The 57,671-nt window shown below is 47.5% G+C and carries 50 protein-coding genes, 1 tRNA gene and 1 riboswitch; of the genes, 33 read left to right on the forward strand and 18 right to left on the reverse strand.

Features of this window, described 5'->3' with window-relative positions; all coding sequences use genetic code 11:
• The first annotated feature begins 303 nt into the window (after positions 1 to 303).
• The 8 genes from bioF (at position 304) to PMG25_RS02470 (ending at position 10,647) form a co-directional block, all read left to right on the forward strand.
• Positions 304 to 1,491 carry an 8-amino-7-oxononanoate synthase gene (bioF, locus tag PMG25_RS02435; protein ID WP_283765321.1) on the forward strand — a complete coding sequence of 396 codons (1,188 nt, stop codon included), beginning with the start codon at positions 304 to 306 and terminating at the stop codon, positions 1,489 to 1,491.
• 66 nt (positions 1,492 to 1,557) lie between these two features.
• Positions 1,558 to 2,418, forward strand: a complete 861-nt coding sequence (locus PMG25_RS02440) for a class I SAM-dependent methyltransferase (RefSeq protein WP_347178727.1) — start codon at positions 1,558 to 1,560, stop codon at positions 2,416 to 2,418.
• A gap of 6 nt (positions 2,419 to 2,424) precedes the next feature.
• Complete coding sequence (locus PMG25_RS02445) at positions 2,425 to 3,150, forward strand: HAD family hydrolase (protein WP_283765323.1); 726 nt, start codon at positions 2,425 to 2,427, stop codon at positions 3,148 to 3,150.
• 18 nt (positions 3,151 to 3,168) lie between these two features.
• Positions 3,169 to 3,241 (forward strand) — tRNA-Ala (locus tag PMG25_RS02450).
• Between the two features lie 102 nt (positions 3,242 to 3,343).
• Complete coding sequence (locus PMG25_RS02455; RefSeq protein WP_283765324.1) at positions 3,344 to 7,093, forward strand: hydantoinase B/oxoprolinase family protein; 3,750 nt, start codon at positions 3,344 to 3,346, stop codon at positions 7,091 to 7,093.
• Positions 7,094 to 7,368: 275 nt separating this feature from the next.
• Positions 7,369 to 8,946 (forward strand): DUF1565 domain-containing protein, encoded by a 1,578-nt coding sequence (locus PMG25_RS02460; protein ID WP_283765325.1) that lies wholly within the window; start codon positions 7,369 to 7,371, stop codon positions 8,944 to 8,946.
• A gap of 305 nt (positions 8,947 to 9,251) precedes the next feature.
• On the forward strand, positions 9,252 to 10,196 hold the full coding sequence (gene dmeF, locus PMG25_RS02465) for a CDF family Co(II)/Ni(II) efflux transporter DmeF (protein WP_347178728.1): 945 nt from the start codon (positions 9,252 to 9,254) through the stop codon (positions 10,194 to 10,196).
• A gap of 112 nt (positions 10,197 to 10,308) precedes the next feature.
• Positions 10,309 to 10,647, forward strand: a complete 339-nt coding sequence (locus tag PMG25_RS02470; RefSeq protein WP_283765327.1) for a hypothetical protein — start codon at positions 10,309 to 10,311, stop codon at positions 10,645 to 10,647.
• Between the two features lie 394 nt (positions 10,648 to 11,041).
• Here PMG25_RS02470 and PMG25_RS02475 read toward each other — a convergent pair whose 3' ends face one another.
• From PMG25_RS02475 to PMG25_RS02490, 4 genes are read right to left on the reverse strand one after another with little or no spacing between them, the layout of a single operon-like run.
• The gene (locus PMG25_RS02475) at positions 11,042 to 11,881 is read right to left on the reverse strand and encodes an energy-coupling factor ABC transporter ATP-binding protein (protein ID WP_283765328.1); all 840 of its coding nucleotides are present in this window, start codon (positions 11,879 to 11,881) and stop codon (positions 11,042 to 11,044) included.
• Positions 11,874 to 12,674: a cobalt ECF transporter T component CbiQ gene (gene cbiQ / locus PMG25_RS02480; RefSeq protein WP_283765329.1), complete on the reverse strand. Its 801-nt coding sequence runs from the start codon at positions 12,672 to 12,674 to the stop codon at positions 11,874 to 11,876. Before cbiQ ends, PMG25_RS02475 begins: the two co-directional genes overlap by 8 nt.
• Positions 12,658 to 12,975: an energy-coupling factor ABC transporter substrate-binding protein gene (locus PMG25_RS02485; protein ID WP_283765330.1), complete on the reverse strand. Its 318-nt coding sequence runs from the start codon at positions 12,973 to 12,975 to the stop codon at positions 12,658 to 12,660. The genes cbiQ and PMG25_RS02485 overlap by 17 nt, the downstream gene beginning before the upstream one ends.
• A complete protein-coding gene (locus PMG25_RS02490) occupies positions 12,972 to 13,709 on the reverse strand; it encodes an energy-coupling factor ABC transporter permease (protein ID WP_430540946.1) in 738 nt (245 codons plus the stop codon). Before PMG25_RS02490 ends, PMG25_RS02485 begins: the two co-directional genes overlap by 4 nt.
• A 273-nt stretch (positions 13,710 to 13,982) precedes the next feature.
• Positions 13,983 to 14,133, reverse strand: a riboswitch (cobalamin riboswitch).
• A 705-nt stretch (positions 14,134 to 14,838) separates the two neighbouring features.
• Here PMG25_RS02490 and ribBA point away from each other — a divergent pair.
• Positions 14,839 to 16,512 carry a bifunctional 3,4-dihydroxy-2-butanone-4-phosphate synthase/GTP cyclohydrolase II gene (ribBA, locus tag PMG25_RS02495; RefSeq protein ID WP_283765332.1) on the forward strand — a complete coding sequence of 558 codons (1,674 nt, stop codon included), beginning with the start codon at positions 14,839 to 14,841 and terminating at the stop codon, positions 16,510 to 16,512.
• Between the two features lie 32 nt (positions 16,513 to 16,544).
• Here ribBA and PMG25_RS02500 read toward each other — a convergent pair whose 3' ends face one another.
• Together PMG25_RS02500 and dtd are read right to left on the reverse strand one after the other, a co-directional pair.
• Positions 16,545 to 16,784: a hypothetical protein gene (locus PMG25_RS02500; RefSeq protein WP_283765333.1), complete on the reverse strand. Its 240-nt coding sequence runs from the start codon at positions 16,782 to 16,784 to the stop codon at positions 16,545 to 16,547.
• An 89-nt stretch (positions 16,785 to 16,873) separates the two neighbouring features.
• Positions 16,874 to 17,317, reverse strand: a complete 444-nt coding sequence (gene dtd / locus PMG25_RS02505) for a D-aminoacyl-tRNA deacylase (protein WP_283765334.1) — start codon at positions 17,315 to 17,317, stop codon at positions 16,874 to 16,876.
• Between the two features lie 316 nt (positions 17,318 to 17,633).
• Between dtd and PMG25_RS02510 the strand changes: the two genes are divergently transcribed.
• The 3 genes from PMG25_RS02510 to PMG25_RS02520 all read left to right on the forward strand — a co-directional run bounded on the left by PMG25_RS02510 (position 17,634) and on the right by PMG25_RS02520 (position 20,139).
• Positions 17,634 to 18,662, forward strand: a complete 1,029-nt coding sequence (locus tag PMG25_RS02510) for a chlorophyll a/b binding light-harvesting protein (protein WP_283765335.1) — start codon at positions 17,634 to 17,636, stop codon at positions 18,660 to 18,662.
• Between the two features lie 123 nt (positions 18,663 to 18,785).
• Entirely contained in the window at positions 18,786 to 19,298 is a 513-nt protein-coding gene (fldA, locus tag PMG25_RS02515) for a flavodoxin FldA (RefSeq protein ID WP_283765336.1), read from the forward strand.
• Positions 19,299 to 19,407: 109 nt separating this feature from the next.
• Positions 19,408 to 20,139, forward strand: a complete 732-nt coding sequence (locus PMG25_RS02520) for an alpha/beta fold hydrolase (protein WP_283765337.1) — start codon at positions 19,408 to 19,410, stop codon at positions 20,137 to 20,139.
• Between the two features lie 200 nt (positions 20,140 to 20,339).
• Here the strand turns inward: PMG25_RS02520 and PMG25_RS02525 are convergent, their stop codons facing one another.
• The gene (locus PMG25_RS02525) at positions 20,340 to 21,479 is read right to left on the reverse strand and encodes a CobW family GTP-binding protein (protein WP_283765338.1); all 1,140 of its coding nucleotides are present in this window, start codon (positions 21,477 to 21,479) and stop codon (positions 20,340 to 20,342) included.
• Between the two features lie 194 nt (positions 21,480 to 21,673).
• On the opposite strand from PMG25_RS02525, the gene PMG25_RS02530 reads away from it, so the two are divergent.
• From PMG25_RS02530 to PMG25_RS02555, 6 genes are all read left to right on the forward strand, one after another.
• Positions 21,674 to 21,949, forward strand: a complete 276-nt coding sequence (locus PMG25_RS02530) for a hypothetical protein (RefSeq protein WP_283753483.1) — start codon at positions 21,674 to 21,676, stop codon at positions 21,947 to 21,949.
• A complete protein-coding gene (locus PMG25_RS02535; RefSeq protein WP_283765339.1) occupies positions 21,946 to 22,350 on the forward strand; it encodes a type II toxin-antitoxin system VapC family toxin in 405 nt (134 codons plus the stop codon). Before PMG25_RS02530 ends, PMG25_RS02535 begins: the two co-directional genes overlap by 4 nt.
• Positions 22,347 to 22,751, forward strand: a complete 405-nt coding sequence (locus PMG25_RS02540; RefSeq protein ID WP_283765340.1) for a hypothetical protein — start codon at positions 22,347 to 22,349, stop codon at positions 22,749 to 22,751. The genes PMG25_RS02535 and PMG25_RS02540 overlap by 4 nt, the downstream gene beginning before the upstream one ends.
• Positions 22,748 to 23,182, forward strand: coding sequence for a putative toxin-antitoxin system toxin component, PIN family (locus PMG25_RS02545; RefSeq protein WP_283765341.1), 435 nt, complete (start codon positions 22,748 to 22,750; stop codon positions 23,180 to 23,182). The genes PMG25_RS02540 and PMG25_RS02545 overlap by 4 nt, the downstream gene beginning before the upstream one ends.
• A 74-nt stretch (positions 23,183 to 23,256) precedes the next feature.
• Positions 23,257 to 24,717, forward strand: coding sequence for a cysteine--tRNA ligase (gene cysS / locus PMG25_RS02550; RefSeq protein WP_283765342.1), 1,461 nt, complete (start codon positions 23,257 to 23,259; stop codon positions 24,715 to 24,717).
• 69 nt (positions 24,718 to 24,786) lie between these two features.
• The gene (locus PMG25_RS02555; RefSeq protein WP_283765343.1) at positions 24,787 to 25,881 is read left to right on the forward strand and encodes an AI-2E family transporter; all 1,095 of its coding nucleotides are present in this window, start codon (positions 24,787 to 24,789) and stop codon (positions 25,879 to 25,881) included.
• Here the strand turns inward: PMG25_RS02555 and PMG25_RS02560 are convergent.
• Complete coding sequence (locus PMG25_RS02560) at positions 25,851 to 26,138, reverse strand: hypothetical protein (protein ID WP_283765344.1); 288 nt, start codon at positions 26,136 to 26,138, stop codon at positions 25,851 to 25,853. The genes PMG25_RS02555 and PMG25_RS02560 overlap by 31 nt on opposite strands.
• Before the next feature lie 247 nt (positions 26,139 to 26,385).
• On the opposite strand from PMG25_RS02560, the gene PMG25_RS02565 reads away from it, so the two are divergent.
• Positions 26,386 to 27,243, forward strand: coding sequence for a M15 family metallopeptidase (locus PMG25_RS02565; RefSeq protein WP_283765345.1), 858 nt, complete (start codon positions 26,386 to 26,388; stop codon positions 27,241 to 27,243).
• Entirely contained in the window at positions 27,240 to 27,917 is a 678-nt protein-coding gene (locus PMG25_RS02570) for a M41 family metallopeptidase (RefSeq protein ID WP_283765346.1), read from the forward strand. The genes PMG25_RS02565 and PMG25_RS02570 overlap by 4 nt, the downstream gene beginning before the upstream one ends.
• A 291-nt stretch (positions 27,918 to 28,208) precedes the next feature.
• Here PMG25_RS02570 and cysE read toward each other — a convergent pair whose 3' ends face one another.
• Entirely contained in the window at positions 28,209 to 29,012 is an 804-nt protein-coding gene (cysE, locus tag PMG25_RS02575) for a serine O-acetyltransferase (protein WP_283765347.1), read from the reverse strand.
• A gap of 131 nt (positions 29,013 to 29,143) precedes the next feature.
• Here cysE and PMG25_RS02580 point away from each other — a divergent pair, with 131 nt between their 5' ends.
• A complete protein-coding gene (locus tag PMG25_RS02580; RefSeq protein ID WP_283765348.1) occupies positions 29,144 to 29,302 on the forward strand; it encodes a hypothetical protein in 159 nt (52 codons plus the stop codon).
• Positions 29,303 to 29,327: 25 nt separating this feature from the next.
• On the opposite strand, the gene PMG25_RS02585 is transcribed toward PMG25_RS02580, so the two are convergent.
• A complete protein-coding gene (locus PMG25_RS02585; protein WP_283765349.1) occupies positions 29,328 to 29,750 on the reverse strand; it encodes an ATP-binding protein in 423 nt (140 codons plus the stop codon).
• A gap of 247 nt (positions 29,751 to 29,997) precedes the next feature.
• On the opposite strand from PMG25_RS02585, the gene PMG25_RS02590 reads away from it, so the two are divergent.
• Entirely contained in the window at positions 29,998 to 31,134 is a 1,137-nt protein-coding gene (locus tag PMG25_RS02590) for a PP2C family protein-serine/threonine phosphatase (RefSeq protein ID WP_283765350.1), read from the forward strand.
• A gap of 14 nt (positions 31,135 to 31,148) precedes the next feature.
• On the opposite strand, the gene PMG25_RS02595 is transcribed toward PMG25_RS02590, so the two are convergent.
• Positions 31,149 to 31,478 (reverse strand): STAS domain-containing protein, encoded by a 330-nt coding sequence (locus PMG25_RS02595; protein WP_283765351.1) that lies wholly within the window; start codon positions 31,476 to 31,478, stop codon positions 31,149 to 31,151.
• Positions 31,479 to 31,737: 259 nt separating this feature from the next.
• Here PMG25_RS02595 and PMG25_RS02600 point away from each other — a divergent pair, with 259 nt between their 5' ends.
• From PMG25_RS02600 to recR, 3 genes are all read left to right on the forward strand, one after another.
• Positions 31,738 to 32,208 carry a hypothetical protein gene (locus PMG25_RS02600; RefSeq protein ID WP_283765352.1) on the forward strand — a complete coding sequence of 157 codons (471 nt, stop codon included), beginning with the start codon at positions 31,738 to 31,740 and terminating at the stop codon, positions 32,206 to 32,208.
• Positions 32,209 to 32,289: 81 nt separating this feature from the next.
• A complete protein-coding gene (locus PMG25_RS02605) occupies positions 32,290 to 33,285 on the forward strand; it encodes an anti-sigma factor antagonist (RefSeq protein ID WP_283765353.1) in 996 nt (331 codons plus the stop codon).
• 263 nt (positions 33,286 to 33,548) lie between these two features.
• Complete coding sequence (gene recR / locus PMG25_RS02610; RefSeq protein ID WP_283765385.1) at positions 33,549 to 34,160, forward strand: recombination mediator RecR; 612 nt, start codon at positions 33,549 to 33,551, stop codon at positions 34,158 to 34,160.
• 43 nt (positions 34,161 to 34,203) lie between these two features.
• On the opposite strand, the gene PMG25_RS02615 is transcribed toward recR, so the two are convergent.
• On the reverse strand, positions 34,204 to 34,809 hold the full coding sequence (locus PMG25_RS02615) for a response regulator (RefSeq protein ID WP_347178729.1): 606 nt from the start codon (positions 34,807 to 34,809) through the stop codon (positions 34,204 to 34,206).
• Positions 34,810 to 35,038: 229 nt separating this feature from the next.
• Between PMG25_RS02615 and lipA the strand changes: the two genes are divergently transcribed.
• Positions 35,039 to 35,959, forward strand: a complete 921-nt coding sequence (gene lipA / locus PMG25_RS02620; protein ID WP_283765355.1) for a lipoyl synthase — start codon at positions 35,039 to 35,041, stop codon at positions 35,957 to 35,959.
• A gap of 53 nt (positions 35,960 to 36,012) precedes the next feature.
• Here lipA and proX read toward each other — a convergent pair whose 3' ends face one another.
• Both proX and PMG25_RS02630 read right to left on the reverse strand, forming a co-directional pair.
• The gene (gene proX / locus PMG25_RS02625; protein WP_283765356.1) at positions 36,013 to 37,074 is read right to left on the reverse strand and encodes a glycine betaine/L-proline ABC transporter substrate-binding protein ProX; all 1,062 of its coding nucleotides are present in this window, start codon (positions 37,072 to 37,074) and stop codon (positions 36,013 to 36,015) included.
• Positions 37,075 to 37,186: 112 nt separating this feature from the next.
• A complete protein-coding gene (locus PMG25_RS02630) occupies positions 37,187 to 38,863 on the reverse strand; it encodes a M14 family metallopeptidase (RefSeq protein WP_283765357.1) in 1,677 nt (558 codons plus the stop codon).
• Positions 38,864 to 38,985: 122 nt separating this feature from the next.
• Here PMG25_RS02630 and PMG25_RS02635 point away from each other — a divergent pair, with 122 nt between their 5' ends.
• The gene (locus PMG25_RS02635) at positions 38,986 to 39,945 is read left to right on the forward strand and encodes a M28 family peptidase (RefSeq protein ID WP_283765358.1); all 960 of its coding nucleotides are present in this window, start codon (positions 38,986 to 38,988) and stop codon (positions 39,943 to 39,945) included.
• A 22-nt stretch (positions 39,946 to 39,967) separates the two neighbouring features.
• On the opposite strand, the gene PMG25_RS02640 is transcribed toward PMG25_RS02635, so the two are convergent.
• Positions 39,968 to 40,969: a tetratricopeptide repeat protein gene (locus tag PMG25_RS02640; protein ID WP_283765359.1), complete on the reverse strand. Its 1,002-nt coding sequence runs from the start codon at positions 40,967 to 40,969 to the stop codon at positions 39,968 to 39,970.
• A 187-nt stretch (positions 40,970 to 41,156) separates the two neighbouring features.
• Positions 41,157 to 41,771, reverse strand: a complete 615-nt coding sequence (locus PMG25_RS02645; RefSeq protein ID WP_283765360.1) for a hypothetical protein — start codon at positions 41,769 to 41,771, stop codon at positions 41,157 to 41,159.
• 234 nt (positions 41,772 to 42,005) lie between these two features.
• Here PMG25_RS02645 and PMG25_RS02650 point away from each other — a divergent pair, with 234 nt between their 5' ends.
• Positions 42,006 to 43,274 (forward strand): efflux RND transporter periplasmic adaptor subunit, encoded by a 1,269-nt coding sequence (locus tag PMG25_RS02650; protein ID WP_283765361.1) that lies wholly within the window; start codon positions 42,006 to 42,008, stop codon positions 43,272 to 43,274.
• A gap of 195 nt (positions 43,275 to 43,469) precedes the next feature.
• Here the strand turns inward: PMG25_RS02650 and PMG25_RS02655 are convergent, their stop codons facing one another.
• On the reverse strand, positions 43,470 to 45,104 hold the full coding sequence (locus PMG25_RS02655; protein WP_283765362.1) for an ATP-binding protein: 1,635 nt from the start codon (positions 45,102 to 45,104) through the stop codon (positions 43,470 to 43,472).
• Between the two features lie 392 nt (positions 45,105 to 45,496).
• Here PMG25_RS02655 and PMG25_RS02660 point away from each other — a divergent pair, with 392 nt between their 5' ends.
• Complete coding sequence (locus PMG25_RS02660; protein ID WP_283765363.1) at positions 45,497 to 47,269, forward strand: DUF3352 domain-containing protein; 1,773 nt, start codon at positions 45,497 to 45,499, stop codon at positions 47,267 to 47,269.
• 40 nt (positions 47,270 to 47,309) lie between these two features.
• Here the strand turns inward: PMG25_RS02660 and PMG25_RS02665 are convergent, their stop codons facing one another.
• Positions 47,310 to 48,377, reverse strand: a complete 1,068-nt coding sequence (locus PMG25_RS02665; RefSeq protein ID WP_283765364.1) for an ABC transporter permease — start codon at positions 48,375 to 48,377, stop codon at positions 47,310 to 47,312.
• 475 nt (positions 48,378 to 48,852) lie between these two features.
• Between PMG25_RS02665 and PMG25_RS02670 the strand changes: the two genes are divergently transcribed.
• The 4 genes from PMG25_RS02670 to ilvC all read left to right on the forward strand — a co-directional run bounded on the left by PMG25_RS02670 (position 48,853) and on the right by ilvC (position 57,641).
• Complete coding sequence (locus tag PMG25_RS02670; RefSeq protein WP_283765365.1) at positions 48,853 to 50,358, forward strand: efflux RND transporter periplasmic adaptor subunit; 1,506 nt, start codon at positions 48,853 to 48,855, stop codon at positions 50,356 to 50,358.
• A gap of 110 nt (positions 50,359 to 50,468) precedes the next feature.
• Positions 50,469 to 53,696, forward strand: coding sequence for an efflux RND transporter permease subunit (locus PMG25_RS02675; protein ID WP_283765366.1), 3,228 nt, complete (start codon positions 50,469 to 50,471; stop codon positions 53,694 to 53,696).
• 663 nt (positions 53,697 to 54,359) lie between these two features.
• The gene (locus PMG25_RS02680) at positions 54,360 to 56,504 is read left to right on the forward strand and encodes a PAS domain S-box protein (protein WP_283765367.1); all 2,145 of its coding nucleotides are present in this window, start codon (positions 54,360 to 54,362) and stop codon (positions 56,502 to 56,504) included.
• Between the two features lie 141 nt (positions 56,505 to 56,645).
• Entirely contained in the window at positions 56,646 to 57,641 is a 996-nt protein-coding gene (ilvC, locus tag PMG25_RS02685; RefSeq protein WP_283765368.1) for a ketol-acid reductoisomerase, read from the forward strand.
• Positions 57,642 to 57,671: the final 30 nt, after the last annotated feature.

Below are 57,671 nucleotides of genomic sequence, written 5' to 3' on the forward strand. Positions count from 1 at the left end.
TGCCCTCTCTCTAAATCTCTCTCCCACGGGAGAGAGACTTCTGCTCCCCTTCTCCTGTGGGAGCAGGGGCTGGGGGAAGAGGGCACGATCGTCTGAGTTGACCCATCCATTGAAAATACTAGATGAACAAGATATAAAAGTAATTAAGATTTCCTTCTATTGTAAGTGAAATCAGGGGGAAGAGTCGGAGATTTTACAGGGTTTTAACAATTCCCCCATTCCCTGACCCTCGCCAGAAGTGCTATAGGGTTTTTAATCAGTTTCAACCCCGTGCCCCCGGAACGTCCTTTTATTAATTGATTTATGTCCAACTCGCCTTACTCTTGGCTCTCTCACTCCCTAGAAACCCTTCATCGAGCGCATTGGTATCGCTCGGTGCAAACCTTGGAGGGTTTACCGGGGGCGATCGCCACCCTCAAAGGTCAACAGGTGCTAAATTTTGCCAGTAATAACTATTTGGGGTTAGCAGGCGATCGCCGTCTCATCCAAGCCGCTCAAGAGGCTCTGGAGCAGTATGGCACAGGCAGCACCGGATCTCGGCTCACCAGTGGGCATCGGGATTTACATCAGCAGTTAGAACGCTCTATTGCCCAGCTCAAACAAACGGAAGATGCCCTCGTTTTCAGTTCTGGCTATTTAGCGAATCTAGGGGCGATCGCCGCCCTCGTCGGCCCAAGAGACCTAATTCTCAGTGATGAATATAACCACTCTAGCCTCAAAAATGGCGCTATCCTCAGTAAAGCTACAGTGTTGACCTATGGCCATAGGAATGTTGAAGATTTAACCGAAAAACTCAGAACATACAGAGAAAATTATCGGCGATCGCTGATCGTCACTGATAGCATCTTCAGCATGGATGGCGATCGCGCCCCCCTGCCCCAGTTACTAGAAATTGCCCAAACCTACGACAGTATGCTGCTCATCGATGAAGCCCATGCCACCGGAGTCTTCGGCAGCACCGGAGCTGGTTTAGTCGAGCATTTCCAACTCGATAAACCGGAACTGATCCAAGTCGGAACCCTGAGCAAAGCGATCGGCAGTTTAGGCGGTTATGTGGCCGGATCTTCCGTCCTCATCGACTATCTCCGCAACCGTGCCCCCAGTTGGATTTATACCACCGGTCTCAGTCCCGCCGATACCGCAGCCGCTCAAACAGCCATTGAAATAATCCAAACCGAACCCCAACACCGGGAACAGCTTTGGCAAAATATCCAGTATTTCCAAGATCTGCTGGCTCATCACTGTCCCCAGAGCATTCCCATCGCCTCAGAATCCCCCATTATTTGCCTACCCCTAGACAGTCCTCAACAAGCTTTAGACGTATCAAAATTCCTCAAAACCCAAGGAATTTTCGCCCCTGCTATCCGTCCCCCCACCGTACCCACCAGTCGCATTAGACTCTCCCTCATGGCGACTCATAAGGGAGAACATCTAGAATCCTTAGTCGATGGAATTAAACGGTATAGCGCTTTGGGCGGTCATGAGTCATAGGAAAACTTTTGTAATGTTTGTTAGGATTTCAGAGGCAATCATAACTTGACTGAACACCCGACCAAAATGACGGCACAAAACACCCTTTGGGAACAATACCTGAAACCCATTATCAGCCTCTTTTTAGATAAAGAAGCCCTGATTCAACTGCGTAATCAAATCAACTGGGAACAGGAAGGCGATCGCCTCTCCAACCCCACCCTCAGCTATCCCCCCTACTACAGCAGTCAGAATTTCCACGGCATCAAAAATGGCTATCTGAACCTTGATGCGGCTGTTACCTACGATGCCATTACCCAATATGTAGTTTTTCCCCAAGAAACCTGGGTGAGAGAAGAATTAATCAAGTCCATTGGCGGTTATCCCCGTCGTATTCTGGATCTCGGCTGTGGAACCGGATCGTCTACACTATTACTCAAACAAGAGTATCCCCAAGCGGAGGTAATCGGGTTAGATTTGTCGCCCTATATGCTAGTGATGGCAGAACACAAAGCCCAGCAAGCCCATCTAGACATTCACTGGAAACATGGACTAGCCGAACAAACCCCCTGGGAACGAGAAAGTTTTGACCTCGTAACCGCCACACTGCTGTTTCACGAAACCCCACCAGAGATTACCCAAGCCATTTTACGAGAAGCCTTTCGCTTGCTCACTCCAGGGGGAGAATGTATCATCCTCGATGGGAACCAAAGTAGCCTCCGAGAAGCCGAATGGATTACTAATATCTTTGAAGAGCCGTATATGAAAGCCTTTGCTGCTGGGGATCTTCAGCAATGGATGCAGGACGCTGGATTTGAAAAAGTGAGTGCCGATCCGATTTGGTGGATTAATCAGGTAACGAAAGCCGTTAAACCCTTACCCGATAAACTGGAGATTCGCACGCAAGTAGAGGATAATTTAAGTAATGTCTTGTCGCCAGCATTTTAAGACAAAATGAGTCTTCAGGTTGTTCTTTTTGATTTTAATGGAGTGATTGTTAATGATGAACCCATACACCGGGAACTGATTAATGAAATCTTGATCTCAGAAAATCTGCCACCGAATCCGAGTGATTATAATGAATGCTGCTTAGGACGGAACGATCGCGCCTGTTTGCTGGATTTATTGCAACGTCGGGGGAGAGCTGTTAATGAGCGATCGATCGCTCCCCTCATTGCTCGCAAAGCCGAAGGATACCGGAAAAAGCTGGAAGCTCTCGACACACTGCCCATTTATCCGGGAGTCGAAGATCTAATTTATAAAGCGCGGGTGGCTCGTCTGCGCTTAGGATTAGTGACAGGGGCTTTGCGTTCTGAAGCGGAATGGATTCTGGAGCGAGCCAACCTGCTATCCTATTTTGAGGTTCTGGTGACTGGGGATGAGGTGCAACAGAGCAAACCCAATCCCGAAGGTTATTTACGAGCAGTAGAGCGATTTAATCAACTCGATCCCAGTTTGCAGCTTTCTCCCCAAAACTGTCTGGTGATTGAAGATACTCCGGCCGGGATTTTAGCGGGCCAAAATGCTGGAATGCAAGTGGTCGGAGTTGCCAATACCTATCCTTTTCATATGATTCAACGGCAAGCAAATTGGACAGTAGACTATTTACATGAATTAGAACTCGATCGCGTGCGAGGGGTTTTTGAGCAGTCCACTCTTCCCTTCCCGATGACCGAATGATACAATGGGGATTAACCTGGGGAATTAGCTCAGTTGGTAGAGCGCTGCGATCGCACCGCAGAGGTCAGGGATTCGAGTTCCCTATTCTCCATTTTCGGGTCAAGAAACCAATTATGGGTCTTTTTTCTCTTTACTCATATTCCCCTTGTAGAATTAGACAATAATGGTTTAATTCTTAATTGTTAACTCTTCTATGTCCCATCCTTATTCCGATCGCCTCTGGCATATTTGGATCGATCGCGGCGGCACGTTTACCGATTTGGTAGCTCTGCGTCCCGATGGTGAAACTGTGGTGCATAAATTGCTCTCGGAAAATCCAGAACGCTATGCTGATGCTGCCATTCAAGGCATCCGAGATCTGTTAGGGGTGGGAGCAGATGAGGCCATTCCTAGCCAGAACATTGCAGTGGTGAAAATGGGAACGACGGTGGCAACGAATGCCTTACTAGAGCGAAAAGGCGATCGCACCGTTCTGTTAATCACCCAAGGCTTCCGGGATGCTCTGCGTATTGGCTATCAAAACCGCCCGGATCTGTTTGCCCAAGAGATTAAACTGCCAGAACTGCTCTATGAAGAGGCGATCGAAGTCCCAGAGCGCCTCAGTGCCCAGGGGCAAGAATTGCAACCGGTTAACCTGAACGCTCTTGCGCCCCAACTCCAAGCCGCTTACGATCGCGGAATTCGCAGTTGTGCGATCGCCCTTTTGCATGGCTATCGCTATCCCCAACACGAGCAGAAAGTGGCGCAACTTGCCGAAAAAATCGGTTTTACTCAGATCTCCGTTTCCCATCACGTCAGCCCCCTGATTAAACTGGTTAGTCGCGCAGATACCACCGTCGTCGATGCTTATCTTTCCCCCATCCTCCGGCGCTACGTCAATCAAGTGCAAACCCAACTCCAGGGAAAATCCGGAGATCCGGTGAATCTCATGTTCATGCAGTCCAATGGCGGCTTAGTGGATGCCGAGCAATTCCAAGGTAAAGATAGCATCCTATCGGGGCCAGCCGGGGGCATTGTGGGGGCGGTGCAAACCAGCGCCCAAGCGGGGTTTGAGAAAATTATCACCTTTGATATGGGCGGCACGTCCACCGATGTGGCCCATTATGACGGGGAATACGAACGACAATTTGATACCGAAATTGCTGGGGTGAGGGTGCGATCGCCCATGATGGCCATTCACACCGTCGCGGCTGGGGGCAGTTCCGTGGTCTTCTTCGATGGTTCCCGTACCCGCGTCGGGCCGGACTCTGCCGGTGCAAACCCCGGCCCCGCCTGCTATCGCCGGGGCGGCCCCCTGACGATCACGGACTGTAATGTACTGTTGGGTAAACTGAATCCCCGCTTTTTCCCGGCGGTGTTTGGCCCGGAGGGTAACCTGCCCCTAGATGGCGATCAGGTGCGTGTGGAGTTCCAAAATCTGGCTCAGGAGATACAGAAAGCCACCGGAAAACCACGAACTCCAGAAGAAGTGGCGACCGGGTTTATTGCGATCGCCATTGAAAACATGGCCAATGCCATCAAAAAAATCTCCCTACAACGGGGTTATGATGTCTCCGGTTATACTCTCTGCTGCTTTGGCGGTGCAGGGGGACAACATGCCTGTCAACTCGCCGACACATTAGGCATTAGGCAAATTGTCATTCATCCCTACGCTGGAGTCCTCTCTGCCTATGGCATGGGACTGGCTGATATTCGCATCATGCGCGAGCAAACCATTGAGCAAGAATTGACCGATGGCTTAGTGGTAGAGTTACAAGATTCAGTAATTCCCCAGTTAGTCGAAGACGCAAAAGAAGACTTATCAGAACAACCTTACGATCAGGAAAACCTTATCGTTAAACTCCATCTTAAATACGAAGGCAGCGATACCCCTTTGTTGGTGAATTTTTCTGCATCTTCTCCAGAAACCCTCAAACAAGACTTTGAGCATCAACATCAGCAACGCTATGGATTTACCCTAACCCAAAAAGCCTTAGTCGTGGATATGATTTCCGTGGAAATCGTGCAAACCATGACCCATCCTGAACCAGAAATGCAAGAGCCAGTCAGCGAGAGTTTACCCCCAGAAATGGCACGAGTCCCCGTTTATTGTTCCATACAAAATCCTGTAGGGGCAGGTTCACTAACATCCTCTATGGAAACCGGTTGGCAATATGTGCCGGTTTATGACCGGCAGAAATTACAACCGGGACATACCATAATTGGCCCAGCCTTGATTATTGAATCCACGGGAACCAATGTGATTGAAAGCGGTTGGCAAGTGCAAGTTCATCCCCGTCAACATTTAGTATTAACCGCTTCCTACCGAGATGTAGGGGCGGGTTCACCAATATTTGTGCCTCCCCACCAAGATCTTCGTAAACCCGCCCTTACACCTGGGTGGGAAACAAAACCAGTGAACAAAGATCCGGTACTGTTAGAGATTTTCAATAACCTATTTGGGGCGATCGCCGAACAAATGGGCGTAACCCTACAAAATACGGCAGTTTCCGTCAATATTAAAGAGCGTTTAGACTTCTCCTGTGCCCTCTTCGATCCAGACGGAAACTTAGTCGCCAACGCCCCCCATATCCCCGTCCATTTAGGCTCCATGAGCGAAAATGTAAAAGCCCTCATTCAGGACAAGGGAAACGAGATTAAACCAGGGGATGTTTATCTGTCGAATAATCCCTATAATGGCGGAACCCATTTACCCGATATGACCGTCATTACCCCGGTCTTTTTACCTCAAATTCCCAGAAAACCCTCCTTTTATGTCGCCTCGCGAGGACATCATGCCGACCTCGGAGGCATTACCCCCGGCTCCATGCCACCCCACAGTCAAACGATTACAGAAGAGGGGATTTTATTCGATAATTTCTTGTTAGTAACCGAAGGTGAATTTCAAGGAGATTTACTCATCGATCGCTTATTAAAATCTCCCTATCCCGCTCGTAACTATCAACAAAATTTAGCCGATCTGCAAGCACAAATTGCGGCCAATAATCAGGGAGTGCAAGAATTAGTGAAGATGGTCAATCAGTATGGACTCAATACCGTACAAGCCTATATGGGATATGTGCAAGAGAATGCAGAAGAAGCCGTGCGGACGGCGATCGCCCAATTATCCGACGGTGAATTTACTTATGAATTCGATAACGGAGCCGTTATCCATGTGACTATCACCGTTGACCACAAGCAACGCAACGCCGCGATCGACTTCACCGGCACATCCGCCCAACTATCCAATAACTTTAACGCTCCTAAAGCGGTCTGTCAGGCTGCCGTTTTATATGTCTTCCGCACCCTCGTGAACGACCCCATTCCCCTGAATGCCGGTTGCCTGAAACCCCTGAATATCAAGATTCCAGAGGGTTCCATGCTCAATCCCCAATATCCGGCTGCTGTAGTGGCGGGCAATGTGGAGACTTCCCAGGCGATCGTTGATACCCTCTATGGAGCGCTAGGACTCCTCGCCGCCTCCCAAGGAACCATGAACAACTTTACCTTCGGCAACCCCGATTATCAATACTACGAAACCATTTGCGGTGGTTCGGGTGCTGGCCCCACCTTCCACGGCACAGACGCGGTGCATACCCACATGACCAATTCAAGGCTTACCGATCCAGAAGTCCTAGAACACCGCTTTCCCGTCCGTTTGGAAGAATTTGCCATCCGTCCCCAAAGTGGCGGTAAAGGGCAATTTTGCGGCGGTAATGGCATCATCCGCCGCATCCAATTCCTAGAACCCATGACGGTCGGTATTCTGTCTAACCATCGCAAAATTCCCCCCTTTGGTCTAGCTGGAGGAGAACCGGGAGCAGTAGGTCACAACTGGATCGAGCGCAAAAATGGGTATACCGAAGAACTCGACAGTACCGCCACCGTAGAGTTAGATGCAGGCGAAAAAATCACCATTGAAACCCCAGGAGGAGGAGGTTGGGGAGGTTCCATTAAAAATTAAAAATGATTTGTAAATTGGTAGGGTGGGCAGGAGAGGACTACAATATCATTTAAATTCTACAAGTAGATCCTGTCCCCCTATACAGCGCTTTGCGCTGTATAGGGGGACAGTAGGAAAAGATCCCTCCATTCCCCCATTCCCCTGACGGGAACCCGATCGCCGCGTAAACATTCAGAACAGGCTATCCCTTGAGTCTATACTCCCACAGACTTAGGTGATACCATAATCGGCAACTCTTAAACTATCTTCATACCCTTACCACCAGAGAGGTTCCCTTGAACAGAACGATCTTGAACTCCAGTACAGTTCTATTCACCCTACTGAGTCTGAGCTTGAGTGGGGCGATCGCGCCCAAACCCATTTTAGCTTCTGAGGCGATCGCCCAACTCACCCCAGAAGTCTCCACCGAACGACCCACCCTATGGGTGAACCCCCAAACCGGTAACGATCAAGCAGGAAATGGCACAGCACAAGCCCCCTATCGCACCTTAACCTACGCCTTGCGGATGGCTTCGCCCAATAGTGTAGTGCAACTGGCTCCGGGAACCTATTCTCAGCAAACCGGAGAAGTCTTTCCCATTCAACTCAAACCCAATGTAATTGTTGTGGGCAACCCCGATAATAAAGGGCAAAATGTGATTATTGAAGGGGGCGGACGCTTCATAAGTCCCACCTTTGCCCGGCAAAATATTGCCCTCCTGGGAGCAAACGACGCGGCTCTAGCTGGGGTAACGGTAACCAACCCCAATGGGCGCGGCTATGGCTTATGGATAGAATCGAGTTCCTTAGTCGTCGCCGATAATACCTTTACCGGCAATGTCCATGATGGCATCTCTATCACCGGTCGCAGTGGCTCGGTGATTCGCAGTAACCATTTTACCCGCAATGGAGCCAATGGTATCACCATCTATGGCACATCCAATCCGGAAGTGCGGGATAATGTGTTTGATAATACCGGATTCGGGATTAACATTAATCAGAATGCCAAACCCTTAATTATCAATAATCAAATTATTAATAATCGCGATGGCGTGGTAGTACAAGCCAAAGCCACCCCAATTTTACGGGAAAATCGCATCGAGAATAACCAACGCAACGGGTTAGTCGCCATCTCTGAGTCCCAACCCAATCTCGGTACAGCCAACGAACCGGGTAATAATCAATTCCGCAATAACGGGGAATATGACATCAATGCCCAAGGCGCAAAAAACCTGATTCCCGTCTACGGCAATCAACTGATTACTCGCCGTATTGTGGGTCGTCTTGACTTCCAAGGAACGGCGGCTCTGATTCAACCCGCTCCAGAAACGCCCCGTCGAGTCTCCCCTCCCTCCTTGCTTCCCGCCCCTTCTCGTCGAGTTGCTCCTCCTCCAACCAACACCTCGCCTACCCCTGCACCGATTCCCATCCCCGTTCCTCCTCCCCAGTCCAGCGCTCCCCTACCTCCCCCTCCTGCCCCCCGGCAATCTCCCCTACCGCCTGCCAACCGTAGCTCTTCAGTCACCTCCCAAGTTCCAAACCTTGACCCCCTTCCCGTTCCCAATGTCGATATTCCTTTGGGAGATAACAGGTATGCCGATCGCGTTCCCAACCGAGCCAGTGTGCCGGGAAGTCCTCCCCCTCCCCCGACTAGCCTGGCTTCTGCCTTGGGCTTGCGCTATCGAGTGATTGTTTATGCTTCCTCGACTCAAGACCAAAACCGGGTGAAATCTCTGGTTCCGGATGCTTTCCGCAGTTCTTACCAAGGGCGATCGGTGATCCAAGTCGGGGCATTTGCAACCCTAGAAGAAGCTCAAGAGCGAGTGGAGTTAGTTCGTAGTAGTGGATTACGAGTAGAATTGGTAGAGTTATGAATCATGAATCATGAGTAATGAATCATGAGTAATGAGTAATGAGTAATGAGTAATGAGTAATGAGTAATAAGTAATAAGTAATGAGTAATGAGTAATATCAAGTCCGGTGAATGGGAAAAGACAAGCGGGCAAGATGCCCGCACTCCTGAAATCCCTTGATCTTACTGGAGTGGGAGCGTCTCGCTCCCTAGACTTTTAATGAGGGTGTTTCCGCTTCGCGGACATGAATAACCGGACTTGATATAATGCGTCATAACTCATGGGGAATCAGCCATTCCCCCATTCCCCCATTCCCCTATTCCCCCATGCATATTCATAACCTAGAAGAATGGCAACATTCCCATAATTTCTTAGTCGATCGCCATCAAGCCGAACGCAAAACCCAAATGGTGATCGCTCTGACTGCTGTCACCATGATCGCTGAGATTGTCGCCGGTACGATCTTTGGTTCTATGGCTCTCCTAGCGGATGGCTGGCATATGGCGACCCATATTGCTGCCTTTGGGATTACGTTGTTTGCTTATCAATACGCTCGCCATCATGCTAATGACCCTAAATATACGTTTGGCACGGGTAAAGTTAGCACCCTGGGAGGCTTTGCTAGTGCGGTGGCACTCGCTGTCGTTGCGTGTGTGATGGTGATCGAGTCTATGGGTCGTTTATTCCAACCGGAAGCGATTCAGTTTAATGAGGCGATTATTGTGGCGGTGATTGGTTTAGTGGTGAACTTGGTCAGCGCTTTGTTGTTGGAGGATCATCACGATCATGACCATGAGGATCATCATCATCACGATCATAATCTTCGCGCTGCCTATTTTCATGTGTTAGCGGATGCTTTAACCTCGATTCTGGCGATTTTTGCCCTGCTTGCGGGTAAGTTTGTGGGTTGGATCTGGATGGATGCAGCGATGGGGATAGTGGGGGCGATGGTGATTAGTAAATGGTCTTATAATCTGTTGCGAGAAAGCAGTGCTTTATTGCTCGATGGGGCGATCGATAAACAAACCAAGCTTGATATTATTAATCGCATTGAACAGGATGCAGATAACCGAGTGGTGGATTTGCACGTTTGGAATTTGAGCGAAGACCATTTAGCCGCTACGATTTCGGTCATTACCCACTATCCGCAAACCCCGGAACATTATAAGACTCTCCTACAACCCATTTCTTCCCTTTCCCATGTGTTAGTTGAAGTCAATCCCTGTCAGGGTGAACCTTGTGTAGAGGTGAAAAGCGTTTCTAGGGTTTAGGTTGGGTTCGCCTTCTATAGATATGGGGGGCGATCGCCTAAACCGATTTAAGATCACTGTTTTTACATTTCTGAGTTATGTTAATCAATTTAGGCATGAAGGACAATAATTTATGATCAATCCTTGCACAATGAGGGAGTTTACCCTAATCGGTTTGCTAGGTTGGGGGATGTTGATGACTCCCATGGCTAGAGCGCAGTCTACCTCTGCCGATCCAGTCTATCCCGAACAAGCTGTGACTGATATTCTAGATAATTGTCACCAACAAACAGCTCAGTTTTTACCCCCAGATTTCATAGAACCGTTATGTCAATGTGTGCTAACTCGGTTTCAAGCTGAGTTTAGTTATACTGACTATGAACACCTGATTGATGAGGCTGAGAAAACCGGAGAAGATCCTCCCCAATTCAGTCAAATCGGTCGAAAATGTGCCCTTGAGCAATTGATTTAATCTCGCCAACAATAGTGCTTCGCTTGGGTAATGGGTAAAAGAATAAAATAGCCCCCCCTTTTTTTTAAGGGTTGGGGAAGTCGTAATCAGTCATTTTAATTCAATTTCACTTGAGATGTAAACTTGGAATGCCCTCTCCCTAAATCCCTCTCCCACGGGAGAGGGACTTTATTACCCCCTTCTCCCACGCTTGTCTTGTAGGGGTTTCATTGAACTACAATTTGGTATGTAGGGGCGAACGGCCGTTTCGCTTTGCGACATGAAACGCCCCTACAGATGGTCAACACACCAGCAAACGTTGCCATATTGGATGATTTTTAGCCAAATTGACAGGTTATCTTAAAACCCCTACAAGATTAGCTCCCACGGGAGAAGGGGGCAGGGGGATGAGGGTTTACAATTCATTAAAAATTGTTTTCCACTCCTGCAATGTGCGCGGAATTTGCTGCACTTGAGGACGGAAAGAAGGGGGTAAAGAGTGCCAGGCTTCCCAGAGGGTGGGGATACCTAAACCGATTTCTGAGAGTCGTTTTTGTTGAGAAAAAACGGTTTCGGCTGCTCCTTCGAGGATGAGTTTTCCTTGGTTGAGAATGATAAACCAGTCTGCCCATTGATAGGCGAAATCTAGGTTATGGGTGGCGATCGCGATCGTGGTTCCCTTTTGTTCGATTTTGTGCAACTCTTGGACTAAGGTGCGGATTTGTTGCGGGTCTAAGTAGGCGGTGGGTTCATCGAGTAACAGCAGTTGGGGATTTAACACCATTACCCCGGCTAGGGCAACTCGGCGTTTTTGCCCTAAACTGAGGTGGTGGAGGGGAGTGTGGGCAATGTCGGTGAGTTGAAAATCGGCGATCGCCTGTTCAACCCGGTAGCGAATTTCCGGTTTGGCTAATTTGAGGTTGCACAGTCCATAGGATAGATCTTCGGCTACGGTTCCCGCAACAAGCTGATGTTCTGGATTTTGAAAGGCTAATCCCACATTTTGCCGCCATTGTTTCAGGGTTTGGCGCTGGTAATCTAGGGGTTTTCCCTGCCAGAAAATGCTTCCGCGATCTACAGGGTATAATCCCGTCATCAGTAAAAATAAGGTTGACTTTCCCGAACCATTGTGCCCTAAAATTGCCGTTTTTTGATGGTGGGGAAGGGTAAGACTCAGTTGCTCAAACACTTGATGAGACTGTCCTGAGTAGTGATAGGTCACGTCCCTGAGTTCCAGCAAACTCGGATTATCCATGTGCGATTCCTGACAGTTCTAGAGACAGCAAGAAGAACAAGCCCAGGAGGGCTTCCCATTCATAACGGGGCGATCGCTCATAGTTTCGCATTGACAAAACCACAAATTTATGATCAAATCCCCGTGCAGTCGCCCCCAAAGAAAAGCGATGATAATCTGTTAACGTTCGATGCAACAATTGCCGAATCAACAAACTCACACTCCGCAAACTTTGAGCAAAATCACCATATCCTCCCCGCGCTCTTTGTCCCAAACGCAAATCAGAAACCGTTTTTTGCAGTACCCAAATCAACCGATACATTAACAAAATCAACTCCAACAACAGTTCCGGAAAACGCCACTGACGCAACACTTGAACCATCTCCACCATCGGAACCGTCAACATCAAGAAAAAGAAGCAAGACAAACAAGCAACTGCCCGTACAATTAGCCGGATAAACAAATCCAAAACGCTTTGGGAAATCGACCAATAGAGCGTACCCGTTGACCAACCGATCAAGACTCCAGAACTGTCTAAATTTCCCCCTTCTACTAGACGCACATCAATCAGAAACGCCAAGGAACTCATCAACACAAACGTATAGCTTCCCAAAAGCAACTTCAGATAGAACTTCATCGGAATTTTAGCGTACCCAATTGTCCAAACCGCCATCCATAAACTGAGGGCAATTTGTGTGATGGGTTGACTCACCAAAGCCAACCCCAACATCAGCAAAGAAAACCCCAGTTTTTGACTCGGAGGCAACCGTCTTAAACCATTTTGATACGCCCAAGTATCAGTCGGTAACGTCATTTTCCCCAGAAGGATTCGGCTCAGAACGTCCCCGATACCATCCGATTCCGTATCCGATAATTCCCGCGCCGAAAGCTGCTTGCAGGGCGAATAATAAACTCTCGGTTTCACCCCCTGGCGGTTCTAAAATCGGTTCAAACCAGGGTTCATACTGAGGATTAACTTCGGTAATGGCTTCCTCTGCTTGGCCATCGGCTCCACCAAATTCACTATCCTTAACTATCATTAGAGGCAAAATGGTTAAGCCAATGACGGCTAACAATAACAGACCATTAGGCCATTGATGCTGTTGTGTTTTCATACCGTTTCTGATTCCATTAATTTCAAGAGTTTTAATTCTGGTTGAGAGTAGGACATTAAGCCATTCCAGACCATCACCGTTAACAGTCCCTCAATAATGGCCAGGGGAATTTGAGTGACGGCAAAAATACCGGCAAACTTGAGAAAAGCGACCCAAATGCCTCCATTTTCCACGGGAAAAGCTAAGGCAAGTTGTAGAGAAGTGACCACATAAGTGGCTAAGTTTCCTAAAGCCGCAGCCAGAAAAACAGCCAGAGTTTGCCGTTGACTCAGCCCCATGACCAAGCGATAAATACCAAAGGCCACAAAGGGGCCAACCACTGCCATAGAAACGGCATTTGCGCCCAATGTGGTGAGACCACCATGGGCTAAGAGTAAGGCTTGAAATAAGAGAACCAGAGATCCTAAAACCGTCATGGTGGAGGGGCCAAATAGTACGGCCCCTAAACCGGTTCCGGTGGGATGGGAGGAACTACCGGTAACTGAGGGAATTTTCAGGGCTGAAAGGACAAAGGCAAAGGCTCCCGATAGAGCGAGTAGGAGTTTAAGTTCGGGATATTTTTGCACCGTTTGGTTAATACGAAAGAGTCCCAAACCAAAGAAGGGCAGAAACACAACCCACCAAAAAATAACCCAAGGTAAGGGCAGAAATCCTTCCATAATATGCATCGCTTGGGCAGGTGCGGGGAAGAAGGCTAAAAGTAGGGTAAAACTGAAGGCTAGAAAACTGGCCATCAGCCGAAACAAGAGCTTGCGATGGTTCATAAATTCAGACAAACAACAATAATTTTTGCAGGGGAACTCTAGTATTGAGTTCGTGTAAGATGGGTACTTTTTGCCGTGATGAAGATCCCCCTAAATCCCCCTTTTTAAGGGGGACTTCCCTTACTCCCCCCTTTTTTAAGGGAGGTTGGGGGGGGTCAAGATCTGGAGAGAAAAGGGATAGAAGAGAAAAGCAACCCAAAGGAATAAACTTGCGACATGATTCTGTACCTCGCAGAATGGTGATTAAATAGACTTACTTTGGCGGGCATCCTGACTTAGAGATGATTGGGACTCCATCTCCTTACAGTTGCGGGACAGCGTTGGATTTGCACCAAACTTTCCCCGTTACCTCTGATGGCTGCTCCCCATCAGAACCGAAGCAGGGTTGATTATACCATGATGTCGGGGCGAAAAATTTTTCATTCCTACTGGATTGTTTCAGCTCATTTGATGCTTTAGGAATGGGAGCGTCTCGCTCGCTTATTCCTTACTAGCGAGGGAGACGTTTGTCCTTTCCGCTTCGCGGAGATGAACGGACACGCTACGCTTTCATGTCCGCGAAGCGGATACGCACTCCAGAAAACCTATTGCCCTATTTTAGTTCGTAGATTTTAGGTGCGTTACGCTTCGCTAACACACCCTACGGCAAGGACTATTAAACGCATCATCATAGAGAAATGGTATTATCGTAAGCAAGTTTGGCCCCCTTGTTTTCTCCTAATTCCAGAAGTAACTTTTGAAATTGTTGCCAACTGATATTATTTAAGATGATGTTGTGAGATGGGACTTGATGCCGATGTTCAGCGATCTGCATAATTAGGTTTGGAAGGTTTCTTTAGACGGTAGGGCATCTGTTAGCAGTAGCAAGCCCTTGGCGCAACTGGGCAATGACCTCTTGTGCAGCAGCACTAAGCTTTTCAGCACGTTGTACATCATAGCCTAATGCTGCAAATGCTATCCAAGAGTATTATCCACGAGCGATCGCACCGTAGCGAAATACAGAGGAACTTTCCCCCATCTGGAATTTCTCCTTGTCTACCCCTCTCCCCATTCGCGGTACAATAACAACCACACTCTCGATCTGCTACACCTTCTCACTGTGACTTCTTCTCCTTCCTTTCAGTTTGACTCTATCGAAAGCGCGATCGCCGACCTCAAACTCGGTCGGATGGTGGTCGTGGTTGATGATGAAAATCGGGAAAATGAAGGCGATCTCGTTGGGGCTGCCCAGTTCGCGACCCCGGATATGATTAACTTTATGGCGGTTTATGCGCGGGGTTTAATCTGTTTGGCAATGATGGGCGATCGCCTCGATCAACTTGACCTCCCCCTCATGGTCACCCACAACACGGATAAAAATCAGACTGCTTTTACTGTCAGTATCGATGCTTCCCCAGAACTGGGGGTGAGTACCGGAATTTCTGCCGAAGACCGGGCCCGCACCATTCAAGTAGCCCTGAACCCCCAAACTCGTCCCTACGACTTACGCAGACCGGGCCATATTTTTCCCCTGCGATCGCGGGAAGGGGGAGTCTTAAAACGCGCTGGTCATACGGAAGCTAGTGTGGATTTAGCCCGGTTAGCGGGTCTCTATCCCGCCGGAATTATCTGCGAAATTCAAAACCCCGATGGCTCCATGGCCCGACTGCCGCAACTGATCCGCTATGCCCAATATCATGAACTGAAAATTATTAGTATTGCCGATCTGATTGCCTATCGTTTGCAACATGAACGGTTTGTTAAACAAGAAGCATTAGCGAGTCTGCCTACCCAATTTGGACAGTTTAAGATCTACGCCTATCGCAATACTTTAGATAATTCTGAACATATTGCCATAGTCAAAGGCGATCCGAGTGAATTTGCCCAGCAAGTGGTCACCGTGCGGATGCATTCAGAATGTTTAACCGGAGATGCATTAGGCTCCCTGCGCTGTGATTGTCGGATGCAACTACAAACGGCCTTGAAAATGATCGATCATTCGGGAGCGGGTGTGGTGGTCTATTTGCGTCAAGAAGGGCGAGGCATTGGTTTGGTAAATAAACTCAAAGCCTATATGCTCCAAGATCAGGGTTTAGATACGGTAGAAGCGAATGAAAAATTAGGCTTTCCGGCCGATTTACGCAACTATGGAGTCGGGGCGCAAATTTTGAATGATTTAGGGGTGAAAAAATTCCGTTTGATTACCAATAATCCGCGCAAAATTGCTGGATTAAAAGGCTATGGTTTAGAGATGGTCGATCGCGTGCCTCTATTAATTGAAGCCACGGATTATAATTCGGCCTATTTAGCTACGAAGGCGCAAAAATTGGGTCATTGGTTGTTGCAAACCTATTTAGTCACCGTTGCTCTAGAGTGGAAAGATCCCAATCCTTCGGTAACTCAACGGTATGAATGGTTAGAAAAACTGCGCTATTGGGCCGATCGGGAAAATTTACTGTTGCAGGAAGAAACGCGGCCAGTGGCGATCGCCCTGTTTACCCATCCGTCCTTAATCGTTCATTTAGGCTTCGATCAACCCTATAGCGATCCCATGGAATGGTATCACGATCGCGAACATCCCTATTCCCAGGCGATCGCCTCCTGGTTAGATTTGCTCATAGATTGGTCACCGGTTCAGCGCTTGGAATTTCTCGTCAGCGATGGATCAGACCCCCTTGATGGTCTGCAACTGAAGCTACAAAGACAACCCTGCGATCCCCAAAAACTAGCCCCCTCGTCCCTGTTTGAGAATCTGGAAACCCAGAAAATCTATAGTTTTAGTATAGGGAGCTAATTCGAGATGCGATCGCCGATTCAAGTTTATTGTTATTCTTGTGTTTGACCCCCACTTTGCTCTTGTTCAAGGGCCTCTTCGGTGCGTTCATAGGGGTTGGTTTTCCGCTCCCATTGGGGAATTAAGCCCACCAAAAATTTATTCAGCGTCACGCGAGTTTGTTCGCTTGCAGGGCCTAAAGGTTCCGGCAGAAAGCGATCGCCGAGCAACACAAACACTAAAAACAGGATACTCGACAGAATTAACCAGGGTTTCAAATAGGCAAATTTCATCTTCATTTCCTCATCATTGGGCATTCACTAGCCCTAGTGTTCCCTAGCTTTTAGTAAATCCTTTCATGGGATATTAATCCAATTCAGCCCTACTCTAAAAGCAAGGTCACGGGGCCATCATTATCAATTTTAACCTCCATCATCGCCCCAAATTCCCCTGTTTCTACCCTTAAACCGCTCTGCTTGAGCAGGCTGACAAACTTCTCATAAAGAGCTTTCGCCGGTTCCGGAGCAGCAGAGCGATCGAAAGAGGGACGACGACCTTTACGACAATTTCCATACAAGGTAAATTGACTCACCACCAACAGTTCACCCTCGATCTCTTGTACGGATTTTTGCCAACGGCGATCGCTCCGTTCTGGATCGGGAAAGAGCCGCAATTCAAGACATTTTTTTGCCATCCATTCTAGGTCTTTCTCCGTGTCTGTGTCCGTAATGCCCACGAGCAAGTTTAATCCCCGGCCAATTTTACCGATAATCTGGCCATCCACGGAAACGGAAGATGCAGTGACTCGTTGAATTAGGACACGCATAGGGCTAGGGAAGATGCGTTAAGGGGGCGATCGCGCTTATTGCTCTAATTTAGCACATCTCAAGGTTTTCAATCTTATTGATACTAATTCTAAATAGTCATCTCAATTCCCTACACAAGAGAGCCTCAACACTCTCACCAGCGATCCCTGAAAGCCAGTAAAATCAAGAGATTTTCTTCTTATCACTCCCCACCACCCATATCTTTACAAAACTTTACACCTCTGCAATTGACAATTATTCTGAACTGAGTTTGAATGGGTAACTGTTGAGAGAAATTCTCAACAGCTAACGCGCTCTGACTCAGTTAACGATCCTATGCAAACCTACGACAACCCCAAAGTCACCTATGACTGGTGGGCAGGCAATGCAAGATTTGCCAACCTTTCCGGGCTATTTATCGCCGCCCATGCAGGGCAAGCAGCCCTTATCGCATTCTGGGCAGGAGCCTTTACCCTATTTGAAATGTCGGGATTCGATCCCAATCAATCCATGGGCGAACAAGGACTCATCCTTCTTCCCCACCTAGCCACCCTAGGCTGGGGAGTTGGTGAAGGGGGGCAAGTCACCGACACTTATCCCTACTTCGTCATTGGAGCCATTCACCTCATTTCTTCTGCCGTGCTAGGAGCTGGAGCCTTATTCCACACCTTCAAAGCACCAGAAGACCTCAAAACCGCTCAAGGTTTTGCGAAGAATTTTCATTTTGATTGGGAAAACCCCAAACAATTGGGCATCATCCTAGGACATCATCTCTTATTTCTCGGCATGGGAGCCTTCTTGCTCGTGGGCAAAGCCATGTACTGGGGAGGGCTTTACGATAGCACCACGGAAATCGTCCGCATCATTAGCAACCCCACCCTTGACCCCTTAATCATCTATGGGTATCAAACCCACTTTGCCAGCATTAGCAGCTTAGAAGATTTAGTGGGCGGTCATATCTATGTGGGCATCTTACTCATCGGTGGTGGGATTTGGCACATTCTTGTCCCTCCCATGAACTGGGCCAAGAAAGTCCTCACCTTTTCCGGTGAAGCCATCCTCTCCTACTCCTTGGGTGGCATTGCTCTGGCGGGTTTTGTTGCCGCTTACTTCTGTGCAGTCAACACCCTAGCCTATCCCGTCGAGTTTTATGGCCCCGTTTTAGAAGTGAAATTGGGAATTGTTCCTTATTTTGCCGATACCGTCGATTTACCTGGAGGCACTTATAGCTCCCGGTGTTGGTTAGCAAATGCCCATTTCTTCCTCGCCTTCTTCTTCCTGCAAGGCCATCTGTGGCACGCTCTACGGGCAATGGGATTTGATTTCCGCCGCGTAGAACAAGCCCTCAACGCCGTGGAAGGATAATCCGACTCTTTTGGGTCAGTCAGTTGTTTTAATTCTCTCCTCTTTTAGTGAGGGGTTTCTAGGAAAAGTCAAGACTGAAATCCCTCTTTTTGTATTCATTGATCGTGAAAGGATAAGGTAAAAATGGCAAACATTGGACTATTTTTCGCAACGCAAACCGGCAAGACCGAAGAAGCAGCAGAAGCCATTCAAAAGGAATTTGGCGGTACTTCTGTGGTCGCCCTACATGATATGGCTGATGCTAGTGCAAGTGATTTTGAGGGCTATCAATATTTGATTATTGGTTGTCCGACTTGGAACATTGGCGAACTCGCCAGTGATTGGGAGGGGTTTTATGATGACCTCGATGCTATTGAGTTTAGCGGGAAAAAAGTGGCTTATTTTGGTACAGGCGATCAAATTGGCTATAGTGATAACTTTCAAGATGCGATCGGCATTTTAGAAGAGAAAATTGCTGGTTTAGGGGGGCAAACAGTGGGCTATTGGCCGACTGATGGCTATGAGTTTAATGAATCTCAAGCTGTGCGGAATGGCAAATTTGTAGGATTGGCTCTTGATGAAGATAATCAACCAGAGTTGAGTGCAGAACGAATTCAGACTTGGGTCGCGCAAGTTCAGAAAGAGTTTGGTCTCTAAAATATAGAACGGTTAAAATTCACCGTATGTGTTCGATCGGGTAAGTTTAATCCCCACATTATGTTTAAGCTTACCTTTATTTTTCGTTATTTTTTTCTAGGAATTATTCATGACTCAATTACCTGATGTTTTGTGGATTAATGTCAATCCCAGTTTTCGCCGCTTCCATCGTCCCCTGCTGAGGCTATTATCTGCCCATGTCCCCCTGGCAGAATGGCAGTATGAGCAAACAGAAGATGAGGGAACTTGCTTAAATCAGGGGTTGAGATTGCTTCATCATCATATTCAGCAGTACGATCGCCCCTTACACCTACTTGGTCATGGTACGGGAGGCTTGTTAGCTCTATTGTATGCTCGTCGCTATCCGCAAAGCGTGCGATCGCTCTCCTTGCTTTCTGTGGGGGTATATCCGGCGATCGATTGGCAAGCCCATTACTATGTACAATTGGGCTTACTGCCCTGTTCCCGCGATCGCATCTTAACCCAAAGTGCCTACAATCTCTTTGGGGTTCATTCTCCCCCCGTCATTGCCGAATTAGTCAGCATCTTAGAAAAGGACTTAAAAACCTCCCTCTCTCCCCATTCCCTCTATAGACGCGCTCAAATTCTCCCCAGTGAACTCGATCCTCCCCTCTTCGTCAGTCGAGGAAACCAAGATCTAGTCGTCGATCCGAGCTTATTTGAGGGATGGAAACCTTGGTTAAAAGAGGGCGATCGCCTTTGGGAATGTCCCCATGGACGCTACTTTTTCCACCATACCCATCCCCAACCCGTCAAACGGCAGATTCTCAACTTCTGGAAATCCCTAACCCCACTCTACTCCATCCTCAAAAGTGCTTAAAGCTCACTTTAGGAGTGCGAGCATCTTGCTCGCTTATTCCTTACTACTGCCGTGACAACCCTAAAATGGTGGGTTACGGCGGATTGATAGATTGCTGTCAGAGTCTAGGTTTTAGCCGCCTAACCCACCCTACGCTAATGCACATTTTTAGCTGTGTCACGGCACTAGGGTGCATTAATCACGCACCCTAAAGGACTAGATTACCCTCCAAAGCCTCTACCCCGATGGGTAGAAGGTAGGGTTAGGCAATTATTCAACTGGGAAAGTAGAGTTTCTTGATCCAAATCTTGACCAATTAACACAAGCTGGTTTTTCGGTTCCCCTTTCCATTCTTGATCGTCAAGGGTAAACCGTTTACCACTCAGGTGAAAGATATGGCACATGGGGCTTTCATCAAACCAGAGTATTCCCTTAGCGCGGAAGATATTCGGCGGTAAGTTATGATCGAGAAACTTTTGAAACTTCTTAATCGAGAAGGGGCGATCGCTCTGAAATGAAATCGACATAAATCCATCATTTTCCAAATGGTTAGAATGATGATGGTGGTGATGGTCATGATCGTGATGGTGGTGATGGTCATGATCATGATCGTGATGGTGGTGATGTTCATGGTCATGATCGTGGTGGTGATGATGGTCATGATCATGATCGCGATCGTGGCTATGATCATCCTCTTGCTCAAAGTATTTATCCGACTCAAACAAACCCACACTCAAAATTAACGGTAAAGAAACCTGACTTTTCACCGTCCTTAAAATCCGAGCATCCGCCTTAATATCGCGGATTCTCACCTCCAAACTATCTACATCCGCTTCATCAACCAGATCGGTTTTATTCAAAAGGATAATATCCCCATAGGCAATCTGACTATAGGCCGCTTCCGAATTAAACAAATCTAAGCTAAAATTTTCTGAGTCCACCAGGGTAACAATGGAATCGAGACGGGTGAGATCGCGCAATTCCGTACCCAAAAAGGTTAGCGCTACGGGAAGGGGGTCAGCAATTCCTGTAGTTTCCACCACCAAATAATCGAGATGTTGCTGACGCTCTAGGACGCGATAGACTGCATCAGCCAATTCATTATTAATCGTGCAGCAAATACAACCATTACTCAATTCCACCATATCTTCATCGGTGGAAATAATCAGTTCATTATCAATTCCTATTTCGCCAAACTCATTCACCAGAACGGCTGTTTTTATTCCCTGTTGGTTACTGAGAATGTGATTGAGCAGGGTAGTTTTCCCGCTTCCGAGGAACCCCGTGATGATGGTTACTGGTAGAGGAGGTGAAGCGGTGTCTTGTTGTTCAGAGGGTTTGGAGGTTACTGCTGAGGTCATAATGCTACTGTGAAAACGATTCTCAATTCTCCTATTATTACCCATAAACAGACAATTGGGCGATCGCCTGACCCATCCAGTCGATCCGGGCGATCGGTCAAGGAGAAAACAAGATACAATTGATACGTTACAATATTGACAGGCCAGCTCAATACGGATAGGATAGAATTAGAAAACCTAAAAATTAAGCCAAGATGGAAAACACAATTACGATCGCTCTCACCCCAGAAGGTAACTTAGAACTCCCTCCAGAAATTCGAGAAAAATTTGCTAACGGCGAACAATACTCGGTATTGACAACAGAAGATTCAATTATTTTCAAAAAGAACCCCATATCTTCATCTTCTATTCAGAACAATCACTTACCCTTAATTCCAGAACAACCCTATGCCTACTATGCCGATCCAGAAGAACCTGCCATCCCCTCAGAAGACTGGAATATGGAAAATGAAGATCAAGGCATTTTATGATTATTTTGGACACTCATATTTTAGTTTGGTGGATACAAAATGATCCTCAATTAAATTCCTATCACCGTGAATGTATTGAACAGGAAAGAAGTAATGGATTAGGCGTTTGTACAATCAGTTTAATTGAGATAGCTAGATTAGTCAGTGCGGGCCGAATTATTCTGCCTATACCGATCGCTCAATGGTTCGAGATCGCCCTAGGGCAAGAAGGCGTAATGCTGATATCAATTACACCAGCTATAGCAATTGAGGCTCAAACCTTACCTGGTGATTTTCACAAAGATCCAGCAGATAGAATCATTGTTGCCACAGCCCGATTATCTGATGCTTCTATTGTGACCATCGATCGGAAAATACTCAACTATCCCTATGTTCAAACAATTCTACCAACGATCCCTTGATTGTTTTCTCTGCGATCGCCTGGCACTTTTTTCGCCACAAAAAGCTGACAACCCTTATCCAGTCTGAGTTTCAGACTTGTACAGCAAGTACCAAAGTCAAACCTGCTATGATTGGTACTGGAAAACCTAGAACTCAAGCCAAGATGGAAAACACAATTACGATCGCTCTCACCCCAGAAGGCAACTTAGAACTCCCTCCAGAGATTCGAGAAAAATTTGCTAACGGCGAACAATACTCGGTATTGACAACAGAAGATTCGATTATTTTTAAGAAAGTCCCCCAATTGGACTGGGATGAATTAAGGCAAAGGAGGAAAAGATTAGGTGACGATCCTAATCCACTAACCAATGAACAGATCTGCGAAATTGTACGGGAAGTCCGCCGGGAACAAAAACAATGAAAGTTGTTTTTGATACAAATATTTGGGTTTCAGCTATTATTTGGGGTGGGATTCCCGATCGCATTCTCTTGCTGGGCGAAACTCAGAGCATTACCATCTCTATGTCACAAGAATTATTGAATGAATTAGAAAGAACATTTAGTAAAAGCAAACTTCAACCCAAATTACAAGCATTAGATTTGACGGTATCTAGTGTGATGAACTTAATTCGAGAATCAGTAATTGTATACCCTATCGATGAAATCACTGTACCTAATCTTAGAGATCCAGACGATAATATTGTTGTGGCTACAGCGATCGCCGCTCAAGCCGATGTGATGATTACAGGCGATCGCGATTTACTAGTTTTAGAAACCTATCAGGGAATCAGTATCATGACAGCGAAAGATTTTTTGCAAAGCCTTGAAACAGGAGACTTTCAGGAAAAATAGTTTAAATTATTACCCATTACTCATTACTCAATTTGGTATGATGAGGGCTGACCCATTGGAAAGTGTGCTGCCCCATGACCCTAACGTTGACCAATACCCTCACCCGCAGTAAACAACCCTTCGAGTCCCTGGAACCGGGGAAAGTGCGGATTTACTGTTGTGGAGTCACCGTTTATGACTACTGTCATCTGGGCCATGCGCGGTCTTATATTGCTTGGGATACCCTGCGGCGCTATCTGCAATGGCAGGGCTATCAGGTAAAATATGTGCAGAATTTTACCGATATTGACGATAAGATTCTCAAACGAGCTAGGGAAACCGGCTCAACCATGGAAGTTGTAGCCGAAAAATATACCCAAACCTACTTTGAAGATATGGCGCGGTTAAATGTCCTGGAAGCGGATGAATATCCCAGGGCAACCCATACCCTAAACGGGATTTTACGGCTGATCCATGAGTTGGAAACTAAGGGCTATGCCTATGCTTCTGGGGGCGATGTCTATTACCAAGTGCGTCAGTTTCAGGACTATGGCAAGCTTTCCGGGCGCAAGTTGGAGGAGATGCAAGCGGGAGCATCGGGGAGAGTGGTAGAGAGTGGAGAAGAGGCGAAGAAAAAAGATCCCTTTGATTTTGCTCTGTGGAAGGGAGCTAAACCGGATGAACCGAGTTGGGAGTCTCCTTGGGGAAAAGGTCGCCCCGGATGGCATATTGAATGCTCGGCCATGGTGCGCGACTGTTTAGGAGAGACGATTGATATTCACTGTGGGGGCGCGGATCTGGTGTTTCCCCACCATGAGAATGAGGTAGCGCAATCGGAAGCGGTGACGGGTCAACCGTTGGCCCGGTATTGGTTACATAATGGCTTTGTGACGGTGAATGGGGAAAAAATGTCCAAGTCTTTGGGCAATTTTACGACGATTCGGGATTTGTTGGACTCGGAAGGGGGGCCGGAACCGATGGCGCTCCGGTTGTTTGTGCTTCAGGCCCAATATCGTAAACCGATCGATTTTACTCCAGAGGCGATCGCCTCCGCCCAACGATCTTGGAATACCCTCAAAGAGGGGTTATCCTTTGGCTACAAGCAGGGATCGACCTGGGGATGGGACTTGCAGGTGAAATCGGAGGATCTCAACCCGGAAAGTGTGGCGAATTTCAATAGTGCCATGGATGATGACCTGAATACATCAGGCGGATTAGCCGTATTATTTGAATTAGCCAAAGGGTTAAACCGAGAACAGAATCGCTTGATTCATGAGGGTAAAACGGATGCAGATCCTAACCAGTTATATGAACAATGGCAAACCTTGGTTACCCTGTCTCAAGTGTTGGGGTTAGAAGTGGAAACCGAGACAGCAACGGATTCCCAAGGATCGCAACTGAGCAATGAGGAGATTGAAGAGGCGATCGCCGCTCGGCAAGCTGCTCGCAAAGCCAAAAACTTTGCCGAAGGCGATCGCATTCGCGACGACTTACAAAACCAAGGCATTACCCTCATCGATCAACCCGGTGGTCTCACCCAATGGCATCGCAATTAACTTCCTGAATAGAGAAAACTGGGTTTTCCCCATTCCCTATTCCCCATTCCCCATTCCCCATTCCCTTTTATGCGCGAACAACGGATTACTTTTTCCCTATCCACGTTCCTCTTAACCTTACTCTCGGTGCTGCTCATTGTCCTCTTGTGGCAATTACGGGGACTCGTACTGTTGTTAATGATTTCTATTGTTCTAGCCGCTTCCATTTCTCCCTTAGTGGATGGGGCCGAACGCCTGCGTATTCCTCGATGGTTAGGGGTGATTTTAGTCTATCTAACCCTACTTTCTGGATTAACCGGTCTGGGCTTATTAATCGGCCCAACTGTGTTTCAACAAATCGAGCGCCTGATCCAAAAACTGCCTTCCTATGCCGAAATTTTAATTCAATTAGCAGAAAATTTACTCGACAACTGGACGAATACTCCCCCAGAACTCTTTAACCTCGTCGATCTACAACAAATTACCAGTTGGCTGATCCGCTCTAGTCAACAATTAGTGCTGAGATCCTATAGCATTACACGAGGGATTATTGGGGGAGTCTTTAGCCTGATTTTATCCCTGTTTATCTCCGGTTATATGGTCGCTGATAGCCAAACCTTAATTAACAGTTTGGTGCGCCTACTCCCTGAACCTTGGGATAGCAAAATCGCCGCCCAAGTGCCCACCATTGGCTACCGCATGGGGAGTTATATTCGCGGACGGTTGATTGTCTCTTTTATCCTGGGAATTGTCACCACGGTAGGCTTAGGTATCCTAGGATTACGGGAGTTTTCCCTGGGTTTAGGGGCGATCGCCGGAGTCACCAACCTGATCCCGTTTATCGGCCCGGTTTTAGGAGCTATTCCCGCTCTCGTGGTGGCGATCGCCTCCGGGGGCTGGACTTTCCTATGGGTGTTACTCTTTTTTGTCGTCATTCAAAATATCGAAACCTATATCCTCGATCCCTTCCTCGTAGGTTCATCCGTTGGCGTTCATCCCCTTTATCAACTCTTAGCCGTTCTCGGAGGAACCCAAGTTCTAGGGATTATCGGAGCCTTAATTGTGCCCCCATGGGTTGCCGGTGCAGCAACCCTGTTAGAAAACCTCTATATTCAACCCAAACTAGCAGCAGAAAAAGCAACCGAAATCCGTTCTCAAGCTACAGAAGATTTGGGAGAAGCATAACCAGAACTCGTGCGATGAAACAGGGCAGGACAAGGAGGGTGATAAACCACGGAGATTTCATCAGCGATCTTAATTTTTCCTTTGATCACTGCTCTGAGTAATCGATTCATGGATCGCTCATCTTCTTGAGTTAAGTGTTCATCTAAAGTAGCAGCCATTAGACCATAGCGATCGGCCAAAGTTAAGACCCCAGTTTCTCGTGCAGAAACTAGAATTTCGGAGACCGCTCCCGGTAAGATTTGGTGTTTGAGTAACATAATGAGTCCATACACGATTCCTGATAACCTTAACTATCAACGATATCATTGGCTTTGGCCGTGATTGATATCGCTGCTTTTAAGTGATTTAGATCTCTGGATAGAAATTGCAATCCCTCAAGTTTTCCCGATTCACCTCCCGATTCACTCCGTGTAATCTTGTGCCTTACTTATCCTGAATCGGATCGAAACCCAGAATCTTTGGTAAGGTTAACAATAGTGATCCCCTGTTGGAGTTAAGTCGCCGATGACTGAAAATCTATCCAAAATTTCCCCCTCTCAGGAGGAAGACGTGATTACAGATGATATCCCTGAAGCCTTACGGGATACTCCTGCACCGGTGCAACCGGTACAGGAGTCGTCATCATCAGGTTCTCAGAGGGGAGTATGGATCAGCGTAGGGGTACTGGCGATCGCCCTCATGACGGGTATCCTGCTCTTCAGAACGAATCTCCTCGCGCCAAATTCTGCCTCAGAATCCACCGTTTCCCCATCCCCAACCGCAGAAACAAACGAGTTGGGTGAGGATGCAGTGCAAGAGGCAGAAAACTCAGAAACGGATGAGGCTGGGGACTTACTGGGTCATTTTGCTTATGAAGAAGCACCAGTAGAGGATTTAATGGCCATTACGGCTGATGGCAGGTTACGATTACGGAGAATGGCAGCGATTAAATTCCGACAGATGGTGAACGCAGCCCAACGGGATGGAGTGGTTTTGGTTCCCCTATCTGCCTTTCGCACTATGCAAGATCAAGAATACTTATTTTTTGATATTAAAGCTCAACGGGGACAAGGGGCTGCTAAACGGGCAGAAGTCAGCGCCCCTCCCGGTTATAGCGAGCATCATACGGGCTATGCGGTGGATATTGGCGATGGCTATGTCCCCGCAGTGGATCTGTCTCCAGAGTTTGAGAATACGGCCGCTTTTAAGTGGTTGGAAGAGAATGCCGCTTATTATAGTTTTGAGTTATCCTTTCCTCGGAATAACCCCCAAGGGATTAATTATGAACCCTGGCACTGGCGTTTTGTGGGCGATCGCCATAGTTTGGAGACGTTTTATAAGGCGCAAGAGCAGTCGGAGAATGAAGAATTATCAGCACCATGAACCAACTGAGCTTAAATTTAATCGCGATCGCCGTTTTTACCCTGACTCTCTCTAGTCTGTTGGGCCCCATGATCCACTTAAATCCAGCAATTCCGGCAGTTACAGCCTTTGGAATTTTGACATTTATGGCGATCGATAGCCTGCAATGGCAAGGTCAAGGCAGTAACTTAGCATTAGGCTTAATTTCTAGTCTTTCTGCTGAATACCGCGATCGCCTCCTACACCACGAAGCGGGCCATTTTATGGTCGCCACTCTCCTGGATATTCCCATCACCGGCTACACCCTCAACCCCTGGGAAGCCCTCAAAGCCGGACAACGGGGACAAGCAGGAGTCAGTTTCGATGAAGAGGCAATGATTGACAAACTCAAATCCCCCAGCCTCACCCAGCAATGGATCGACCGCTATTGCATCCTGTGGATGGCAGGGGTTGCTGCCGAAGAGTTAGTTTATGGGGATACTCAAGGGGGAGCCGACGATCGACAAAATCTTAATACCCTCCTCAAGCTCTATTCCCCTGTAGAGAGTGATTTTAACCCTAAACAAGAATGGGCTAAACTGCAAGCAAAAACCTTAATTAAAGACCATTGGGAGGCTTATCAAATGTTGACGTTTGCCATGGAGTACCGTTTACCCGTGGCTAAATGTCAAGAGAAGATTAAACCTTTTTATTAATCGATACAGCGCTTGGCGCTGTTATGGTGTACAGTCTTAAAGGCTCAAAGCCATGTACCACAACCCTATTCCCTATTCCCTATTCCCTATTCCCTATTCCCTATTCCCTAATTTGTTGGTATTTTAGTCTCACACGGCAGCAATTCAGGGTTTCAGCCCAAGCTACTTGTGTTAGTGAAAATACTGAAAATTTATTGTTGCGGTCAAAAAGAGTGCAAGTGCGGGCGATCGCTTAATCCTTAACCCTTCTTAAAGGCGATCGCCCATAGCCCCTAATCTCTTACTGTTAACTCAAATCCCCGATCCATCTAAAAACTCTTCAATCGCTCGATCCTTCAGGGCACAACTGCTGTGCTTAGAGCCATAGGATTGGACTTCCAGGACTTCCCCCTGCATAGCCGACTGATCCCAGGAACTCCAACTGACACTACTGACAGATTGACTCTCCAGACTCACCCCATTGCTCCCTTGAAGCACACGCACCTGTTCTTCAAGTTGTTCAATCCGGTCAACCAAAGTGCGAATCATATCCGCCTCCGCATCCGGTAGTCGTCCGTGTTCTAGGGGATCGACTCGAACCCCAGAACGATAAACAATCCGTCCCGGAATGCCCACCACCGTACAATCCGAAGGCACATCCCGCAACACCACCGATCCCGCACCAATGCGGACATTATTTCCAATTAACAGATTGCCGAGAACCTTAGCTCCCGCACCCACAACCACATTTTCCCCCAGGGTAGGATGGCGTTTACCACTTTCCTTACCGGTTCCGCCCAGAGTTACCCCTTGATAAATGAGGCTGTAGTCTCCGACGATCGCCGTCTCACCAATGACCACCCCCATACCATGATCAATAAAGACTCCTGTACCAATGGTTGCTCCGGGGTGAATTTCAATCCCCGTAAACCAACGAGCCAGATGGGAAATCAGCCGGGGAACAAAGGGAAGTCCCAAGACCTGGAGCCAATGAGCCACGCGATAAAAGAGCAGCGCTTGGAGTCCAGGGTAGCAAAACAAGACTTCCAGCCAATTCCGGGCAGCAGGGTCGCGATCGAAGATGATACGGAAGTCGGCAACAATATTACTTAGCACGATTGAAAGTATCCAAAGCTTCATCAAACAGATCAATCTAGATCTTAGCGTTTCGCGGCCAGTTTACCCAAGGGATTCGAGTTAAGTTAAGGTGAAATTTAGTCATCTTTTCCTCAACTAAGACCCAATCTATGCCAATCTTGATTTTAATCTTGGCCCTAATTGCCGGATATCTGGGCAGTGAACTCCTGGCGCTCGACCTCATTCGTCTGTTGAAAAGCCTCTCTCTTCCCCCTTGGCTCTTCTTAAGTATCATGGTCTCCCTGTTCATCTGGTGTTTTGGGGAGTAACCTCCAGCCTCCATTGAATCCTAATTTAATAGTGCTTGATCAGCTTCAAACAATGGCGCTCATCCTCCGTAGCGGTATAACTGAGGAAATCGGCAATTTTGGACATCATAAACCAACCCCGCCCATTTTCTGCATCATCTCTTGGAGGGGGTTGACTTCTCAGCCATTGTTCAACATCAAAGCCTTCACCATAATCCCAAATCGATATGGTGACCGAATCAGCCGCTAAGATTACTTCAATATCAATGGGGGTATCTTCAGGCAAATGACGATGGGCATGGCGTACAGCATTGGTCAATCCTTCATAAAATGCAGTTTTGCACTGGAGCCAGGTGGCTTCAGGAATAGCAAGAGAGGGGTGATTAAGATGTTCAAACCAGGCTAAGGCACGGGCTAAAGCCTGGCCATCAGAATGAACTTGCAGATCAGCTCTATGGGGCAATTTCAATGGCGTAACCCTTAATCAGGCAATCAGCACAGGTGAAGAACCATTTAAAAATGAACTCAACGTTTATGATGGAATCACCCTTACGTCGGTTCGGAATCAGTAAGATGGAAACGGACGGTAGATTTGAGGTCACGCCTCTTACTGAATTGTTTCTCTGGTGCTTCTGCTTATAAGCTATCAAATAGGCTATCAAAGTGATCTCGCTTTTGTCAGATTTTCCAGCTCCTAGTCTGATGACATTTTAATCATGTACAAGGTTTTGATTATAGAGGATGACCCTCTGTTTCGGTTAGTGTTAACCAAAGCTCTTAAGAACCAAGGGTATGATGTAACCGTGGCCACCAATGGTGAAGAGGGTTTAGAACAAGCCCAGAGTTTGCGCCCTGGATTGATTTTATGCGATTGGATGATGCCTCGTATGGATGGATTGGAGGTGTGTCGCCGCATTAAGGCCAATCCGGATTTAACGACCACCTTTTTTGTGTTGCTGACTGCCCGTGAGGGGGTGGAAGACCGGGTTCAAGGCCTGGATAATGGGGCGGATGATTTTTTGTCGAAGCCCATTGAGGTGAATGAGTTACGGGCTAAGGTACGGGCTGGTTTGCGACTGCACCAGCTCAGTCAGGATTTACAAACGGCGAAACAGAGATTGGAAGAAGAGTTGATGGAGGCGGCTGATTATGTTAAATCTCTTCTTCCTGGCCCTTTGCAAGAGTCGGTTTCGATTGATTCGAGGTTTATTCCTTCTCGCCAACTGGGAGGGGATTGTTTTGATTATTATTGGCTGGATGAAAATCAGCTTGTGATTTATGTGGTGGATGCGGCTGGCCATGGAGTTGGGTCGGCCCTGTTATCGGTTTCTGTTCTCAATTTATTGCGCTCTCAATCGCTCTCTGGGGTTGATTTTTCTCAACCCCATCAGGTGCTAAGGGGTCTTAATGATACGTTTCAGATGGAAACTCAAGGCGATCGCTACTTTACCATTTGGTATGGAGTCTATCACCGCCAAGAACAGTCTCTGGTCTATGCCAGTTCGGGCCATCCTCCAGCGATTCTCTTATCTCCTAATCTCAAGGACGATATGCAGGTTCAACATCTAAAAACACCGGGTTTTCCCATTGGGATGTTTCCCGGAGTAGAGTATAAATCTTATCAGTGTAAGGTGCTACCCCAAAGTATCCTCTATGTATTTAGTGATGGGGTCTATGAAATTCATCAGACCGATGGTACTCTCTGGGGACTTGAGGCATTTAGTGAGTTTTTAGTCGCCCATCAGCACTTATCTTCTGAGTTGTTAGATCATTTGCTCCATTGCATTCATACGTTAAACTCGAATACCATTTTGGATGATGATTTATCTCTACTCCAAGTTAAGTTTCATTAACCGGGAGGCGATCGCTATTCCTTAGCCGCCAGACTTTGCTCAAATTCCTCCCGACTGTTGTAGACCTCAAATACCCGATCCATGCTGGTGAGTTCAAAGAGCATCCTTACTTGTTCATTAATGGAGCAGATAAAGAGTTTTCCACCAGCAGAGCGTACGGTTTTCAAGGCAGCGACTAGCGCACCTAAGCCAGAACTATCAATGAAGGTCACCTCTTTAAGGTCAATCAGGATCAAGTCAGCACCTGATTGAACTAAGGTGTTCACTTCCTCTCGGAACTGAGAAGCTTTGGTACTATCTAAAATGCCGGAGGGTTGAATTTGTTTAACAACAATTTGATTCATGGGTTTGATCAACAGAGGTTTGCGAGTTATCCCGATCAATTGGATTTAGTTGAATAGGATACTATATTCTAGTTGACCCCATTCTATCCGGATGAACTCAGAACTCAAGTCTGTGGCTAGATCCTGCACGGGTAAAAGTTTCCAGCGATCGCGGAGGCGATCTTGGGATTGTCCTCAGATTCAAAGCAGGATATTTTAATTTCAGATGATGGGAATATTAATGCATCTATAGAATGTCTAGCGATCGCAATGGAACAGAATGATTGTAACAACGGTGGGCAAGGAACCCTATCCCTTTAATCGTTTGATGAGTTGGTTGGAAGTTCTCCTGAAACGGGGATTTATCCAGGAAGAACTCATCGTGCAATATGGTAATTGTACAGTTTGGCCCAACATTGAAGGCTGTTTTGTCGATCTTTCAGAGGCCCAGTTAACTCAGTTCGGGGATCAGGCTCGTCTGATCATTAGCCACTGTGACCCCCAAATGCTCAAGTTTTTGGATCGAACCACTAAACCTTATATTTTGGTTCCTCGTGCCCAATGCTATAAAGAGCATACTGACGATCGCCAAATTGAGTTAGCTCAGGATCTGGCGTTGGCAGGAGTACCGATTGCTTGGTCTCCAGGAGACCTGGTACGGTTTCTTCATTCTCCTCGAAAGATTTCTCGGTCTACGTTAATGGCGATCGCCAATGAGACGGTGAAACGGTCTCTGAAAAAGGGCCGTTGAGTTGACTTTCTCAAGATCGCCATAGGGTGCTTTTTCGGTTTTAGCAGCATATGACTTCGATCAACTCTCCGGAATGTATATATGAACAATCCAGCAAGTCCCCCTGAGTTTGCCATGACTTCCTTTGGGGAGTATGGTTTGGTGCAGTTATCGAAAAATTTTACGGTGACTCAAGCGGTCGCTTTTAAGGATTATTTTAAGCAGGTCTGCGATCGGCAATCGGATCTCAATCAGATTGTTTTAGATTTGGGACAAACCACTTTTATTGATAGTAGTGGCATTGGTGCTTTAGTCGGATGCCTGAAACTGGCTAAAGCCCATGAAATCGAGTTGGTCATTTGGAGCCTGCATCCGCAAGTGAAGATGGCTTTTGAGTTAACCGGACTCAAAGAGGTGTTTACGATTGATTTGGGTACGGAGTGCCTCTTAGCACCAGAAAAAGAGGTGACTGAAGTGTCTGGGACAACCCATCCATCCGTGCGATCGCCTCTGAAGCGGTTACTCGATATTGTCGGTAGCTTGGTCGGTTTAGGAATTACAGCAGTGCTGTTTCTTCCCATTACGATCGCCATTCAAATTGATGACCCTGGGCCTATTTTCTTTGGTCAAATCCGTTGTGGTTGGATGGGGAAACGGTTTAAAATTTGGAAATTCCGCTCCATGGTTGCCAATGCAGAAGCCTTAAAACATCAAGTGAAAAACGAAGCCGAAGGAGCCTTTTTCAAAAACAAAAACGATCCTAGGGTTACCCGTGTCGGTAAATTTTTACGCCGCACCAGTTTAGATGAACTGCCTCAGTTTTGGAATGTCTTAAAGGGGGAAATGAGCCTAGTGGGAACTCGTCCCCCTACCCCCGATGAAATTGAGCGCTACGAGATTCCTAAGTGGCAACGGCTCGATGTGAAACCCGGTATGACCGGAGAATGGCAGGTAAATGGGCGATCGTCTATTCGAGACTTTGAAACGGTCATTCAGATGGATTTGCGATATCAAGAAAATTGGAGTTTATTGCATGACATTAAACTCATCTTGAAAACCATTGTGGTCTTATTTCAAAAAAATGCGGGAGCGATGTAGATTTAACAATGAAAAATTAACATTTAACAATGAACAATTATTAATTTTTCGCCTATCCTCCAGCCGCAAAGGTAAACATTACCAGAGCAGATAAGAGAATTCCGGGACTGAGCAGTAGAACTAATGTGAGTAAATCATGGACAGTCATACCCAATGGATCTCCTGTGCAAACACTACATTGTGTTAGGGTATCCCATTCTTCAGAAAAAGGCAAAAGGCAAAACCAGGCTCTACCCTGTTACCCTGGATAAGGATCTGTACTAATCAGGAGCAAGAAAACGGTTTACCCTAGTCCTTTAGCTCGTCTGATCGAGCAATTTCAACGGTTACCTGGTGTTGGCCCCAAAACAGCGCAACGCCTAGCGCTTCATGTTCTCAAACGGCCAGAAGCAGAAATTAAAGCTTTGGCCCAGGCCCTACTCGATGCCAAACAACAAGTCGGCTTATGTCAAAAGTGTTATCACCTTTCCGCCGATCCAATCTGTAGCATTTGCAGCAATCTTAATCGCGATCGCCAAATTTTGTGTGTCGTGGTAGACTCACGAGATGTGATTGCCCTAGAAAAAACCAGAGAATACCGAGGCCTCTACCATGTTCTGGGTGGAGTCATTTCCCCCATGGATGGCATCGGCCCGGAACAACTCACCGTTCAATCCTTGGTGCAACGAGTCAGCCAAGAGAACATTCAAGAAGCGATCCTAGCCATTAGTCCTAGTGTGGAAGGGGAAACCACAACTCTCTATATCGGTCAACTCCTCAAACCCTTTACACGAGTGACTCGAATCGCTTTTGGATTACCCATGGGAGGCGATCTAGAATACGCCGATGAAGTCACCCTAGCTCGTGCCTTAGAAGGTCGCCGAGACCTCGATTAAATGGGTAATGGGTAATGGGTAATGGGTAATATTCTCTATCCCCTTATTTCACCTTCTGCTTAACAAAGTTGAAAATCTTCACCACCTGTTGCTTCAAGGGTTCAATTTGAGCCACTTGTTTCTTGAGCGCATTAATTTCGGCTTGCATTTTAGCAATCTGCTCTTTCAAGGCAGCAATTTCCGCCCCAGATGCTCCTGCCGCAGGTGCAGCCTCTGAAGCAGTCCCAGCCGTTTGTCCCCCACTGGTGTCTCCCTCTAATGGCGGCCGAGTCTTTTTGGCTTTGGCCATGGCCGACTTAATCGCGTTAACTAACTGTTTTTGTTCAAAGGGTTTTTCAATAAATTCCCAAAATTCAAAGGGTTCTTTAATTTTTTCCGTAACCTCTTCCTTGCGTCCCGACATCAAGACCAACGGAATTTTACGCAACTGGCCATCATTCTGAATTTGCTGGAACACCTCAAATCCGCTCACTTTCGGCAAGAGGAAATCGAGCATAATCAAGTTGGGCTGTTCTTGGCGAATGCAGTTGAGTCCTTCTTCGCCATCTTTGGCTTCAACGACTTCAAAGTTACCTTTAGGTAACATATCCTTAACTCGCGCTCTGATGACACGACTATCATCAATGACTAGAATTTTATGTCCCACGATGAACTCCTTGAGAGGGTGACGATTGAATAGTAATCCTGAATTGAGCAGTGGATTGAACGGTGGTGTTCAGATTTCGAGGTAAATCCAGAAGAGACCTGGAGTGAGTGAACGCTTATGATGATTGAAGAACATAAGGGCAATCACTCTCTCTTCTACCTTATTGATCAATGATAATAGAATTCTGACCCTAATCACTGGAGTCGTTTGAGAACCTTACTTATCGTTAACTATGAATGCTAACAAGTCTCACGGATCGGTTACTGCTGCTGCACAGGCTTCTACCCAGACGGGGGAGCGATCGCCCTTAGCGACCCTTCCGCCTTGGTTGCGTCGCCCTATTGGTAAGGCCAGCGAACTGTCCACGGTACAAAAAATTATCAAGCAACGGCAGATTCACACTATCTGTGAGGAGGGGCGCTGTCCGAACCGGGCTGAGTGTTATAGCCAAAAAACCGCTACCTTTTTACTCATGGGCCCCACCTGTACCCGTGCCTGTGCCTTTTGTCAGGTGGATAAGGGCCACGCTCCCATGCCCCTCGATCCAGAGGAGCCGGATAAAATTGCTGAGTCGGTGCAATTGTTGGGCTTAAAGTATGTGGTTTTAACCTCCGTTGCTCGTGATGATTTGCCCGATCAGGGGGCCGGATGGTTTGTGAAGACCATGGAGCGGGTGCGCGAAGTGAATCCGGGTACGGAAATTGAGGTGTTAACCCCAGATTTTCGCGGCCAACGGGAGTTAGTGGTTCAGGTAGCTGAAGCGAATCCGGCTTGTTATAACCACAATATTGAGACGGTGAGACGGTTACAGCGTCCGGTGCGCCGAGGGGCGAAATATGAGCGCTCTTTGGATGTGCTGCGCTGGGTGAAAGAGGTGAATCCGCATATTCCCACCAAATCCGGGTTAATGTTGGGCCATGGGGAAACCGAGGCGGAAATTGTGGAGACTTTGGAGGATTTACGGGGGATTAATTGCGATCGCCTCACCCTCGGTCAGTATATGCGCCCTTCCCTCGATCATCTCCCGGTGCAGCGCTATTGGCATCCTGACGAATTTGAGAAATTAGGGGAAATTGCCCGCAATATGGGCTTTAATCATGTCCGTTCCGGGCCCTTAGTTCGCAGTTCCTACCATGCTGGGCAAGAATCCTAGTTATAGTTATTCTAATTTAGGGGCGGGTTTGAAACCTACCCCTACTAAGGGGTTTAAGACTGAGCAGCTAGGGCTTGTTCTACCCAACTGTCAAATAATTCTTGATTGTCAGCAATCCACTCTTGAGCATGGCGCTTAATATCTTCTGGTGTATCTTCTCCCTGTCGCATCAGATTATTTTGGTCGCTAATATCTTCAATGGGAACTTCCACCACTTCAAATAACTTTTTCGCCGCAGGATTGGCTTCCACAAACTCTTTATTGGCTAAAATCCTCATGCGATCGACAGGAAAACCAATGTTTTTTCCGTTGGCTGTGGTGTCTGCTTCCGTTAAGGCTTGTTGTTCTCCCGGCAGATCCGTTTGATCCACTTGTAACCAAATCGTATCTTCCCCTGGTTCCAAGACACTGCCGAGCCAAAATGGAGTCCAGATATAGAACAACACGGATTCACCTTGATTGTAACGAGTGATCGCATCAGCAATTAAGGCTGAATACTGGCCTACGTCCTGTTCTACCGTATCTTGTAAGTCATACGCCTGGATATGATGCTCGATGGTCAATTCACAAGCCCAACCGGAGTTACATCCGATTAAATTAGCTTTACCATCGCCATCAGTATCAAAGAGTTTAGCGATTTCTGGGTCTTGTAATTGTTCTAAATTAGTAATCTGATATTCATCTGCGGTTTTTTTATCAATTTGATATCCCTGCACAAGATTGGGAACGATCGCCCCAAGTTTACTTAATTTTTCCTCACCCCCACTGTTTTGATATAAGTTACTTTGGTTATTTTCCCAATGGATAGTGGTATAGTCTAAATCTCCATTAGAGATGGCGACTACCATAGTAGCCACTTCAAGTTCGGCAATTTCTGCCGTCTCGTATCCCAATTCTTCTAGGGCTTGGTTGACAATTTCCGTCTGGAAGCGTTCTTCCAAGAGACTACTATGGACGGATCTCACGGTTACGCCTGCTCCGGGTAACTCGGTGTTTTCGGTGGAATTTTCGCCTTGAGTGGTGGGAGCATTGGACGGTTGGCAGGCGATCGCCCCGAAGAGTAACCCACTAACCATCATCCCCCAGGCAACAGACTGTATTTTAGATTGGATCATTGTTTAATGAGTTCAGACAATAACCTAATATCTTATCTGTTTCCCGTTTAACGGGACACTCTCACCTACCATTCTTTTCTAGATTTGAGATTACCCGCTAAAAACCGAGTGTCTAACTGAGGATAACCGAAGTTCGCACTGTTCCGGCCCGTTCGGCGATCGCCTCTATCCTCACCTCACTTCCCCGTTTCCCCTTCACTACCCAACTGCGATGGGTGCGATAGTCGGTTCCCTTCGCAGAGGCTTTGAACCACTTATTAGAACGACCTTCTAAATGCTCAATCTCCTGCTGCTGCTCTCCACTAATCAGGGTAACTCCCTCTGGTAGCCCCAATTTCACCCGCGTAGGGCGCACTGCTTGCCGCTCTAGCGCTTTTTTACTGGTGTAAGTGGGCAAAAATCCCAAATTTTCCCATTGAACGGTTAAACGGTAAATATCAGCGCCTTCGTGACTGACCTCAGTCCGAGCCACCCCTAACCGGGGAGACATCAGCGCGTGGGTGATGGCAAACTGAAAGTGGCGATCGCAAATTTCCGGTAGAGCCTTCGCTGGTGCATTTTTCCACATCCTCTTCATATCCCATCCCCCAATCTCCACCGCTCCCAATTGGGGATGTTCAAAACTCTGCCAATCAATAAACCCATTCCCCTGCAAATACTCATCATTCCATTGCAAAATCTTCAAATCATCCTCTACCGGATGCTCCCGTCCCCACTCAATATTATTCTCTTTCTCAACACCCGCCGCTTTCGCCGCATCCCAGAGTTCCACCGTAAACCCAAACCATCCCCAATGATCGTACCCATAATCATCCATCGCCCCATAAACCACCGTTTTCGGGTCATAACGAAAATCCTTATAAATCCCAATACACTTATACCCCGTTAACGCCGTCCCCTGTCTGCCCATGAATTGATAAATATCTAAATCTGCTGTCGGAAAATGGTCATCGGGATGGGTACTATAAGGACGTAAAATCAGCGCTCCAAACGTATGATAGGTCATAAACCCATTAATATTACGATGCTTGCGCCAAAACTCTGCTTCTGCACGAGTTTCAATTTCAGAAAGCGGAAAATCTCCAGCTCCTTGCTGTTCCCCTTCCGGTTGCCAATAATAGGGATAATTACGATTAAAATCTAATCCCTCTAAAGCGGGCGCAATCTTAAACTCATAGCCATTATAATTATGAATCAAACCTTCCGGCACAAGAGTATAGTAACTGCCTCCAAACTCATCCGGTTCTCGACGAATCATCAAGCGCGGATCGTCCTCAGAAATTTTCCAAGCGCCACAGGGATCTTTAATCCGCATATTCAGAATTAATCCATCTCCATTCACATCCTCTGGATATAACCCCTCTTGCTGTTCCGATTCTGGATAGGGCCGGGGACTAGAGCGCAAATTATAGGGAGTTTGTAGATACTTTTCTGCCCCATCTACCGCAATTCTGGGGAGAATATATAGAGTATAGTTTTGTAAGAAATAGGTGATTTTGTCATCCTGGTTATATTGGGTTAAAACCTGATAGAGAATATAACAAGCCACTGCCGAACCCGTCACTTCTGCTGCATGAGTATTCGCATCAATCCAATATCCCGGTTTTTCTAAAGCCTCTCCACTCGTTTGATCGGTCAAAGTCGCTAACCAAATCTCTCGCCCCTCCTCCGTTATTCCTAAGCTTTCCAGTTGCATCAAATTTGGATAAGCTTGAGCCATCTGAGTTAAATAATCTGTCAGTTCTGAATAAGGGAAATAGTGACTGAAATCAAACGCCGGAATAGTCATCAGGGTTATAGAGTGAGATTGTATTTATCATAGGATTTATTTTAGGGTAAACGATCCAGATGATCAAGAAAAAGTTCAATTGGGGATTTCAGCGCAAATCGACCTGGATCAGAGTGTCGATCTTGAGTATAATTTTGATAAGTATTGCCTGGGGAGGATGGAAAACCATGTTACAGATGCCAGGAGAAAGTTATCGGGATGCCCTGTCACCTCTGACCGTAGAAGAGCAGCAATTAGCACAAGGACTAGAAAGGGATGTGAGAAAAATTGCCTCCGAACCCCATAATTATCTGGCCTATGATAATTTAGTGAAAACGGCTCAGTATTTAGAACGTCAATTGACTGGCGCAGGATATCCAGTTAATCACTACAAATACACAGTTGATGACCAAGAATTTGATAATTTAGAAGTTGAAATTACAGGCACAACTAAACCCGAAGAAATTATTGTGATTGGCGCTCATTATGATTCTGTCGCCAATGTTCCCGGAGCTAATGATAACGGCTCTGGAGCAGCAGCAGTCCTAGCCTTAGCTCGTAGATTTTCGGGGAAAGGGCAACAGCGAACCCTGAGATTTGTGGAATTTGTCAATGAAGAACCCCCCTTTTTCTGGACAGAAGATATGGGGAGTTTAGTCTATGCCAAAATTTGTCAGCAGCGCCAAGATAATATTGTCGGGATGATGAGCTTAGAAACCATGGGATATTATTCTGATAAACCCGGAAGTCAGCAGTATCCCACGCCTTTAAATTTGTTTTATCCGATGCAAGGAAACTTTATCGCCTTTATTGGTAATTTCGATTCTGGAGACTGGGTAAGACAAGTAGTTGATTCGTTTCGTCAGCACACGCAATTTCCCTCGGAAGGTGCAGCCCTCCCTAACCTGTTACCCGGAATTGGATGGTCAGATCATTGGTCATTTTGGCAGCAAGGATATCCCGGTTTAATGGTTACAGACACGGCTCCGTTTCGCTATCCCTATTATCACAGGGCTGAAGATACTCCGGATAAAATTGATTATGGGAAGTTGGCGCGGGTTGTGGCAGGTTTAGAGCGGGTAATTCGTGATGTTTCCAATTAATTTAATCATTGTTATAGCACTGCTAATTATGAATGGGGTCGCCTGAACCGGGATGATCGATCAAACGAATTAAGCGCTCTAGGCGTTCTTGATTACTTTCTTGAACTCCTTCACCCTCTGCTTTTCCTGTGAGTGTAAAAATAGCATTGCGCTCATCGCATACACCCTCAGCATCAGGAATACACGCTACTTGAATATTATTTTTAAAGGTTAAAACTTCGCCCGTTTCGGTTGTTTCTTCAACGATCTTTTCCAAGGTTTCAAGTCTGAAGAACTCTTGCGCTCCCCTATTAATTAGAGCATCACCAATACTATCTAAACGTTCCGAAACACTGGTGCAACGTCCTTGGGCTGATAGCTGGGTATTTTTTTCGGCGACAGTCATTGTTACCACTGCTCCTTGGTCATTTTGAATTTCTACCACGGTACGATTAAAATCGGGTATCAGGGCAACTCCCATGGGATCTTGTTCCAGAAAAACCGGGTTTCCATTGTCGTCAATATCGAGTACCCTTTGATCGTGCCAGACGATGAGAGGATAGAGTTTGGAGTCTAGCTTCATGACGGTTTCCCAGCGATCGCCCCTTTGACGACAGACAAATTTTTTACCCATTTGGTCGATCAGGCGAATGGCCTGATAGGCAGCACTAGCATTGCCCTGTCGCCAATATAGACTAGCAGCTATGCGTAAATCTGAAGCCGCCCCCTCGTAATCTCCCATGCTATCGCGGGCTAAAGCACGACCCTGATAGGCTTGGGCATACTGAGAATTGATGGCGATCGCCTGATTAAAGTAGGTAATGGCTTGTTCAAAGTTTTGTTGCTCTAGGGCAGATTGTCCCGTATTGTAGATACTTTGGGGAACATTCCGATCCGTTTGGGCCAGGTCAATGCTGCTAGTGAAATTTGACGTTGTACTTTCTCCTTGAGCCACTTCAGGAACCACACAGCTCAGAGTTACTAAGGTTACAGTAGTCGCTAAAACAGAGGAGATCCAGTTAAGGGTAGGGAACTTAGCAGTCATCATATTTTTCCGGGTCAAGGAGAAGGGTATCCAGTAATAAGTAACAAGTAATAATTTAACCCATTTTTCCCGGAACGTCCCACTTTTGAAGGCTTGCCAGCAGAGCGTTTTTCATGTCGGCAAAGTATCAACCCAAGTGTTTCCTAGAGAAGAACAAGATCAGGTATTACTCATTACTCATTACTCACTAAAATATGCCCACCCCCACTAACCCCAATTTCCAAAGTTGACTCAACCTGGGTTGAGCATCAAGACCCATGGACGAATTAGACGGACTTTCTTCAATTTGAAATACCCCTCCTTGGGTAATCTCTTGTACCCCAATCGTGAGGGCAAAATCTCCCTGATTCCGATAAGCGGGGTTTTTAATCAGTAATACGCCATAATCTTCACTATCAACGGTTCTGGATTTATAAAATGCCCATCCCTGGGTCAAAGCTCCAAATCCACCAATGGTCGCAATGCGCGGTGTGGGATAGGATTCACCTTCTGGGGCCCAGAGTAGGGGTTGACTCCCAGAAACCAAATCATCTAAAGACCACTGTTGAGAACCAAAGGTGGCTTCAAAATCTGAGAGGGTAAAGTAGTCTATCCCCTCGATGGTTCGATAGGGCTGGGCATCATCATAACTGAATTGACCCTGCCCAATAACCTCGCGCCGAGTCCCAAAAAATGTCATCGTTAGGGTGACAGTTTTCGCTTCGGCAACGGCTTGCCATAGGAGAGCGCTAGAGCTACTGAGGGTCAGGCTTAGAGCAAAAAGACAGGAGATAAAATGAGAGCGTTTTAGTCGTCTGTTCATAGGGAGAGTCCAACTAAGAGATTAAATCCTCTGGTCTGGGTTAATTGAGAAATGTCCACCAGTGGAAGGCACAATTGTTTACAATATAGGGAAATCTTGTGGACAAGAACCCCCAAGATTTTCGCTGGCTATGCAGATGTCACCTTAACCCCAATTTGGTTTATGAGGCAACGGGATCAATTCACTCCATGGAAGGGATCGGATCGGGATGGGAATCTATTGAGGGAGCAACTCATGGGAAATCAACCGATCGCCATCAAATGTCCTCCCCTAAGACTGCTCTTACTGATGGCTCTATTATTGACGACGACGGGATGTAAATTGCTCCCTCGACCTGAATCGAGTGCGTTTTCGCAACCAGTTGCCAATCAACCCCAGACCATTTCTGTGGATGTGGCGACTGCTACGGCTGGCGATCGGGGGAATGGGTTAACCTATACGGGAACCACGGAACCCATTCAGGAAGTGATTTTGCGATCGCAAAGTGAAGGACAACTGCTTTACTTGAGTGTAGATGTGGGCGATCGCGTCCGTCGAGGGCAAGTGATTGCCGAAATTGATAAAGCCTTACCCACCGCAGTCATTAACCAAGCTCAGGCGGAACTGTCTGCTCGTCGCGTAGAAGTGGCCGAAAGTGAAAGCGAGATTCGCCAGTTGCAAACCCAAATTGAAATCGCCAAACTAGAATTAAGCCAAGCTGAAGCGGATGCCCAACGGTTGGAAACCTTGTATAACGAAGGAGCCATTTCTAAACAGGATGCCGAATTAGCTCGCACTGCTGCCCAAAGAGCTAAACAAGCCCTACGAGCGGCCGAAGCTCAGGTAATGACCCAAAATAAAGTGATCGCAGCCGCCGAAGAACGGGTGAGCGTCCAACAAGCGATTGTCAGTCAGGCCCAAGAGCGTGAATCTTATACCCAAGTCGAAGTGCCCATTTCCGGGACAATTTTAGAGCGATGGATGGAAGCGGGGACGGTGGTGCGTCCAGGGGATGAGTTGCTGAGAATTGGGGATTTTAGCCAGGTGAAAGTGAAGGTGGAAGTTTCCGAGTTGGATTTGTATCAAATTTATGTAGGTCAATATGTGTCGGTGACTTTAGATGCTTTTCCGGGAGAAGAATTTCCGGGCACAGTGACCCAGATTTCCCCAGTAGCCGATCCGGTGGCGCGATTGATTCCCATCGAAGTCACCCTTTCTAACCGCAGTGGGCGCTTGGGGAGTGGATTATTGGCACGGGCGAACTTTGAAGTGGGCGATCGACAAACGATCCGAGTTCCCCAACAGGCGATTGTTAAGCGAGAAGGTGAGGATGCTACCCTATTTCTGATGAATGAGGACAATGACAACACGGTAACCTCTAGGCGGGTCATCCTGGGAACAACCCGTGATGGTGAAGTGGAAATTATCTCCGGTTTAGAACCGGGGGAACGCTATGTGTTGCAAAGTTCTCGACCCCTTGAGGATGGCGATCGCGTAGAATTAAGTATTCTCTCTTCTCCCTAACTAGGGCAACAACCCTTGACCGTTTCCCAGCCGATGGAGTCTTTGGTCTATGGGTTCATGGGAGTCTATCGATCAAGCGTGCTTGATAGGAAGATGTAAGAGGAAAAGCTTTATCATACAAGGGTTACAGCTATTATGAACGAGGGATAAGTTGCCCTATCTATCAAGGTCTATCAAGCAGTTTGATCGATAGACTTAGGGATGGAGGCTATAGCGCCGCCATCGGTTCTCTCCAGTTTGAGTAATGTGATCTTGGGCAATTAACCTCTCTAGAGTTCGCTTAATTCGAGATCGTGCGAGTTCGGGAGCGGTGCGCTGATGAATTTCGCTAATACTTGATTGGGGATAGCGGCGTAAATCCTCCAGAATTAAAGCTTCTAACCGATGGGGTTCCATCAGTTGTAGGGTGGTGCGGTGCTGAGTGGCAATGGAGCGTAACATTTCAGGATCGACAGAGTAACGAGTTCCTTTCGTTTGTCCGGTTTGTTTGATTAAGTTGAAGTCCAACAACCGACCGAGCCAGGAGGTCAGAGCCTGTCCTTCTGAGAGAGAAAGTTGCTGGGAGAGTTCGCGGGTGCTGAGACTTTCCTTTTGCGCCAGCAGTCCTAGGGTGATTTTTTCCCGTTGGGTGAGTTGGTATTGTCGATCGCCAATCGCCAGTAAATTAATCACCTCTTGTTTCAATATTTGTCGATAAATGGTGACTTTTACGCGATCGCTGCCTTCTTGGAGTAGAGGTAGCCTGCGTCCTTGGGAGAGCATGATTTCATAGATTTTGTCGAAGCCGCTACCTTCCCGTTCCATCAGTTTGAGGTCGTGGAAAATACGGGCGAGGTTTTCGTTACGGCGAACAGTGGTGTGGAGGACGTTTTGGGGAGTGACACCGAGGGGCAGGGGGCCAGGATTGACGATTTCCAGGCGATCGGAAAAGAGGTTAAGAAAGATGTCACCCCGTTGGGTGTAAGGACGGTGAACTAGGGCATTGACCAGCAGTTCCCGCACAACGGCTTCATCGTAGAGGGGAAGGGTTTGGCGAAATAAACCGTCGGGGAGTTCGTAGCGTTCGCGGAAGTCGGGAATTTCAGTCCAGACGGCTTCTACAAGTTCAATGGGGGAGAGGGAAAAGTCATCCCACAGGAGTTTATTCACTTTCTGCTCCTGTTGGTCGTATTTGAGGAATTGCACTACGGGAGCTGTGCCTAAGCGGGCGCGATCTCCCCGTTGACCGACAGAAAGAATACCGAGGTTAGTGAGCCAGTCCTCTTGGGCGAGGAAGTAGTGATCCAGGAGTTCGGTGTCAGTTTTTTCTTTGACCGAGGTTTTGACGCGATCGGAGCTACGGATACCGTGACAGAAGGCTTGGAGTTTGCCGGAGTCGATGCGATCGCGGGGCACTTGCTGGGTAGTGAGGGTTTCCCAAGGAGCGGTGGGGCGTTCGTTGATCAGCCGCAGGATATCATCGCCCAGGACGGGTTTACAGGTATCGGCAACCCGAAGGTAGTAGCGTCCATCGCTGGTGGAGGCGACGTTAGGGGAGCGGGAAATGGTGATATGCAGATATTGGCTACCATTGGAGGCAATCTCGATCCGGGGGGCAAGGGTGACATTGAGGGTGAGTTCATTGATGCGCTTGCTGATTTTTTCGATCCAGTCGGGGGAGATAGTTTGCCCATCAGGGGGTTGGGTTTCACCGTCTTCGATACCGATCCGGATCGCACCGCCTCTGGCATTGGCAAAGCATACGCAGTCTTTGGCCAGTTCTTGCCAGTCAGGGTTTTTACTCAAGAATTTGAGGGATTTTTCGTCATACTCTTCGGTCTCAAGGGTCACAAGGATTTCTCCTCTTTAATGGGTTGACGTGATCGCTTAGTCATTTTAATAGTCACCCATCCCCTATATACCTTGCGCTGGTTACTACTTGAGTTTTCGTATTCCTACCCATAACTAGATGCTAGACGGGATTTCCGGTCGGATTCAGAGTTACCGCCGTTTAACCCCGCTTTACCCTAAAGGATTACCCGTCCTCTATAATGGGGGTTATGCTGTCACCGCAACATATACGGGGATGGACTTTCACCATCACGGAAATTGAGTTGTCAAGGTTCTTAGAATTCTTGCCCTGCTTACACTTCCGCCATTAACCGGCTTCCATTTTTGCGGGAACGAATCGCACAAACCCTTGCGTATCCTACGATCATAGTAATTTTATATTTTTTTGTACATTGTCTACTAAAATACCTCCAACTGTGCTGCAAAATCTTTCAGATTCCCAGAAAAAACTGGGGTTATTGGCGATCGCTGGAATCGTCATCCTTGGTGCAACCGGTAGCTTGGCCTATTGGTTCTTTATCGGACGGACTCAAGTTCCCCAAGATATGCAACTCGGAGCCAATGTGGTTCCCCAAAATTCCCTGATGACCATTTCCCTCTCGACGAATGAACGTCAATGGGAAAATTTACGCTCCTTTGGTACACCCAATACTCAAGCAGCGTTAGACCAAACCTTAGCCCAACTGCGCGATCAATTCCAAACCCAAACCCAACTCAACTATCTCAAAGATATTCAGCCTTGGGTGGGACAAGAAGTGACCTGGGCCTATTTAGCGCCAGAAATTACTGAGGATGAAACCCTCTCGGAAGAAGAACGGATGGTGATGCTCGAACAACCCTCTTGGGTGATGGTTGTTCCTATTGCTAATCCCTTGAAAGCCCAAGAAATTTCTGGGAAATTAGTGGATCAAGACCTGACGAAACGCACCTATAAAGACATTGAAATCCAAGAAACCCAACCCGATGCAGAGGTGGTGTTTTCCTCCACCGTTTTGCAGGGCCGATATTTGGTTATTAGTAGCGCTCCAGAAGCCACGGATCGGGTGATTGATACCTTCAAAGGAGAGGCTTCTGTGGCTTCGACTCCCGGATATAAAAATGCCTTGGAACAGTTGGGAACCACTTCAGCTTTGGCTCGTGTGTATGTAAATGTTCCTGAAGCTACCAGAGTCGCAGCAGCGAATTCTGTACGCCCGATCGCCCCAGAAGAGTTAGAACAGTTAGAAACCAATCAGGGATTAGCGGCAACGGTAGAAGTGGTCTCTAATGGTCTCTTATTTCAGGGGATTACTTGGCTCAGTAACCAAGCGGAGCAGAAATTAACCCCGGATAGCCTGAACTTGGATCTCGGTGAGTATGTGCCCAGTGATACGTTGATGATGCTCACGGGCAGCAATTTTAATCAAGTGTGGAATCAGTATACGACCGGTGTAGAGGGGAATCCGTTAGCGCCCCTCAATCCAGAAGGCTTAAAACAAGGCTTATTAGATACCACGGGATTGAATTTAGAAGAAGATTTACTCGCGTGGATGGATGGGCCATTTGCGATCGCCATGATACCCGCCGATCAAAGTGCGTCCCCCATTCCCTTCGGCTTTGCAGTGATGGTGAATACGGGCGATCGAGAAACAGCCGATCAAACCTTTGCCAGCCTCGATGAAGTGATGCAAGATAAATATCAAGTACAAATTAACTCAGAAACCCTGGGCGAAATGGAAGTCACCCAATGGCAGCTCCCCTTTGGCATTATTGACATTAGCCGAGCCTGGTTAAGCGATGACTTAGTAATGATGACCTTTGGTGCGGCGATCGCCAACCGCCTGATCGCCCCTCTCGAAAATCCCCTGGCAACTAGCGAAGCCTTTACTACCAGTATCCCCGAAGGTCTGAGTTCCCAAAGTGGCTACTTTTACGCCGACATCGAGCGCCTGTTTAACCAAAACCTACCCCTACCCATTATTATCCCTCCCGATCAAGATAATCTCTTTCAGGCCTTTGACTCTATTGGTGTCACCTCTGCCATTACCAGTCCCCGTACTACCCGGTACAACCTGCTGGTGAGGCTGAAAAAAGGACAAGAACCCGGCCCCCTACCTTCTCCGATGACCCCTTCACCGACTCCCGAAGAGTCTCCAGAAGCATCAGAGGAAGAATCAGAAGAATAGGCGATCGCCATGGGGGAAGCCAAAGGCACTCATCCCCGTTTTAATTAAACTCCCGTAAACTTCTAGGATCGAGGGCATCGCGCAACCCATCCCCCAAAAGGTTAAACGAAAGAACCGTTAAAATAATCAAAATTGCCGGAGGCCAAATTAACCAAGGTTGCAAGACCAAAATCGAGGCATTGGTTCCGGCGGATAATAGGTTACCCCAAGAGGGATCGGGTTCTTGAATACCTAAGCCAATCAGACTCAACACCGATTCAGCAACGATGAACCCAGGAATGGCTAGAGTTGCAGAAATGATCACATAGGTAGCCGTTTGGGGCAAGACATGGCGAATAATAATATAAAACGGATTAGCTCCCATGGCTTTGGCAGCTTGCACAAATTGTTGCTCTTTGAGCGATAGAACTTGACCTCGGATCACCCGTGCCAGTCCTGACCAACTGATAAAGGAGGTAATAATCACAATCAGCAGAAACCGTTGAGCGCTGCTCAGTTGGGGAGGAATCACCGCAGCTAGAGCAACCAAGAGATAAATACCGGGAATGGTCATTAACACTTCTACCAGGCGCATTAACACGGCATCCACCCAGCCGCCAAAATAGCCCGATATACCCCCCACCATCATCCCTAGGGGAAACGAAATCAAAATTCCTACTAAGCCAATACTGAGGCTAATTTGACCGCCGTAGAGGAGACGACTGAACTGGTCTCTGGCTTGGCTATCTGTGCCCAAAAGATTGATCCGCCCTGCTCCTTCTGTGCCGAAGAGATGGATATTGGCAGGGATAATACCGAGGATTTTGTAGTCTTCGCCCTGGACAAACAGGCGTAGGGGGGAAGGTTGGCTACGGTCTATAATTAGGGGGCGATCGCCCGTATCTAAATCTGTAGCGCCCTGGGTGACGGGATAGACTCGCGGCGAAAACTGTCCCTCATTAAACCACTCAATCGGCGTGGGAGGCAGTAGGGAGCCATTAAGTTGAGAACTGTAGGGCGTATAGGGGGCAAAAAAACCCGCCCCAATCACCACAATATAGAACACCGTCAGAATCACTGCCCCTACCTGAGCAAGGGGATTTTTGCGTAGTTTCTTCCACCAATCCACGGCTGTACCTCTTGACCTTTGGATTTCCTATTGTGCCATGATTGACTCAAGATACGGCCATAAGATCGCTCAATGTCATCGGCGATCGCTTAAAAATGGATGGAGAAAAGGGATGGAGTGAATAGAATGGAACTTCCAACTGCATTACCTGTACTGGATGACCTGGTGAAACAATTACAGGAAACCTTATTGGCGAACGGATATTAGCTGAGGTCTGTTACCTATGAGTCGGGATATTGATGAAACTATAGAGTGATTAATTTTACTCTGGAAGCGATCGCTCCCGAAGCGCTATCAGGATTTGACCCATCTGTTTCGGAGAGTGACAAAAAAGATAATCCCATAACCAGCGATTTGCTACAAAGTTGCACGACAAGCTTTACAATGCGTAATAATATAAAAGATAAATAAAGATTACTCCACCTTAGGCCAAGCCAATGCCTAGAACCACAAGCGTCCAAAATCGGAGGGAGACATGAGTGAACAGCCAGTCAGTGAGATGGAAAATTCATCAAAATCAACGGAAGACCAAGAAACTCCAATGACTGAAAACATAAGTCCTCAAAAGATCGCGGAAAGAAAACCCGGATTGCTGGTGGGTTTGGGTATTGGCCTAGCGGCAGGCGCATTGGCAACCTATGCCCTAACTACCCTGAACCGTTCTGAACCTACTCCCGTGCAACCGGTGACAGCTTCTCAATCGGCTGACCCGGTGCAAACAGTTACTCTAGCCACAGTAGAATTAGAGAGAATACCCCGCACATTTACGGCTACTGGGACGGTGGACGCATATGATTTATTACCTGTCGTCTCTCAGGTGATGGACTTGCAAATTCGCCAAGTGCTTGTAGATGAAGGGGATTGGGTGGAAAAAGGACAATTAATGGTAGTGTTAAATGACTCAGTTCTGCAAACCCAAATTAGTCAAGCTGAGGCGGATGTAGAAGCGAGTCGGGCGGTGGTGCAAGAGCGTCAAGCGGCGGTGGAGCAGGCGAAATCTGCTCTACAAGGGGCTTTGGCGGCAAAGGAGGAAGCGGAAGCGGGCAAACAACAGGCGATCGCCTCTTTAGCTCAAGCCCAAGCGGAACTCGAACAAGCGGAACGGGACTTGGCGCGATCGGAAACTTTAGCCGCAGAAGGAGCCATTAGTACCCAAGAGGTGGATTTAAGCCGCACGAAAGCTACAAATGCTAGGGAAGCAGTACAAGTAGCTAAGGCAAATATTAATAGCGCCGAAGCCAGAATTAGCAGTGCGAGGGCTAATGTGAACAGTGCCCAAGCGACCATCAGCAGTATGACGGCTAATGTGAATACGGCCTTAGCCCAACTGCAAAGCCAACAAGCGAGGGTCGAACAACAGAAAACCTATCTGGCTCAAACTCAAGTCACTGCCCCATCGAGTGGCATCGTCAGCGAACGAACAGCACGGGTGGGAGATTTGGCAAGTCCGCAAACGCCCCTATTTCGGATTATTAATCAGGGGGCTTTGGAACTGGAACTGAAAATCCCTGAAACCCAACTGAGTCAGGTGAATATCGGGGCCCCGGTGACCTTAACCTCGGATGCCAATAGTGGGATTAATATTAAAGGCAAAATTCGAGAAATTGCCCCCCTAGTGGATGCCGATACTCGCCAAGCCACGGTGAAGGTGGATTTACCTTCGTCTTCTGTGTTGCGACCGGGGATGTTTTTACAAGCGAGTATTACGGCGCAAATGGTGCAAGGGTTAGTGGTTCCGGCTGAAGCGGTGCAACCTTTGGCCGATGGCAGCACCATTGTCTATCAAGTGGACGAGAATAATCAGGCGATCGCCCGCAGGGTCGAAGTCGGTTCTACCCTAGGGGGAGAGTCCACGAATGTAGAAATTAAACAAGGTCTGAATGTCGGCGATCGCATCGTCGTTTTAGGCGCAGGATTTATCAACGAAGGCGATATCGTCCGCGTCGCCGACAGCACCGCCCTCACTCCCACCGTCAATTAGGCCTTTATAGACTCTGTAAGGAAAGGGAAAAACCTGGTTTTCCCCATTCCCTATTCCCTATTCCCTATTCCCTATTCCCCATTCCCCATTCCCCATTCCCTCCCCCAGCAATGTCTTTCAAAATCTCCTCCTGGTCAATTCACAAACCTGTCCCCACCCTGGTTCTATTCCTGATTTTAGGAATAGTCGGTTTCTTTTCCTTTACCCAATTGGGCATTGATGAAAATCCCAATATCGATGTGCCCTTTGTGTCGGTTACTATTGTACAACCGGGAGCCGGGCCCACAGAACTAGAGACCGAAGTCACCAAAAAAGTCGAAGATGCGGTTGCTTCCCTAGAAGGAGTCGATGATATTCGCTCTACAGTCACCGATGGTCAGTCCAGCACCAGTATCGCCTTTGAACTGAACGTTAACAGCGATACAGCCACTAACGACGTTCGCAATGCGATCGCCCAAATTCGGCAAACCCTGCCCTCAGACATCGAAGACCCAGTTGTTCAAAAAATCAACTTTATCGGTCAAGCGGTGATCAGCTACGCGGTCACCTCTCCCACCCGCTCCGTGGAAGAACTGAGCGACCTGGTAGACCGAAATATTGGCCGTTCCCTGCTCTCTGTCCCTGGGGTGGCTAGAGTAGACCGCATTGGCGGCGTAGACGAAGAAATCCGCATCGACCTCAACCCCGCCCGGCTGCAAGCCTTGGGAATCACCGCCAGCGAAGTTAACCAGCAAATTCGCGCTTTTAACATTAACCTCCCTGGGGGGCGATCGCAAACCGGCGGCACAGAAAAAAGCATCCGTACCCTGGGCAGTGCCCAAACCCTAGACACCCTGAAAACCTACCGCATCGTTCTCCCCAATGGCGAAGATGTGCCCCTCACCAGCTTAGGAGAAGTCGATAATCGATTTGCCGAACCCCGGCAACTCTCCCGACTAACCATAAAAGATAATCCAGATGTCCAACAAACCCCCGTAGTCGGTTTCTCCGTCTGGCGCAGTAGTGGCTCCACCTTGGTGAGTGTGGAAGAAGGAGTACAGGAAAAAGTCGCTCAACTCAGGCAAACCTTGCCCGAAGATATCCAAATTGAACTCATTTACACCAACGCCGACTATATTCGCCTCTCCTATCAAGCCTCCATTGATGCCCTCATTCTCGGTTCCCTGCTCACCGTCGTCACCGTGGGGCTTTTCCTCAAAGATTGGCGGGCAACCGTAATTACTGCTGTAGCCTTGCCCCTCTCCATTATTCCCACGTTCATCGTCATGAGAGCCTTGGGCTATACCCTCAATGACATGACCCTGCTCGGTCTAGCCCTCTCCATGGGGAACTTGGTGGATGATGCCATCTGTATGATTGAGAATATCACCCAACATATTCAGAGAGGTAAGCGCCCTTTCCAAGCTGCCCTCGACGCAGCCAATGAAATTGGGTTAGCCGTTTTAGCCACCACAGCCACCATTGTGGCGGTGTTTCTCCCCGTTGCCTTTATGGGCGGCATTCCCGGTAAATTTTTCCAACCCTTCGCCCTCACGGTAGCCGTCTCTACCATGTTTTCGACCTTGGTCGCCACAACCATGACTCCCATGTTGGCCGCTTACCTGTTGAAAGGAAAGAAAGTAAGGGGCGATGTAGGGGCGAACGGCCGTTCGCCCAGCCAAGATGGCCCCCCCTTGGATGAGTCCGATCCCGCTCACCTGTTCTTAGATGACCATTTGGTTCATCGTGGCTTTCGTTGGGGTAAACAGGTGTTTCATCCCTACCGGGGGCTTCTGGGTTGGGCCCTAACCCATCGCATTGTCACCCTGATGGTTGCTGTCGCCTTGTTTATGGGATCGTTGCAGTTGGTTCCCCTGATTCCCACGGGGCTATTTGCCGGATATGACCGGGGCTTAAGTCGGGTGACGGTGGAGTTGCCCCCTGGGTCTCCCCTGGCGTTGACTGACCAGGTGATGCAGAAAACGACTGCCATTTTGCAAGACCATCCCGCGTTTAAGAGTGCCCTAGCCAGTGCGGGTGAGGGAGATTCGGGGATTAATGAAGCTCTGATTACCGTTAATCTCTTGCCCCAAGAAGAGCGGGAGGTTTCCCAAGCGCAATTTGAGCAGGAGATGCGCGGCAAGTTTGTGCAAATTCCGGGAGCTAGGGTGAGTTTCCAGTCCCAAGGTGCGGCGGGGAATACGAAGGATGTGTCGGTGGTTCTCAATAGTGAAAATCCGGAATCTCTGAAGGCAACGGCCGATCGCTTACAGAGCTTTATGCGGGGTCTTCCCGGTTTGGTGGAGGTCTCTTCCAGTGCCAGTTTGGTGAAACCGGAGTTGTTGATTACCCCAGACCCGAAACGGGCGGCAGATTTGGGGGTTTCGGTGGAGGCGATCGCCCGTACAGCGTCTTTAGCGACGATTGGCGATAATGATGCTAACCTGGCGAAGTTTAATCTGCCCGATCGCCAAATTCCCATCCGTGTCCAAATTGCTACCGAATCTCGTAATGATATGGAAACCCTGCGGAATCTGCGGGTTCCCAGCCAAAATGGGGGAGTCGTTCCCCTGATGGCTGTGGCCGATATTGCGATCGGGAGCGGCCCCTCCCAAATTGACCGCTTTGACCGCCTGCGTCAAGTGTCTCTAGAGGGCAACTTACAAGGGCTGTCCCTGGGTCAAGCCATGGAGCCGATTAATGAGTGGTTAGAGACCAATTTGCCCGCAGATGTGCAACAGCAACCCTCTGGAGATGCGGAAATTATGCGCGATATTTTCGCCCGCTTTGCCAGTTCCCTGGGGCTGGCGGTTCTGGGAATCTACGCGATTTTGGTTCTGCTCTATAACAATTTTATCTATCCGATCACGATTATGGCCGCTCTCCCCCTCTCCGTGGGGGGCGCTCTCCTGGCCTTGATGATTACCCAAAAAGAGTTGGGATTATTTGCCCTGATTGGGATTGTCCTGCTGATGGGATTGGTAACTAAAAATGCCATTCTGTTGGTGGATTGTTCCTTGGCGAACATGCGCGAGGAAGGCATGAGCCTGAAACCGGCGGTGATTTCTGCCGGAGTCTCCCGTCTGCGACCGATTTTCATGACCACATTCTCCACCATTGCCGGGATGACTCCCATTGCTCTAGAGTTGGGGGCAGGCTCTCAGGTGCGATCGCCCCTAGCTATCTCGGTCATTGGCGGCATGACCACAGCAACGTTATTAACCCTGGTGGTCGTTCCTACCTTATTTACCTATATCCATGGTTTCGGTCGCTTCCTGTTGCGTTTAATTCAAGGTAAACCCTCTCGACGGCCTCGCCTAGCCCTCTCTTCTGAAGGGAAGCGGTTAAGTAATGAGTAATGAGTAATGAGTAATGAGTAATGAGTAAGAATTGAAACTCTTCTGTCTTCAAGTCTTGATTTTCAATGTTTGCCAGCAGAGCGCTTTTCATGTCCGCGAAGCGGAAACGCCGAGTTTACCGGGATAGGCGAGATTGCTTCATTCCGCTTTCGGCTGTCGCCGACATGAACGCTCCATTCGCAATGACTTGTTAGAGCTGATTTAGCGGACATAATATGATGGGGTGATGGGGGGATGGGGGAATGGGGGGAGCAAATACAGCGCTTTTGGCTGTTATGAGGGACAGTGTTGAATCCTCAAAGCTATGTCCCAAAAGCCTATTCCCTATTCCCTATTCCCTAATCGAATTAACGATAGGAATGTGAGCATCTTGCTCCCTAGAGAAAGGCAGCGAGCAAGATGCTCGCACTACATCTTAATATTTGAGATTATGATGGGAAGTCTCCTAGATCAGGGTGAATTCAGGATCGAGGAGTTTGGATGAAGAGCGATCTGAGCGGCTGATACTCCCCTAATCTTTTACTTTTGCTACAAACTGACGTTATTTCGATAAAGTTTTGTAAAGAATATTAACGTCGTCTTCAAAATTTTCTCCAATCGTCTACATTATACTAAAAATACTTCAAAAATACCAAAACCATAACAAAAGCTAATATGTACCTTTTGAAATCTGATAAACATAATAAAACTCGCTTAAAAGCCCAAGTCACTTCCATGGATGCAAATCGAGAAAATGCCCTCTTTAATCAAGCACCGACGGGGATGCTGGAATGGTCTCTAGAAGGAAAAATCCTCAGAATTAATCCTCGGTTTTGTCATCTGATCGGTTATCAGGCATCAGAGTTGCAAGGTCATTCGTTGATGGAAATTATTCATCCGGATGATATTGAGAGCGATCGCACCTTTCTCGATCAACTCCTAGAGGGAGAGTTGCAAACCTTTATGCAAGAAAAACGGTATCTGCATCAAGATGGCTCCATGACCTGGGTTAATTTAGCCGTTTCCGCGATCCACACAAACTCCTCGACTCCACCAACGTTTCTAGGAGTGGTAACCGATACGAGCGAGCGCCAAGCGGTATTACGCGATCGCCGCAAAGCGCAACGAGCGCTAAAAGAGAGCGAACGGCGTTTTCGAGCCATCTTTAATTCTGCGTTTGGATTTATGACGATTCTCTCTCCAGACGGAGAAATCTTAGAAGCGAACCACACTATCTTAGAGTTTGCCGGAGTCCAACTTTCGGATATCATCGATCAACACTTATGGGATGCTCCCTGGTGGCCCCATGATTGCGCCCATCAGGAACAGCTCAAAGCTAAAATTAAGCAAGCAGCCAAGGGGAAAACCCTACGCTCTACGGTTGATTTTTTAGGGGTTAATCAGCAAAGTATCACCGTAGATTTTTCGATAAAACCGGTGATGGACTCTTGCGGGAAAGTGGTAATGCTAATTGCAGAAGGACGGGATATTAGCGATCGCCAAGCCTTGCAAAAGGAACTCGTTTGGCGAGATCAACTCTGGAATGCCTTCTTCAAAGCTGCTCCCATTGGCATGGCCATTCTGGACAAAAACATGCGATTTGTGCAAGTCAATGAAACCCTGGCCAGCACCAATGATACTGGAATTACCGAGCATCTGCGAAAAACCTTTGGTGAAATTAACCCCTATCGAGCCAAAACTCTCGAACCCCATCTGAAGCAAGTTTTAGCTACGGGTCAACCCCTGCTCAATGTGGAAGTCTCCCATGAAATTCCCCGCTTATCGGGGAATGTGCGTCATTGGTTAGAAAACTATTTTCCCCTGACCACCGAGCAAGGACAATCAAAAGGAGTGGGGATGATCTGTATCGATATGACGGCTCGAAAACAGGCCGAACATGCCTTACGCCATTCAGAATCCTTGTTACTTGAAAAAAATCAACAACTTCAGGAAACCTTATGTGACCTAAAACGGACTCAATCTCATTTAATTCAAGCGGAGAAAATGTCTTCTCTGGGTCAAATGGTGGCGGGATTAGCCCATGAAATTAATAATCCGGTGAACTTTATTTATGGGAATCTGGCTCATGCAGAAACCTACATGCAAGATTTGGTCGAGATTCTGCACTTGTATCAATACCATTATCCTAAGCCCCATCCGGCGATCGCCGAAATCAAAGAAGTTAAAGATCTCGATTTTCTGCTCGAAGATTTGCCGGAACTCCTCCATTCCATGACTGTGGGTACGGAGCGGATTCGAGAAATCGTCAAATCCATGCGTACCTTTTCGCGCTTAGATGAGTCGGCAGTGAAGTCGGTTGATATCCATGAGGGGATTGATAGCACCTTATTGATTCTGCACAATCGCATGAAGGTGAAACCCGATTATCCCGGCATTGAGGTGATTAAAGAGTATGGTGAATTACCAAAAATTCAGTGTTATGCCGGACAACTGAATCAGGTGGTGATGAATATCCTGAGTAATGCGATCGATGCGATCGATGAATCCCTTTGCTCAAAACAAGGCAATTTACAAGAACCTCGTGAAGGAAAAATTCGTATTACCACTCAATTACTCGATTCTGACTGGGTAGAAATTCGGATTCAAGATAATGGTATGGGAATTCCGGAACGGGTCAAACATCGCTTATTCGATCCTTTTTTCACGACTAAACCGGTGGGTAAAGGCACAGGGTTAGGATTATCGATTAGTTACCAAATTGTGATCAAAAACCATGGAGGTAAAATGGATTGTCATTCGATTCCAGGAGAAGGGACGGAATTTATTATTCAAATTCCCTGCACACAAGGACTAAAACCCAAGGCATAAAGGGCGAAAATGGCTGTAAGTCCCTATGGACGTGAATTATTCCATCCCCCTATCTTTCCTCAACTTTCCATTGTTCCCACAACGCGCTATGATAAAAGGCTGGCATAAAATAAAGACCAATCATCAAGGAGAATCCTGATTATGGCCCGGATGTACTACGACGCGGATGCTAACTTAGATTTACTCAACGGTAAAACCGTTGCCATTATTGGCTATGGTTCCCAAGGACATGCCCATGCCTTGAATTTAAAGGAGAGTGGGGTGAATGTGATTGTGGGGTTGTATGAGGGGAGTAAGTCAAAAGCTAAAGCAGAAGCTGCCGGGTTAGATGTGAAACCGGTTGGGGATGCGGCGAAAGCGGCAGACCTGATTATGATTTTACTGCCGGATGAGGTGCAAAAGACGGTTTATCAGAATGAAATTGCCCCGAACCTCAGTGAAGGTAATGTTTTAGCCTTTGCCCATGGGTTTAATATCCACTTTGCTCAAGTCGTTCCCCCGGATAATGTGGATGTGGTTATGGTAGCGCCCAAGGGGCCGGGACATTTGGTGCGGCGAACCTATGAACAAGGGGAAGGGGTTCCCTGTTTATTTGCGGTTTATCAAGATGCAACAGGACAAGCTCGCGATCGCGCCATGGCCTATGCTAAAGGTATTGGGGGAACTCGTGCCGGTATCCTGGAAACCACGTTCCGCGAAGAAACGGAAACTGACCTATTTGGCGAACAAGTGGTTCTGTGCGGTGGCTTAAGTGCCCTGATTAAGAGCGGCTTTGAAACCCTGGTAGCAGCAGGATATCAGCCGGAATTAGCCTATTTTGAATGTCTCCACGAAGTCAAATTAATTGTGGACTTGGTGGTAGAAGGAGGACTGGCCCAAATGCGCGATAGTATCTCCAATACTGCCGAATATGGCGACTATACTCGCGGCCATCGGATTATCACCGACGAAACCCGCGCCGAAATGAAGAAAATCCTCCAGGAAATTCAGAGCGGCCAATTTGCCCGTGAATTTGTCTTAGAAAATCAATCGGGTAAAGCTGGATTTACGGCCATGCGTCGTCAAGAAGCCGAACATCCTATCGAAGAAGTCGGGAAAGACTTGCGAGCCATGTTTAGCTGGCTGAAAAAAGCATAGTTTCTCAGTTGTGGGTGGGTTAAGAACCCG

The sequence above is a fragment of the Roseofilum capinflatum BLCC-M114 genome, from assembly GCF_030068505.1.
GTDB classification, from domain to species: Bacteria; Cyanobacteriota; Cyanobacteriia; order Cyanobacteriales; family Desertifilaceae; genus Roseofilum; species Roseofilum capinflatum.

What these genes read in the sequence shown, in the direction of transcription:
- bioF (WP_283765321.1), top strand. Translation starts at nt 304, where the DNA reads ATGTCCAACTCGCCTTACTCTTGGCTCTCTCACTCCCTAGAAACCCTT.
- PMG25_RS02440 (WP_347178727.1), top strand. Translation starts at nt 1,558, where the DNA reads ATGACGGCACAAAACACCCTTTGGGAACAATACCTGAAACCCATTATC.
- PMG25_RS02445 (WP_283765323.1), top strand. Translation starts at nt 2,425, where the DNA reads ATGAGTCTTCAGGTTGTTCTTTTTGATTTTAATGGAGTGATTGTTAAT.
- PMG25_RS02455 (WP_283765324.1), top strand. Translation starts at nt 3,344, where the DNA reads ATGTCCCATCCTTATTCCGATCGCCTCTGGCATATTTGGATCGATCGC.
- dmeF (WP_347178728.1), top strand. Translation starts at nt 9,252, where the DNA reads ATGCATATTCATAACCTAGAAGAATGGCAACATTCCCATAATTTCTTA.
- PMG25_RS02470 (WP_283765327.1), top strand. Translation starts at nt 10,309, where the DNA reads ATGATCAATCCTTGCACAATGAGGGAGTTTACCCTAATCGGTTTGCTA.
- PMG25_RS02475 (WP_283765328.1), bottom strand. Translation starts at nt 11,881, where the DNA reads ATGGATAATCCGAGTTTGCTGGAACTCAGGGACGTGACCTATCACTAC.
- cbiQ (WP_283765329.1), bottom strand. Translation starts at nt 12,674, where the DNA reads ATGACGTTACCGACTGATACTTGGGCGTATCAAAATGGTTTAAGACGG.
- PMG25_RS02485 (WP_283765330.1), bottom strand. Translation starts at nt 12,975, where the DNA reads ATGAAAACACAACAGCATCAATGGCCTAATGGTCTGTTATTGTTAGCC.
- PMG25_RS02490 (WP_430540946.1), bottom strand. Translation starts at nt 13,709, where the DNA reads ATGGCCAGTTTTCTAGCCTTCAGTTTTACCCTACTTTTAGCCTTCTTC.
- PMG25_RS02500 (WP_283765333.1), bottom strand. Translation starts at nt 16,784, where the DNA reads ATGAAATTTGCCTATTTGAAACCCTGGTTAATTCTGTCGAGTATCCTG.
- dtd (WP_283765334.1), bottom strand. Translation starts at nt 17,317, where the DNA reads ATGCGTGTCCTAATTCAACGAGTCACTGCATCTTCCGTTTCCGTGGAT.
- PMG25_RS02510 (WP_283765335.1), top strand. Translation starts at nt 17,634, where the DNA reads ATGCAAACCTACGACAACCCCAAAGTCACCTATGACTGGTGGGCAGGC.
- fldA (WP_283765336.1), top strand. Translation starts at nt 18,786, where the DNA reads ATGGCAAACATTGGACTATTTTTCGCAACGCAAACCGGCAAGACCGAA.
- PMG25_RS02520 (WP_283765337.1), top strand. Translation starts at nt 19,408, where the DNA reads ATGACTCAATTACCTGATGTTTTGTGGATTAATGTCAATCCCAGTTTT.
- PMG25_RS02525 (WP_283765338.1), bottom strand. Translation starts at nt 21,479, where the DNA reads ATGACCTCAGCAGTAACCTCCAAACCCTCTGAACAACAAGACACCGCT.
- PMG25_RS02530 (WP_283753483.1), top strand. Translation starts at nt 21,674, where the DNA reads ATGGAAAACACAATTACGATCGCTCTCACCCCAGAAGGTAACTTAGAA.
- PMG25_RS02535 (WP_283765339.1), top strand. Translation starts at nt 21,946, where the DNA reads ATGATTATTTTGGACACTCATATTTTAGTTTGGTGGATACAAAATGAT.
- PMG25_RS02545 (WP_283765341.1), top strand. Translation starts at nt 22,748, where the DNA reads ATGAAAGTTGTTTTTGATACAAATATTTGGGTTTCAGCTATTATTTGG.
- cysS (WP_283765342.1), top strand. Translation starts at nt 23,257, where the DNA reads ATGACCCTAACGTTGACCAATACCCTCACCCGCAGTAAACAACCCTTC.
- PMG25_RS02555 (WP_283765343.1), top strand. Translation starts at nt 24,787, where the DNA reads ATGCGCGAACAACGGATTACTTTTTCCCTATCCACGTTCCTCTTAACC.
- PMG25_RS02560 (WP_283765344.1), bottom strand. Translation starts at nt 26,138, where the DNA reads ATGTTACTCAAACACCAAATCTTACCGGGAGCGGTCTCCGAAATTCTA.
- PMG25_RS02565 (WP_283765345.1), top strand. Translation starts at nt 26,386, where the DNA reads ATGACTGAAAATCTATCCAAAATTTCCCCCTCTCAGGAGGAAGACGTG.
- PMG25_RS02570 (WP_283765346.1), top strand. Translation starts at nt 27,240, where the DNA reads ATGAACCAACTGAGCTTAAATTTAATCGCGATCGCCGTTTTTACCCTG.
- PMG25_RS02580 (WP_283765348.1), top strand. Translation starts at nt 29,144, where the DNA reads ATGCCAATCTTGATTTTAATCTTGGCCCTAATTGCCGGATATCTGGGC.
- PMG25_RS02590 (WP_283765350.1), top strand. Translation starts at nt 29,998, where the DNA reads ATGTACAAGGTTTTGATTATAGAGGATGACCCTCTGTTTCGGTTAGTG.
- PMG25_RS02595 (WP_283765351.1), bottom strand. Translation starts at nt 31,478, where the DNA reads ATGAATCAAATTGTTGTTAAACAAATTCAACCCTCCGGCATTTTAGAT.
- PMG25_RS02600 (WP_283765352.1), top strand. Translation starts at nt 31,738, where the DNA reads ATGATTGTAACAACGGTGGGCAAGGAACCCTATCCCTTTAATCGTTTG.
- PMG25_RS02605 (WP_283765353.1), top strand. Translation starts at nt 32,290, where the DNA reads ATGAACAATCCAGCAAGTCCCCCTGAGTTTGCCATGACTTCCTTTGGG.
- lipA (WP_283765355.1), top strand. Translation starts at nt 35,039, where the DNA reads ATGAATGCTAACAAGTCTCACGGATCGGTTACTGCTGCTGCACAGGCT.
- proX (WP_283765356.1), bottom strand. Translation starts at nt 37,074, where the DNA reads ATGATCCAATCTAAAATACAGTCTGTTGCCTGGGGGATGATGGTTAGT.
- PMG25_RS02630 (WP_283765357.1), bottom strand. Translation starts at nt 38,863, where the DNA reads ATGACTATTCCGGCGTTTGATTTCAGTCACTATTTCCCTTATTCAGAA.
- PMG25_RS02640 (WP_283765359.1), bottom strand. Translation starts at nt 40,969, where the DNA reads ATGACTGCTAAGTTCCCTACCCTTAACTGGATCTCCTCTGTTTTAGCG.
- PMG25_RS02645 (WP_283765360.1), bottom strand. Translation starts at nt 41,771, where the DNA reads ATGAACAGACGACTAAAACGCTCTCATTTTATCTCCTGTCTTTTTGCT.
- PMG25_RS02650 (WP_283765361.1), top strand. Translation starts at nt 42,006, where the DNA reads ATGGGAAATCAACCGATCGCCATCAAATGTCCTCCCCTAAGACTGCTC.
- PMG25_RS02670 (WP_283765365.1), top strand. Translation starts at nt 48,853, where the DNA reads ATGAGTGAACAGCCAGTCAGTGAGATGGAAAATTCATCAAAATCAACG.
- PMG25_RS02675 (WP_283765366.1), top strand. Translation starts at nt 50,469, where the DNA reads ATGTCTTTCAAAATCTCCTCCTGGTCAATTCACAAACCTGTCCCCACC.
- ilvC (WP_283765368.1), top strand. Translation starts at nt 56,646, where the DNA reads ATGGCCCGGATGTACTACGACGCGGATGCTAACTTAGATTTACTCAAC.